Consider the following 40,619-nt stretch of genomic DNA (forward strand, 5'->3'; position numbering starts at 1 on the left):
ACTTTATCTTCATAACTCAATTTCATAATAAAACACCCCAAAAGTTAGATTCTTTCTGTCTAACTTTTGGGGTGCAGTTCAATATGGGAACCTTTTTTCTTTTACTGTAAAGGCTTAAACCCTATTTTTCAAAAGACTACTTATCTCAGAAGTTATATATCATATCAAAGACTCAGTTGAAAAACACCTAAATTTATACATATATAACTAAAGAAATGAAATCAACAGTGGTAGATATCATGAAGAAATATTCGTCTTTGGCCCCTTTTTGCCCCCTATACACAAAAAAAGCCTATTGACCAAGCTAGAAAGCTTGATACAATAGGCTTTTTGAAAATTCATTATTTAACAGCGTCTTTAAGAGCTTTACCAGCTTTGAATGCTGGAACTTTAGAAGCTGCGATTTCGATTTCTTTACCAGTTTGTGGGTTGCGACCTTTACGTGCAGCACGTTCACGAACTTCAAAGTTACCAAAACCAATCAATTGAACTTTTTCACCAGCTGCAAGGTATTCAGTTACTGCTGCAAATACAGCATCAACTGCTGCTGCTGAATCTTTCTTAGTCAATTCTGTAGCTTCTGCCACTTTAGCGATCAAATCTTGTTTGTTTGCCATGTTAACAAATCCTCCAAATAATTTCTGATTAACAAATATAATCATATCCTAAAATTGCCCATAGGTCAAGTCAAAAACGCCATTTCAAACATTTTTCTCTATTTTTTAGGAATTATAGCGGATTAGAATTGCCCAAGCATTCTCTCCAGTATGAGTTTGAATAATAGAGCCAGTTTCCAGTACAGAGATTGGTTTCTCAACATAGGCTTGCAATAAACTCTTCATCTCATTTGCCCATTCATTCGTTCCAGCATAGGAAATTCCAATTTCTGCAACTGATTTTTGGGAAAGAGTATTGGTTAATTCCTCAAGCCACTTTTTGAAAGTTTTCGCTCCACGTCCTTTGACGATTGGTTGAAGTTCGTGGTTTTTCATCTGCATCACTACACGAATATTTAATAGTGAGCTTAATAGTCCCGTCACACGTCCAATACGCCCACCTTTCACTAGGTTTTCTAGAGTCGAAACACCGATATAAAGCTCTGTGTGATTCTTCACTTCTTCTATATGTGCTAGAATAGTTTCTAAATCTTTACCCTCTTTAGCAAGTTTTGCAGCTTCAACAACTTGAAACTTCATAGCCTGATCTGTAAAGGAACTATCAATAACCGTCACATCAGAACTTGAGAGACTTGCGCCTTGGCGAGCAGCTTCAACCGTTCCAGACAAGGCATGAGACATATGAATAGCAACAACCTGACTGCCATCTTTTCCCAGCTCTTCAAAGACTTCAGCAAACACTCCTACTGGAGGTTGACTCGTTTTAGGGAGATTCTTGCTTTGTTGCATGAGATGAAGGAATTCCCCCTCTTTTAGATCAGCATCTGAGTAGAGTACGCCATCAATCATAACTGATAAGGGGACAATAGTGATATTTAATTCTTTAACTACTTCTGGTTCGATAGTAACAGAAGAGTCCGTTACAATTTTTACTTGTGTCATAAGTTCAATCTTTCTATTCTTCTCAATAGGATTGGGATTTTTCACTCTTATTATATCAAAAAAATGATAAAAAATCATAAGTAATTCAATTAAAAAAACTGAATTTTTGGTATAATCTATCTATAGAAAAGCGAGGAACAGCTATGATTCGAAAAGTTCAACCGATTATTACGATTATATTTGGAGCAGCTATCTATGCCTTTGGTCTCACCTACTTTGTTGTTCCTTATCATCTATTTGAGGGAGGGGCGACAGGTATCACCTTGATTACCTACTATCTTTTTAAAATCCCTGTCTCATTGATGAATCTCTTAATCAATATTCCTTTATTTATTTTGGCTTGGAAGATATTTGGTTCCAAGACCCTCTACTCCAGCCTTCTGGGTTCTATTTCTCTCTCTATTTGGCTCGCAATCTTTGAGCGTATCCCCTTGCAGTTTGATTTACAAGGAGACCTCATCATCGTTGCTTTAGTCTCAGGGGTTTTACTGGGAGTTGGTTTAGGAATTATCTTTAATGCTGGTGGAACCACTGGTGGTTCTGATATCGTTGCCCGTATCCTCAACAAGTACACCAATCTTTCGATTGGGAAATTGCTTTTTGGAATTGACTTTTTCATTTTAATGTTAATTCTGCTTATTTTTCAAGATCTCCGTCTTGTGACCTATACTCTCTTGTTTGACTTCATCATCGCTCGCGTTATTGACCTGATTGGTGAAGGGGGATACGCTGGTAAAGGATTTATGATTATTACTCAATATCCTGACCAACTGGCTGATAAGATTAATGAGGAGCTTGGACGCGGTGTGACCTTTATATCTGGTCAAGGTTATTACAGTAAGAAAGATTTAAAAATTATTTACTGTATCGTCGGTCGGAACGAAATCGTCAAAATGAAGGATATGATTCACCAAGTCGATCCTCAAGCCTTTATCACCATCACAGAAGCCCATGAAATTCTGGGTGAAGGCTTTACTTATGTGAAAGATTAAAAAGCTGGGATTTCCCAGCTTTTATTTTTCTTCTGTGAGGGTTGAATGATGGTAACCGTAAGTAAAGTAGATGATTAGACCAACTACAAGAGCAATGCTAAAGGCAATCCAGGTATCTAGACTATATTGAAGCATAAAGGAAACACAGATAAGGATGGAAAGGATTGGCAAAAGTGGCACCAAAGGAGTTTTAAACTCTCCTTTTTTTGGCATCCCCTTATCTTTTCTGAGTTTTATTATTCCGTAGGCTAGCAAAATGAGATAAGCTAAGGTACAGATATTTAAGAAGGCTGCAATACTGGCTAGAGGAAACACTCCTGCAGCAAGGGCTGAAACAACTCCTGTTAAGAGGGTCGCATTTTTAGGAACTCGGCTAGTTTTACTTAGTTGTTTAAAGCTTCGAGGTAAAAGTCCATCACGTGCTAAGCTATAAATCATCCGAGACAAAGCATAAGTCATGGAAATACATACCGTTATCAGGGTAAGAATGGCTACGAGCGAAACATAATTGGCTGCCCAACCGATACCAATACTCCGTAATGAAAATGCTACTGCATCGTCCACATTGAGCTTACTGTAGTGAACAATCCCTGTCAATACTAAGGTTACCAAGGCATAGAGAATGGTGACGATTGTCAGAGAAAGGACAATTCCGCGAGGAATATTTTTTTGCGGGCTTTGAATTTCATCAACTGCCATGGAAATAGACTCAAATCCGAGAAATCCAAAGAACATCAAAGATGCACCCGCCATAATCCCAGTACTTCCACCATATAGTTGACCAAAACCAAATGGAGCAAAATTCGTCCAATTTTCAGGCTTGATGTACCAAATACCAACTAGGATAAATAAGGCGAGAGCTGAGAATTTCAAGATTACTAGAAGCGAATTAAAGCGTAAGGCTGCCTTGGAATTTAATAAAACCAATCCTGTTACCAAGGTCAGCACTAAAATAGGCAGAAGATCGATATAGGCCCCCTGTTCAGGATTAAAGGTTCCATTCAAGGCTTGGGGCATGGAAATACCATAATCACTGAGTAAGCCCTTAAAGTAAGCTGCCCAGCCAGACGCCACACCTGAAACAGCCGTCATGAATTCCATGATGGTCAACCAGCCAGCAATCCAGGCTGGCAATTCTCCCAAAATCGCATAGAGATAACTATAAGCACCCCCAGTTGCAGGTACACGAGAGGCAAATTCTGCAAAAAAGAGAGCTGATAGAGAAACACACAGGGCAGAAATCACGATGGAAACCACTAGTGATGGACCGGCAAGTGTTGCTGCTGCAGTTCCTGTAATGGTGAAAATCCCCGTCCCTACCATGGCACCAATCCCCAATAGAATCAAATCCCACAATTTCAAATGGCGACGCATCTCTGTCTGTCTCAGACTAACATCCTTGGTTCTAAAAATATTCATACTCCATCTCCACTAAATGTAATTGTTTTATTTTACCATATAAAAGCATTTTTGTGAATATTTATTAGGTTCTTTTTTGAAAAAAATTCTGAACAGAAAGGATTCCTGTTCAGATTTTGCATATTCTTATCCGACTGAACCTTCCATTTCATAGCTAATCAAGCGGTTCAGCTCAACCGCGTATTCCATTGGAAGTTCTTTGGTGAAGGGTTCGACAAATCCCATGACAATCATCTCGGTTGCCTCAGATTCTGACAATCCACGGCTCATGAGGTAATACAATTGTTCTTCTGAAATCTTAGATACCTTGGCTTCGTGCTCTAATGCAACTTGCGAGTTGTGAATTTCATTAAATGGAATGGTATCTGACGCTGATAAGTCATCCATGATAATGGTATCACACTCGATGTGAGAAACAGATTTCTTAGAGTTCTTGTTAAAGGTTACTTGTCCACGGTAGTCCACCTTTCCTCCGCCTTTAGCGATGGATTTAGACACGATAGAGGAGCTTGTGTGTGGAGCGTTGTGGATCATCTTGGCACCCGTATCTTGGTGTTGCCCTGCATTGGCAAAGGCAATAGAGAGCATCGTACCACGCGCCCCTTCTCCATCCAGGTAAACAGATGGGTATTTCATGGTTGTTTTGGCACCCAAGTTACCATCGATCCACTCAACAGTCGCATCTTTCAAGGCTTTGGCACGTTTTGTTACCAAGTTATAGACATTATCAGACCAGTTTTGGATGGTTGTATAACGCATATAAGCTCCGTCTAAAGCGAAAATTTCTACAATGGCAGCGTGCAAGCTGTTGCTAGAATAAGTTGGTGCTGTACATCCTTCTACGTAGTGGACGCTTGCTCCCTCATCAACGATAATTAAAGTACGTTCGAACTGACCTGTATTTTCGTTATTGATACGGAAGTAGGTTTGAAGTGGAATATCTACCTTGACACCTTTTGGCACGTAGATAAAGGTTCCACCCGACCATACTGCTGAGTTGAGGGCCGCCAACTTGTTATCAGTCGGTGGTACCAACTTCGCAAAGTATTGTTTAAACAAGTCTGGGTATTCCTTGAGGGCAGAATCCGTATCTGTAAAGATAATACCCAATTTCTGGAACTCTTCCTTCATGTTATGGTAAACCACTTCTGACTCATACTGGGCAGAAGCTCCTGCTAGATAAGCACGTTCAGCTTCTGGAATTCCGATACGTTCAAAGGTTTCTTTAATCTTTTCAGGTACATCATCCCAAGAACGGGCTGGTTTATCAGATGGTTTTTGGTAGTAGATCAAGTCATCAAAGTCAATCTCTGACAAGTCTGCTCCCCAGGTTTGCATAGGCATTTTTTTGAAGGTTTCATAAGACTTCAAACGGAATTCTAACATCCACTCAGGTTCTCCCTTAGCAGCTGATAATTCGCGAATGACTTCTTCGTTCAATCCTTTTCCTGTCGATAGGACAGGCTCTACATCATCATGGAAACCAAATTTATATTCACCAAGGTCAATTGGTTTTGGTTCTACTCTTTCTTCAGCCATAATATCCTTTCTTTCATTCTTCATTTCTACTGATTCATAAGACAAAAGAAACTTGTCTTACTGTTTTTCTTGATCTTCAATTGTTTTCTTAAGTGCATTCCAAGCTAGAGTTGCACACTTGATTCGTTGAGGGAATTTGGCAACACCTGATAAGAAAGCTGCATCACCTAGTTGGTCTTGACGGTCATCCTTTTGACCTTGAACCATTTCAGAAAAGATGGTTGCAAGTTCTAAAATTTCTTGCTTGGTTTTTCCTAAAACGGCATCTGTCATCATACTAGCAGAAGCAGTTGAAATCGTGCATCCTGAATTTAGAAAAGCAATATCTTCCAAACGGTCCTCTGCATCAAACTTGACAGAGAGGTTGATAACATCCCCACAGGTTGGATTATTGAGGCTAATTTGCTCAGCATCTTCCAGCTTCCCTTGGTGATGGGGATTTTTCGAATGGTCTGCCACCACTGCCATATAAAGGCTATCTAGTTTAGAAAGTGCCATTGAAAAACTCCTTTGTCTTTTGTAGGGCATCGACTAGCTTGTCGCAATCTGCCTTGGTATTGTAGATATAAAAACTTACACGAGCTGTTGCTGGGACTTCCAAATACTGAAGCAAAGGTTGGGCGCAATGGTGACCGGCTCGAACTGCTACTCCTTCATAATCCAGAGCCGTCGCAAGATCGTGGGGATGAAGATCACCTAAGTTAAAGGCAATGACACCTGAACGTTGAGCCAAGTCCTGCGAACCATAAATAGTCAATCCCTCAATTGCCTGCAATTTTGGAAAGACATATGCAATCAATTCCTGTTCATGAGCTTCAACGGCATCCATACCAATCTTTTCCAGATAATCCACTGCTGCAGCAAGTCCGATAGCACCTGCCATATTTGGCGTTCCAGCCTCAAATTTCCAAGGCAATTCCTTCCAACTAGCAGATTGTTCATAGACAAAATCAATCATCTCGCCACCAAATTCAAGAGGTGACATTTGTTCCAGATACTTTTCTTTACCATAAAGAACACCGATACCAGTCGGGCCAGCCATCTTGTGACCCGAAAAGGCAAAGAAGTCCACATCCAAGTCCTGGACATCAATCTTCATATGGGGCGTAGACTGAGCACCATCCACCACCATGATAGCTCCAACTTGGTGGGCTAATTGCGTGATTTCCTTTATCGGATTGACTACACCAAGAACATTGGAGGCGTGAGCTAGGGAGACAAACTTGACTTTATCAGTCAATTTAGCTCGCAAGTCATCCATATCCAGAGCTCCATGCTTGAGATAAACATAGACAAGCTCTGCCCCAGTCTTGCGACAGGCCTCCTGCCAAGGAATGATATTGGAATGGTGTTCCATGACAGAGATCAAAACTTGATCTCCCTCAGTCAGGATTTCCTCAGCAAAGCGTGCCACCCAGTTAAGGCTGGTTGTCGTTCCTCTGGTAAAAAGTACTTCCTTTGTAGAGCTTGCATTGATAAACTTACCAATGGTTTCACGAGCAGCTTCATAAGAAGCTGTCGCACGCTCTGCCAAAGTATGAACCCCACGGTGAACATTGGCATTGTCCTGCTTATAGTAGCGGTTGATTGCTTCCAGAACTGCTAATGGTTTTTGTGTCGTCGCAGCATTGTCCAGATAGACCAGAGGTTCATCGTTGACAATCTGGTCTAAAATGGGAAAATCCTTGCGAATCGCTTCTACATCTAACATAGGCTTCCCCTTAGCGTTTTGACAATTTTTCTTCGATAGTTGCAATCATTTCATCACGAACTTCTTTGACTGGAATCTCAACGATAACAGATCCAAGGAAACCACGAACAACCAAGCGTTCTGCAGTTGCCTTATCCAAGCCACGGCTCATGAGGTAGTACATATCTTCTGGATCCACCTGACCGATAGAGGCCGCGTGACCTGCAGTTACGTCATTTTCATCAATCAAAAGAATTGGGTTGGCATCTGAACGAGCCTGATCTGAAAGCATGAGAACACGACTCTCTTGTTGCGCATCCGCTCCCTTAGCACCCTTGATGATGTGGCCAATACCATTGAAGGTCAAGGTTGCTTTTTCAAGGATAACCCCATGTTGGAGGATATTTCCGATTGAGTTGCAACCATAGTTAGTCACTCGCGTATCAATCCCTTGTACTTGACGGCCACTTGAAAGAGCTACGGCTTTAAGGTCAGCATGGCTACCATTCCCAATCAAATCGCTATCAAAGTCCGCAACAACATTTCCTTCGTTCATGACACCAATTGCCCAGTCAATGCCTGCATCGTTGCCTAGTTTACCACGACGGCTAATGTAAGCAGTGACATTTTCACCTAGACGGTCAATAGCCGCAAACTTCACTTGCGCACCAGAACGTGCAATCACTTCTACTGTAATATTTGCAGTTGCCTTAGCACTACCTTCACCACGTGACTCTAAACGTTCTAAGTAACTAATCTTAGAGTTTTTACCAGCAATGATAAGGATATGCTTGTTAAATGGCACATCGCTATCGCTGTCTTGGTAGAAAATTCCTTCAATTGGCTCTGTGATTTCTACGTTATCAGGAATATAGAGTACAGCACCACTGTTAAAGTAAGCTGTATGGTAGGCTGCCAACTTGTCGTCATCATACTTAACTGATGACATGAAGGATTCCTCGATAAGTTCTGGAATTTCTTCTAAAGCTGAGTGGAAGTCTGTAAAGACTACTCCTTGTTCAGCCAATTCAACTGGAGTTTGTTCAAAAACAGTCTGCGTTCCTACTTGCACCAACTTCAAGTGGTTATCTAAAGCAGTGAAGTCAGGAACATTTGCTGACGGTTCACTTTCTGTGATGGTACCATCTCCCAGATTCCAACGGTGAAATTTGACACGCTCAATGACTGGTAATTCCAAACTCTCAATCTTATCAAAAGCTTTTTGACGGAGGTCTGACAACCATCTTGGTTCAGCGTGCATTTCTGAAAAAAGTTTAATAGTTTCTTTAGTCATTTACTTCTCCTAAAAGATACGAGGGAATTACAATTCTTCCTTGTAGTCGTAGCCAAGTTCTTCAGCTAGTTTTGCGTATCCTTCACGTTCCAAACGCGCAGCCAATTCCGGACCACCAGAAAGGACAACACGACCTTCCATCATCACATGTACCACGTCTGGCGTGATATAGTTCAAAAGACGTTGGTAGTGAGTGATAATCATAGCACCAAAACCTTCGCTACGCATGGCATTCACACCTTTAGATACAACTTTAAGGGCGTCAATATCGAGACCTGAGTCAATCTCATCCAAAAGGGCAAAAGTTGGTTCCAACATCAAGAGTTGAAGAATTTCATTGCGTTTTTTCTCTCCACCAGAGAAACCTTCGTTGAGGTAGCGCTCTGCCATTTCTTCTTTCATGTTGAGCAATTCCATTTTCTCGTCTAGTTTAGTGATGAACTCACGAATTGAAATCTTCTCGTCATCTTCTTTACCAGCATTCATGGCTGCACGAAGAAACTCAGCGTTAGTAATTCCAGGAATTTCTGATGGGTATTGCATAGCAAGGAAAAGTCCCATACGCGCGCGTTCGTCCACTTCCAACTCAAGGATGTTTACGCCATCAAACAAGACCTCACCTTTGGTAACTTCATAGTTTGGATTTCCCATGATAGCGGCAGAAAGAGTTGATTTACCAGTACCATTTGGTCCCATGATAGCGGCGATTTCTCCTGTTTTCAGAGTCAGATTGACTCCTTTCAAAATTTCTTTTCCTTCAATCTCAACGTGAAGATCTTTGATCTCTAATACTGACATGATAATTCCTTTCTTTTTCAGGCCTACTTCCCTTATCCTTAGCGAAATCACTTACATTTCTCTAAAAATACAAGAAAAGGTCCATAAATATACTCTACTAGTATAACAAAAAAAAGCCTAAAAGGCTTTGATTTTGTCTAGAAGCTTGGAGCTAGTCCTTGCGATTTAGGTGCTGATCAATGGTGTCTACAATTTTTCCTATCACGTAACTTAACCTAAAATTTCGAAAGAGTAGAATGGCCCAAAAGGCTGCCATGAAATAACGCCCGGTCATCCAGGCTTCATTGAAAAAATAAGTCTCAGCAGCCGTAAATAACGCTATCATAATAAATTGTTGTCTATTCATAAACTTATTGTATCATGAAATCTTTCTTTAGTCTTCCTCTACCTTCACTTTATCAGCCAAAAATTCAAATCCTTCTGGAATCAAACTCTCTTCTTCCACCTCTTGATTGGTTTGAGAAGACTTGTTTTTAGCTGAAAATGCTGCTCGAACCTCTTTCCATTCCTCCATGGAAATGGCTAAAATCTCAGGTGAAAAACCTGCTGCCTGACTGAGGATGTTGCCAAACATGGTGTTAAGATTATCCCGTCTCATAGTTTGCCCTGCATTGAAATTAGACTCAAAGGCTAAAATAGCATGATGTTCATTGGCCGCAACTGGTTGAGAACCAACAAGCAGAGCCTTATCCGGACCAGCTAAGCTTTCGATCACTTCTCCCCATGCATTTTGGAGGCGGATCAAGTTTTGCCGTGCCAAATCAGGATTTTCGACAGCTTCTTGCAGGATAGCCTGAACTTTGTTGCGATCCACTCGATAGACTGTCTTGGAAGTGGCTGGACGGCTAGGGACTGGCACCACTTGTTTAGGAGCTGTTCCAACATTAGCAAGTTCTTGTTTGAGACGAACTACTTCCTGTCTCAGTGCAGAAATTTCACTTTCGACAGTTTCTGAAAGCACTGATTCAGGCTTAATCTCAGCTAAACGAATGGTCATCATCTCAGCATAAATCTTAGGTTGCAGGCTTGCTTTCATATCTGCCAAGCTCACAGTCGCTATTCGAATCATTTCAAAGAGGCTTTCCTGTGATAAAGCTAGATTGTCCATAAAAACTGGACTATGATGAGTATTTTCGCCACCCGTCTGGACGACCAGTAAATCACGCAAATACTGCAAGAGATCCGTCACAAAACGAGTCATGCTCTTGCCATTTTCAAATAAAATATTCAGAGAATCAAGCGCTTTTGAAACATCCTGCTGAGACAAGGCAGCTACATAGTTATCAAGTGCTGATAGACTAATGGTACCTGTAATCTCCTCAGAGATAGCTGTGGTTAAAGCATTCCCTTGCGTCAAACTCAAAGCTTGGTCCAGAATAGACAAGGCATCCCGCATCCCACCTTCAGCCCGTCTAGCAATGATTTCCACAGCCTCTGGTTCAGAACTAATATTTTCTTTTTCTAAAATATGATGAATATGTGCCGTGATATCTTGAGTTCGAATCGATTTAAACTCAAAACGTTGGACACGCGATAAAATAGTTGCTGGAATTTTGTGCAATTCGGTAGTCGCCAAGATAAAGACAACATTCTGAGTTGGTTCTTCAAGGGTCTTCAAAAGCGCATTAAAAGCTCCTGTAGACAACATATGAACCTCGTCTATGATATAGACCTTATACCGTGCTAAACTAGGAGCGTAAGTAGATTTATCACGAATTTCACGGATCTCATCGACTCCGTTATTCGAAGCCGCATCCATTTCGATAACATCTTCTAGGCTACCTTCTGTCACTGCCTGACAGATATAACAGTTATTACATGGTTCTCCGTCTACCTGGTTTGGACAGTTCATAGCCTTGGCAAAAATCTTGGCTACACTGGTTTTCCCAGTTCCACGAGGGCCCGAGAAAAGATAAGCGTGACTAATCTTTTCCTGCTCAACTGCTTGTTTTAGGGTTTTAGCCACAACCTCTTGACCTACCAGTTGTGAAAAAGTCTGGCTTCTATATTTTCGATAAAGTGCTTGATACATTAGGCTTTCTCCTCAAACATCGTAAAGTCCCATTCTGTCTTATCAAGCAAAATAGCGACAAATTGTTCCAAGTAATCACGGTCAATGGCATTGTAATCATCAATAAGTGAAGAATCCAAGTCTAAGACACCCAGCAATCGACCATTCTTGAGCATGGGAACCACGAGTTCACTCTTGGCCATACTATCACAAGAAATGTAGTTTGGATAGGTGCTCACATCGCCAACCAAAACAGTCTCTTGAAACTCAGCAGCTTCTCCACACACGCCTTTTCCAAGCGGAATGCGAATACAAGAAACACCACCCTGAAAAGGCCCTAAAACCAACTCGCTACCATCAAACAGATAAAACCCTGCAAATACAGTATTCGGAAAGCGAGATTTTAGGAGGGCACTAGCATTCGAAAGATTGGCAAGAACATTGCTCTCACCTTCAAGTAAATAAGAGAGTTCCTCATTTAACAATTGATATTGTGATTGTTTTTCTGAATCTAACATAGAACTATTATATCAAAAATGAGAAAGAGACAAAAGAAAAATCCCTTGTTTTAAACAAAGGATTTTGTGATTATCAATTTGATTAAAGTTCGATATCACCGAACAAGTCAGCCATTGAGAATCCTGTTTGTGTTTCTGGAAGTTCGAAATCACGTTTTTCTTGACGTTTTGGACGACGTGGACGAGCAGCACGTTTTTCTTCTTTTTGTCCTTCTTCTTGAGCTGGACGCTCTTCAAGAGCTTTGATAGAAAGTGATACACGTTCTGCATCAGCGTTAACATCAAGTACTTTAACAGTAACTTCTTGACCAACAGTAAGAGCTTCTTTTGGATTTTCGATACGTTTGTGTGAAATTTGTGATACGTGAACAAGTCCATCGATACCTGGCAACACTTCAACAAATGCACCGAAATCAGTCAAACGTTTAACTGTTCCTTCTACTACATCACCTTTAGCCAATTTTTGCTCAACACCATCCCATGGTCCAGGTGTTGTTGCTTTAAGTGAAAGTGATACGCGTCCTTCTTCTTCGTTAAGATCAAGGATTTTAACCTCGATTTCTTCACCAACAGTTACAACTGATTTAGGTGATACGTTACGTTCGTGTGACAATTCAGTCAAGTGAACCAATCCGTCGACACCACCAAGGTCGATGAAAGCACCGAAACTAGTGATACGAGCAACTTTACCAGTTACGACATCACCAACAGCTAATTTACTGAATACTTCAGCACGAGCTGCTGCAGTAGCTGCTTCAACAACTTCACGACGTGAAAGGATGAAGCGGTTTTCTTTAGGATCAACTTCTTTGATTTTAGCATCAAATTCTTGACCTACGAAACGCTCAGTGTTACGTACGAAACGAGTATCCAACATTGAAGCTGGGATGAATCCACGAACACCTTCAAATTCTACTGAAAGTCCACCTTTAACGGCACGAGTTCCTTTAACAGTAACAACTTCTTCTTCGCGTCCTACAAGTTTGTCCCATGCTTTGCGAGCTTCAAGGCGTTTTTTAGATACAAGGTATGTAACTGTATCAGTATCTTTACCAACTACTTGACGAAGTACAAGAACATCCAATACTTCTCCTACTTTCACAAAGTCATTGATATCTGCATCGCGATCGTTTGTCAATTCGCGAAGAGTCAAGACACCTTCAACACCAGTCCCAGAGATTGCAACGTTAGCTTGAGTCGCATCAACTGTCAATACTTCAGCACTAACAACATCACCAGGCTCAACTTGGCTAACGCTATTTAGCAAATCTTCAAATTCGTTCATCTAAAAAATCCTCCAACAATCAAGTCTTTCCAAACTTGACATACTTATAATTTTTTTCCTAAGCACCCGCAAGGACATGTTCATATCGTTCACGTCTTTCAATTATAAAAATAAAATACCCTAAGATATTTTTCTTTTTATCTTGAATTCATTACCTAAGAACTGGGGTAGCTGGATTCGAACCAACGCATGAGGGAGTCAAAGTCCCTTGCCTTACCGCTTGGCTATACCCCAATGATGAATGGAGAGAGAGGGATTCGAACCCCCGAACCCGAAGGAGCGGATTTACAGTCCGCCGCGTTTAGCCTCTTCGCTATCTCTCCAATGTTCAACGAAGACTATTATATCATGAAATTTTCAATAAAACAAGTATTATTTTGTCAAATTATAGTTTTCAATCAAAATTTCCACAGCTTTTTCAAGTTTTTTATAAAAACTATCGACATTTCCATTCTTTATGATGGCAAATTGGTTATCTAATTCGGCAATTTCGCCAATGACCTTTTTCCCGATTGTCAAAACGTATCCTTCATAACTGTCTTTTCCAACAGTCACTTTAGCATCTGTTAATTGAATTTCAATTTTCTTATCTTTTTTACTCATACTGTACCTCTTTTCACTTTTTCTATTGTACAAGAAAAAGCTCAAACTAGCAAGAAAAAACTCCATTTCAGCCATTACAACTGCTATGGAGTTTCTCTTTGCTTCGTGTCTTTTAATCCACTTTGACAATCCATCCCTCTGGTGCTTCCACATCACCAAATTGGATACCCGTCAATTCATCATAGAGTTTACGTGTAACAGGACCTACTTCTGTTTCACTATAGAAAACATGGAAATCATCGCCATGTTGGATACCTCCAATTGGCGAAATGACCGCTGCAGTACCACAAGCTCCTGCCTCTACAAAACGATCCAAATTATCGATTGGGACATCACCTTCAATCGGTGTTAAGCCCAAGCGGTGTTCTGCCAAGTAAAGCAAAGAGTACTTGGTAATAGATGGCAAGATGGATGGACTCAATGGCGTAACAAATTCATTGTCTGCCGTGATTCCAAAGAAGTTAGCTGAACCGACTTCCTCAATCTTTGTATGTGTAGATGGGTCTAGGTAGATAACATCTGAGAAATGGCGTGATTTGGCCAACTTCCCTGGCAAAAGACTCGCAGCATAGTTTCCTCCAACCTTAGCCGCACCCGTACCATGTGGAGCTGCACGGTCGTATTCATCCTGAATCAAGAAGTTAGTTGGAACCAAACCACCTTTAAAGTAATTTCCAACTGGCATAGCAAAGATAGTGAAAATGTACTCTTCTGCTGGTTTTACCCCGATGATATCTCCGACACCAATCAAGAGAGGACGAAGATAAAGGGTTCCACCTGTTCCATATGGTGGGACGTATTCTTCATTTGCGCGGACAACTGCTTTACAAGCTTCTACAAACATTTCTGTTGGAACTTGAGGCATCAAGAGGCGGTCACAGGTACGTTGCAGACGCTTGGCATTTTCATCAGGACGGAAAAGTTGAATACTACCATCCTTCGTACGATAGGCCTTCAAACCTTCAAATGCTTGCTGTCCATAGTGGAGACTTGGAGAAGACTCTGAAATATGCAAGGTCGCATCCTCTGTCAATTCTCCTTTATCCCATTGACCATTCTTGTAATGAGCGATATAGCGATAAGGTAATTTCATATAAGAAAATCCAAGGTTTTCCCAATCAATTGCAACTGTCATGTGTTTCTCCTTTATACTATTCAAACTATGTGTTCTATTCTACACTTTTCTAGTAAAATTTCAAGTATTGTTTGTAATTTTCTGAAAATTTTTTCAACATAAAGAAATCAGCCCTCTGGACTGATTCTTTTTACGAATTTGTTTTGTCCCCTTTAAAGACTTCTTTGAGGTAAGCATCGAAAACTTCCTCATCTGAAATGGTATCTGAGATAAAACTTCCATTGCTAGTGCGTTCTGACAGGTTCAAGTCTTGCAAGCGACTCTCATAGATTGTTCCCTTGTTAGATTGGACAAGCAGCGTTTGGTCGTTTTCTTCCATTTCTGTACTAAAGAGATCACCAACGAATCCTCGCTCTGCAACTGCTCCAGCCAAGAAGACACGGTGCGGTTTGTTTTTCAACTCACGCAAGACTTGTAGGCCTCGTTTGGCACGGCTGGTCGCTGGAATTTCCTCAATGGAGACGCGTTTTAAGCTACCACGTTGGGTCAAGAGGTAGAAGGATGAGGTATTACAGATGAAGGCAGCCTGAAGCGCATCATCTGTTTTCAGGTTCATAGCCTTGACGCCTGCAGCCTTGGCACCAACAACCGGAACCTCTTCGATATTGAAACGAAGGGAATAACCGTTTTGGCTAATCAAGAGTACATCATCCAGTTTAATTGGAGCCACCGCTATAATCTGGTCTGTCTCGTCTTTGAGCTTAGCATACTTGACAGACTTAGACTTGTAGGTCCGCCATGGAGAGAATTCTTTGCGTTCTACACGCTTGATTTGACCGAGGCGAGTTGCTGCAAAGTAGGTTGTCGCATCATCAAACTGATCCACAACTTCTGCATAGAGAATTTCTTCGTTAGTTTCAAAGTTTGTAATGGTCTGGCTCAGATGCTCTCCGATATCTTTCCAGCGAATATCTGCTAATTCATGGATTGGTCGATAGATGACATTTCCAAGAGTTGTGAACATCAAGAGGTGTTGCGTTGTCTTGGCAGATTGAACAAAGATTAAACGATCATCATCACGTTTGCCAATTTCTTCCAGAGTGGATGCTGCAAAGGAACGTGGGCTAGTGCGTTTGATATAACCTGCCTTGGTCACGCTGACATAGGTATCTTCCTCTGCGATGAGGCTGGCTGTATCAATCTCGATTACTTTTGCTGTATCTTCCAAAGTACTAAAACGTGGTGTCGCAAATTTCTTCTTGACCTCACGGAGTTCTTTCTTCATGAGATTGTACATAGTTCGTTCATCACCGATGATAGCCGCAAGCATGGCAATTTTTTCACGAAGTTCTGCTTCTTCTTCCTGCAAGACAACCACATCTGTATTGGTCAAACGGTAAAGTTGCAAGGTAACGATAGCTTCGGCTTGCTCTTCTGTAAAATCATAGCTGACCTTGAGATTTTCTTTGGCGTCAGCCTTGTTTTCAGAAGCACGAATAAGGGCAATGACTTCGTCCAAAATCGAAATCACGCGAATCAAACCTTCAACGATATGGAGACGTTTCTCAGCCTTTTCCTTATCAAAACGGGAACGTGCCAAAATCACTTCACGACGGTGGGCAATGTAGCTAGACAAGATTGGGACAATTCCAACCTGACGAGGTGTGAAATTGTCAATCGCCACCATGTTAAAGTTGTAATTGATTTGTAGGTCAGTGTATTTGAAGAGATAGTTGAGTACGAGCTCGGTATTAGCGTCTTTCTTGAGCTCAATAGCGATACGAAGACCGTCACGGTCAGACTCATCACGAATTTCAGCAATACCTGCCACCTTGTTATTGACACGAACATCATCGATTTTCTTGACTAGATTAGCCTTATTGATTTCATAAGGAATCTCAGTGATAACGATTTGTTCCTTGCCACCTTTTAACTTTTCAATCTCAGTTTTAGAGCGAACGACCACGCGCCCTTTCCCAGTTTCATAGGCCTTCTTGATTTCGTCACGCCCTTGGATGATAGCTCCTGTAGGGAAGTCTGGTCCAGGCAAGAATTCCATGAGTTTGTCCACCTTGGCTGTTGGGTGATCAATCATGTAAACTGCGGCATCAATGACTTCAGCCAAATTATGCGGCGGAATGTCAGTGGCATAACCAGCCGAAATCCCAGTAGAACCATTGACCAAAAGGTTTGGAAAGGCTGCTGGCAGGACTGTCGGTTCTTTCTCGGTATCATCAAAGTTCCATGCAAAAGGAACTGTCTTTTTCTCGATATCTTGAAGAAGATAACCAGCAATCTCAGACAAACGAGCCTCGGTATAACGCATCGCCGCAGGCGGATCTCCGTCCATAGAACCGTTATTACCGTGCATTTCAACCAAAATCTCACGATTTTTCCAGTCCTGAGACATACGGACCATGGCATCATAGATGGAAGAATCACCGTGTGGGTGGAAATTCCCCATGATGTTCCCGACAGACTTGGCAGACTTACGGTAGCTCTTGTCAAAAGTATTGCCATCCTTATTCATCGAATAAAGAATGCGACGCTGAACCGGCTTCAATCCATCACGAATATCTGGCAAAGCCCGGTCTTGAATGATGTATTTGGAGTAGCGACCAAAGCGCTCTCCCATGATGTCCTCAAGGGACATGTTTTGGATATTACTCATATAGGATACAGAGCCCGTAAAATACAAAGGAAATTTATCTTTTTCACACAGTATTTAGGGCATGTTCAACTCCTTTCAAAGAATGTAGAGTAGGTTTTTATAGAATAAGGGATAATTTACAGAAATTAGTCTCGTGTTCAGTTACTATATATAACCAAACGATCCTTTCTGTAGTTTAATCTTTTAAATTATATATTTTTTTTAGTTAGTGATTTGAAAGTCTCTCCTCAGCATACTTAATCATCCTCTCTGCCACTTCCTTATCATAGTCAAGGCCCATCTTGTTAGCAAGGTATTGAGCTTCTTGGTGGAAATGTTTCATTGTTGCAAATAAAGACTGAGTGATTTTTTCTAAACTGGAGAAATCAAGCAGATTTAAGAATTCCTTCTCTTTCTCAGTAGGTAAATAGTTAAAGAGATATTTATAGTTCTTGCCAATATCGACAGTCCCCTTATCACTTGCTACCTGCCAGGCTAAGACCTTCAGGAGTTCTTGGTGACAAATCCCATAGAGATGGTCAGTAGCGTAGAGTAGTTGCTTGCGACAGATTCCTTTGACTACGTAGGCTGACACCCACCAAAATTCATTGCAGGCTTTTTCAAAATCTGTCTGACTAGCTGGACTTGTCCAGTAACGTTGAGGACTTGGTGAATAAGGGGCAAACAAACCCTTAGTGTCCTCTAGCACCGTGAAATCCGCTTCGCTTTCTACCCACTCCTTGATATACTCTTTAGGACATAGAGTCAAATCAATCCGATTGCCATCTTCAAAGAGCATGAGGTAGAGACGACGGTTGCCAAGGATATTATGCTGCTCAATGATACGTGTTCCAAACTGGTCCAACCAAGCAAGATTACTCGTCAGATTATCTAAGTCGTCCACGACATAAACAACATCATAATCTTGAAACTCATCTTTTGGAGCTTTTGGATTTGTCCGTGAACCAGACATGGCGATAGCCTCGACTTGGAGCACTTTTGCGGTTTGAAAAATTAAACCAAGCATTTTGGATTCTGTTTTCATGGTCATATCTGATTTATTAATTTTCATCTTGTTATAAAAGTGTAAAAAATCACATTAGTACACTTAAACATACTGTAATCTTGTAATTTATAAAGTAATAATTCTCTTCAGCGATATAATAGTTAGATAAAAATAATGCTCTATTCTATATTTGCATTAGTAGCAAGACTTGCAGCATAATATTTGTCATAAATTAAATTTTCATCTAAAGATTCTATTAAATCTTTGTTGTAGTCTATATCCTTCATTAAAGTAGGAGCATATTTTTGTAAAAGTAAATAGAAAATTCCATAAAAAACTCCCGTCTCCTGTTTATACACAGGAATTCGAATATCCAAAGAATATTTTTCTTTGCTCTTTATCCTTTTTTTACCGCACTTAATGGCAACGCGATATCTCAGGTTACAACTTCTATCAACCAATACATGAAACATAACATCATTAGTACCCTGTTTTAAACTTTGAGAGCAACTAACAGATTGTCTATTGATATCCTCGCGCAAATCAAGAATCGGAATTCCACCACCATTAAAACCGCCACGCCCCTCTTGAGGTCTATAGAATCGATTTTCCTTTCTGTTGTAGATTACAACCAACTTTAGACGAGGAAACTCATTTCCATTATCATCAAATACTGAAACTTTTAGAGTTTCTAAACTTCTATTCTTTTTGAACTCAGAAATAAATTCATCAAATTGATATATAAGTAAACTTTTGATATCTCCAGACTTTAAAACATGAGCTCCATCTATAACTTTCTCTATTTCATCAATTATTTTATAAGTGTCTTTCTCACAGAATGAAAATTTAACACTGCATTTCCGTAGCGACTCTTCCTTAGTTCCATTGTTATAAGCTAGCAGCACAAATTTTTGATTACCATCATAAAAACCGCCATCATATTGAATATCTGAAAAATCATTATTTTCTTTCTTGATATTATATAATTCAATATTTGTTACTGATTGAGTAGTACTTCTTTTATTTTCTACAGTTAAAATATTTAATATAAAATTTGAGTATAATCGTTGTCCAGAAGTTACTTGTTCAGGCATTCCATTCCTGTTATTTATGTTTGAAATATTACTCCCAATTATAGTTATTCTTTTTTTATTATCAAATCTATTTTTTAAAACATGTACTGTAATCGGCCCCAAAATCGTAGTCACCATCAGAGCTATTATTATCCACCACCACTGTTGTGATAATGGTAGATTATTTTGCTGTACATTTTGTGTTACTATAAACATCCTTTTCAATATCTCCTCAAAACACCATTTCCCCACTCTCTTCCAGCGTAAACTTGACATTATCCTCAATCCACTTACGGCGTGGTTCGACCTTGTCTCCCATGAGGACGTTTACGCGGCGTTCAGCACGTGCTAGATCTTCAATTGTAACACGGATGAGAGTGCGGGTTTCTGGATTCATAGTTGTTTCCCAGAGTTGGTCCGCATTCATCTCACCAAGACCTTTGTAGCGTTGAAGGGTTGCGCCTTTACCGAACTTTTTGCGGAGTTCTTCTAACTCACCGTCTGTCCAAGCATAGGCCACTTCTTCTTTCTTGCCTTTCCCTTTGGACATCTTGTAAAGAGGCGGAAGGGCGATATAGACATGTCCTGCCTCGACTAGTGGACGCATGTAGCGGTAGAAAAAGGTTAAAAGAAGAGTTTGAATGTGGGCACCATCGGTATCTGCATCGGTCATGATAATAATCTTGTCATAGTTGGCATCCTCAATGGAGAAGTCTGCTCCCACACCCGCACCGATGGTATAAATCATGGTATTGATTTCTTCATTTTTGAGGATATCCGCCATCTTGGCCTTGGCTGTATTAATAACCTTACCTCGAAGTGGCAAGATAGCCTGGAACTTACGGTCACGACCTTGCTTGGCAGAACCACCGGCAGAGTCCCCCTCAACCAGGTAGAGTTCATTCTTGGCAGGGTTTTTAGACTGGGCTGGAGTCAATTTTCCAGACAACAAGCCCTTGTCTTTCTTGTTTTTCTTGCCATTTCGGCTCTCATCACGGGCCTTACGTGCCGCCTCACGCGCATCACGCGCCTTGATAGCCTTGCGAATGAGATTGGAAGCCAGCTCCCCATTTTCCATTAGGAAGAAGGTCAACTTATCAGCCACAATCCCATCCACAACTGGACGAGCCAGAGGACTTCCAAGTTTGTCCTTTGTCTGACCCTCAAACTGCAGGTGCTCTTCAGGAACGAGAATTGATAGAACGGCTGCTAAACCTTCACGGTAATCTGAACCTTCAAGATTTTTATCTTTTTCCTTGAGGAGCCCAGTCTTACGCGCGTAGTCATTCATGACCTTAGTAATGGCTGACTTAAGTCCTGTCTCATGCGTTCCACCATCTTTCGTACGAACGTTATTGACAAAGGATAGAATATTATCTGAAAAACCATCATTGTACTGGAGGGCAACCTCCACTTGGAAACCATTGTCTTCCCCTTCAAAGTACAGAACTGGTGTCAAGGTTTCCTTGTCTTCGTTCAAATAGGAAACAAAGTCCTGAACTCCATTTTCATAATGGTATTCAATTGCTTCATCTGTTCGTTTGTCTGTCAGAGACAAGGTCACATTTTTTAAGAGAAAGGCTGACTCATTGAGTCGTTCTGAAATGGTATTGTACTTAAAGTCAGTCGTAGAAAAGATCGTCGCGTCAGGCATGAAGGTGACTTTGGTACCTGTCTTAGTCTTGGGTGCTGTACCAATTTTCTTCAAAGTCGTGGCAGGTTTTCCACCATTTTCAAAGCGTTGCTTATAAACAGCACCATCACGAGTGATTTCTACTTCTAGCCAACTAGAAAGGGCATTAACAACAGAAGACCCCACCCCGTGGAGACCTCCAGATGTCTTATAGCCCCCTTGACCGAATTTTCCTCCGGCATGGAGAATGGTAAAGATAACCTCTACGGTTGGAATTCCCATGGCATGCATACCAGTCGGCATCCCACGACCATGGTCCTCTACTGTTAGACTTCCGTCTTTATTGATAGTTACATCAATGCGGTCACCAAATCCAGATAAGGCCTCATCGACTGCATTGTCCACTATTTCCCAGACTAGGTGATGGAGACCCGCACCGTCGGTCGAACCGATATACATCCCCGGACGTTTACGAACCGCATCCAACCCTTCTAGCACCTGAATGGCGTCATCATTGTAGTTATTAATATTGATTTCCTTTTTTGACACAAGGAACCTCCTATTTGTTCATCTTTTCTATTTTACAGGTTTTCTAGGGATTTTGCAAAGTTTTTCCCGTTCAGCTGTCACAATTTTAAAGGATATTCTCATCATTTCTACACTATTTCATGGTATAATAGGTCTATGATGACATTTGTATTATTAATTTTAGCTTATCTGCTAGGTTCAATTCCGTCTGGTCTCTGGATTGGACAAGCTTTCTTTCAAACAAATCTGCGAGAGCATGGTTCTGGAAATACTGGAACAACCAATACTTTCCGTATTTTGGGTAAGAAAGCGGGTATGGCAACCTTTGTGATTGACTTCTTTAAAGGGACCTTGGCCACTCTACTTCCTATTCTTTTCCACCTACAAGGTGTATCGCCTCTTGTCTTTGGACTTTTAGCTGTAATTGGACATACCTTTCCTATCTTTGCAGGATTTAAAGGGGGCAAGGCTGTCGCAACTAGCGCTGGAGTTGTTTTCGGATTTGCGCCTATCTTCTGTCTCTACCTAGCAGTCGTATTCTTTGGAACCCTCTATCTTGGTAGTATGATTTCCTTGTCTAGCGTTGCCGCTTCTATCGCAGCCGTCATCGGAGTTCTACTATTTCCACTATTTGGATTTATCCTAGACAGCTATGACCCTCTCTTCATTCTGATTATCCTAACACTTGCTAGCTTGATTATCATTCGTCACAAGGATAATATCACACGTATCAAAAATAAAACTGAAAATCTTGTCCCTTGGGGATTGAACTTAACCCATCAAAATCCTAACAAATAAAACGCCAGTTTGAAACTGACGTTTTTTTGTATGCTTATTTTGACTTGATGTAGTTGATACCGTCTGCCTTTGGTGCGACTGCTTTTCCAAAGAAGGCTGCCAAGACAAGGATGGTCAAGACATAAGGGGCGATTTGAAGGTAAACCGCTGGCACTCCTTGTAGGAAAGGTAATTGAGAACCGATAACTGCCAAACTTTGTGAAAGTCCAAAGAAAAGACTAGAAAGCATAGCACCGATTGGGTTCCATTTACCAAAGATCATCGCAGCAAGAGCGATAAATCCAGGACCGACAATAGTCGTTACTGAGAAGTTGACAGAAATGGATTGAGCATAAATCGCTCCCCCAATTCCCCCTAGGAAACCTGATATGATAACTCCAAGATATCGCATCTTGTAGACATTGATCCCCAAGGTATCCGCTGCCTGAGGGTGTTCACCAACAGAGCGAAGGCGAAGACCAAAACGTGTCTTAAAGAGAATAAACCATGCAAAGAATGAGAAGGCAATCGCGATATAACCTAGTAGACTGGTTGACTTGAAGAAGATATCTCCAATCACTGGGATATCAGCCAAAACTGGGAAATCAAAACGTCCAAAAGTTTGGCTTAAGTTATCCGTTTGTCCTTTGTTATAAAGAACTTTAACCAAGAAAACCGCTAAGGCAGGAGCCATCAAGTTCAATACTGTACCACTGACAACATGGTCCGCACGGAAATGAACTGTTGCGACGGCATGGATGAGGGAGAAAATAGCTCCCACGATACCAGCAACTAACAAGGAAATCCAAGGAGTCGCTGCTCCAAGTTGTTCTGCAAACTCAAGGTTAAAGACAACCCCAGAAAAGGCTCCCATAACCATAATTCCTTCAAGACCGACGTTAACGACACCACCACGTTCAGAGAAAACTCCCCCGATACTCGTAAAAATAAGTGGTGCTGAGTAAATCAGCATAGAAGAGACCAAGAGGGTGAGTAATGTTGTAATAGACATCCTTACTTACCTCCTTTAACTTGTTTTTTTGGTTTGACAAAATGTTCGATAATATAGTGAACACTGACAAAGAAGATAATGGACGCTGTTACAATGCTGACAAGTTCAGACGGAACTTGCGCAGCGTTCATACCTGGCGCACCTACTTGCAAAACTCCAAATAAGAAGGCTGCAAAGAGAATTCCAATTGGTGAATTCCCAGCAAGCAAACTAACTGCCATTCCGTTAAATCCGATAGCTAATGATGAGCCCTGAACGTAAACGTTTTGGAAAGTTCCAAGACCTTCGACAGCTCCACCAAGACCAGCCAAAGCACCAGAGATGATCATTGATAGGATGATTGTACGTTTTGCTGAAATACCAGCGTACTCTGAAGCATGGGGATTGAGACCGACTGCACGAATTTCAAAACCGAGAGTCGTTTTCTTGAGCAAGAACCAAATCACACCAACAGCAATGATGGCAAAGAAGATACCGATATTCATACGAGAATTGCCAGTCAACTCAGATAACCATGGTGTCTGATAAGTGGCATTGGCACTCACACGAATTGTTGAGTCCGTGCTTTGCATAAAGTCTTTCGGAAAAGAATGAATAAAGGCGTTCCCTACGTACAAAACAATGTAGTTCATCATGATGGTTACGATAACCTCTGATGTACCTAAATAGGCTCTGAGAATACCTGGAATAGCACCTACAATCCCACCTGCAATCAAGGCAATTACTACGGTAGCTAAAATCAACATTGGGCGTGGCATATCCGGATGCGACAAAGCAAACCAACCACTAAGAATCCAACCCGCTAGTGCCTGACCAGGAAGTCCAACGTTAAAGAAACCTGCACGGCTGGCAACTGCAAACCCCAGACCAATCAAGACAAGAGGACCCATGGCACGGAAAATCTCTCCAATCCCACGGAGGCTACCAAAAGCTGTATAGAACAACTCCTCATAACCCCAGATAGCATCATATCCGAAGATCCACATGACGATGGCTCCGAGCAAGATTCCTAAGAATACGGAAATCAAGGGAACCGAAATTTGTTGTAACTTTTTAGACATCATCCTTCTCCTTTCCCAAGTTTCCACCTGCCATCAAGATACCAAGTTCTTGTTTGTTAGTCGTTTCTGGCGACACAATACCTTGAATCTTCCCATCATGAATAACAGCAATTCGGTCTGAAACATTTAAAATCTCATCCAATTCAAAGCTGACAACAAGCACAGCTTTCCCGTTATCACGTTCTTCAATCAAGCGTTTGTGGATATATTCAATGGCACCGACATCCAAACCACGAGTTGGTTGGCTGACGATAAGGAGATCAGGATCACGATCAATCTCACGAGCGATAATCGCTTTTTGTTGATTTCCCCCTGAAAGAGCTGCTGCTGGAACAAACTCGCTCGCCGCACGGACGTCAAATTCTTCCATCAATTTCTTGGCATGTGAAGTGATATTGGCATAGTTTAAGATACCATTCTTGCTGAGTGGCTCTTTGTAGTAGGTTTGAAGAGCGATATTTTCTGAAATCATCATATCCAAAATCAAACCATCACGGTGGCGGTCTTCAGGAACGTGTCCCACGCTTAGTTCTGTAATTTGTCGAGGATGCATCCCCACGATTGATTTGCCTTTTAATTCAATACTACCTGACTCAACCTTACGAAGACCAGTAATGGCTTGAATGAGTTCAGATTGGCCATTGCCATCAATACCTGCAATACCGACAATCTCACCAGCACGAACATCCAAAGAAAGATTCTTCACAGCTGGTACACCTCGGTTTTCATTGACAACCAAGTCTTTGATAGACAAGACTACTTCTTTTGGTTGTGGTACCTGTTTCTCCGTTTTGAAGGAGACAGAACGTCCTACCATCATCTCTGCCAAGTCTGCATTGGTTGCCCCTGCAATCTCAACCGTCTGGATTGATTTCCCACGACGAATAACCGTCACTCGATTGGATACTGCACGAATCTCATCCAGTTTATGGGTAATCAAAATAATAGATTTTCCTTCTTTGACAAGATTTTTCATGATAGCCATCAACTCATCAATCTCTGAAGGAGTCAATACTGCCGTAGGTTCGTCAAAGATGAGGATATCAGCACCACGGTAAAGTGTCTTCAAGATTTCTACACGTTGTTGAGCACCAACGGAAATATCTGCCACCTTGGCAGCAGGATCCACTGCCAAACCATAACGTTCAGAAAGAGCCTTGATTTCTTTAGTAGCTTCAGCTATATCTAGCACACCATTTTTAGTAATTTCACTCCCCAAAATGATATTTTCAGCTACTGTAAAAGCTTCAACCAACATAAAATGTTGGTGAACCATCCCAATTCCTAGACTAGCAGCTTTAGAAGGTGAATCTAGTTTGACAACTTGACCATTCACCGCAATTTCACCACTAGTTGGCTCGAGAAGTCCTGCCAGCATATTCATCAGAGTGGATTTACCCGCTCCATTTTCTCCTAAAAGTGCATGGATTTCACCTTTTCGCAGTTGCAAGTTGATCTTGTCGTTTGCTACAAATTCACCAAACACCTTGGTAATATCCCGCATCTCAATGACATTTTCGTGTGCCATATGCTTTTCCTTTCCGAGATTTATTTTGTTTCAATAAAACCTGCTAATCGTGTTAACAAGTTCTATTGAGACAAAAATTGCCTCAATTCTTAAAGAAGCGACCGATGGTCGCTTCCTAAGAAATGACTTTTATCCATTATTTTTCAGGAACTTTTACGCTTCCGTCAAGGATTTTAGCTTTTGCGTCTTCAACAGCTTTTTTACCTTCTTCTGAAAGGTTTGTCACTGCCAAGTCAACCCCTTTATCTTTCAATGAGTAGACAATAACTTGTCCGCCAGGGAATTCACCTTTTTCTGCCTTGTTAGCAATATCTTTTACAGTTGTACCAACTTGTTTCAATGTAGATACAAGAACAAAGTTTGATTCTTTACCATCTTTAGAAGTGTATTTACCTTCTGCTGCTTGGTCACGGTCTACACCAATAACCCAAACTTTTTCGTCTTCATTTTTACTTTCGTTCAAAGATTTTGCTTCAGCAAAGACACCAGCACCTGTACCACCAGCTGCTTGGTAGACAACGTCTGCACCTGCAGCGTATTGAGCAGCTGCAATTGTTTTACCTTTGGCAGCATCACCAAATGAACCAGCGTAGTCAACTTGGACTTTGATAGATGGGTCTACTGACTCAACACCAGCTTTAAATCCAGCAGCGAAACGTGAAATAACTTCAGATTCGATACCACCTACAAAACCAACTTGTTTTGTTTTAGTTGTTTTAGCTGCTGCAACACCAGCAAGGTAAGCTGCTTCGTTATCCGCAAATGTTACGCTCGCAACATTCTTTTGATCTTTGATCACATCATCAATCAAGACATAGTTTAAGTCAGAGTGGTCTTTTGCTGCCTCTTCAACTGCATTGTGAAGTGCAAAACCAACACCGAAGATCAGGTTGTAACTTCCAGCCGCTTGTTGCAAGTTGTTAGCATAGTCTGCTTCACTTGTTGATTGGAAATAAGTAAAGCCTTTATCTTTAGAAAGATTGTGTTCTTTACCCCAGTCTTGCAAACCTTCCCAAGCTGATTGGTTGAATGATTTGTCATCAACACCACCAGTATCTGTTACGATCGCTGCTTTGGTCTTCATTTCAGATGAAGATGAAGCTGCGTTACGAGAAGAGCGGTTACCACATGCAGCAAGTCCAACTGCTGCTACTGCAACTAGACCAAGGCCTAGCCATTGTTTCTTGTTCATTACTGAACCTCCTAAATAAGATGTGCAACGATGTTGCAAGTATGGATTGGTTGGCCACAAGGACCGCGTCACTCAGAGAGTGACTCAGACTAGTTTAAGTCTGTAAATGAGTATGGAAGTAACTCCCCGACCGTCATCTCGACCGTCGATTTATCTTTTGCGACAAGTGTCACTTTTAGATCTTTTTCAAAAAATTCAGCCATCACTTGGCGACAAGCGCCACATGGCGAGATAGGTTTTTCAGTCTGTCCGTAGACAATCAACTCTGAAAACTCTCTTTGGCCTTCGGAAACTGCTTTGAAAATCGCTGTACGCTCTCCACAGTTTGTCAAAGAATAGCTAGCATTCTCAATATTAACACCTGTATAAACGTTACCATCTTTCGCCACTAGAACAGCACTAACAGGAAAGTGAGAATAGGGTACATAGGCTTGCTTGCTGGTTTCAATTGCTAAGTCAATCAACTCAGTAGTCGCCATCTGCTAATTCTCCTTTTAAAATTGCCACGCCAGCTGATGTTCCAATACGAGTAGCGCCTGCTTCCAAAAAGGCAAGAGCGTCTGCATATGAACGCGCTCCACCAGCTGCCTTAACTCCCATATCTGGTCCGACAGTTTTACGCATCAACTTAACATCTTCTATAGTGGCACCACCAGTTGAAAATCCAGTTGATGTTTTGACAAAGTCAGCGCCTGCTTTCTGGGATAATTGGCAAGCCACAACCTTTTCATCGTCTGTCAATAAGCAAGCTTCAATAATGACTTTAACCAACTTGTCACCACTTGCTTCTACAACAGCACGGATGTCCGATTCAACCAAATCAAGATTACCTGATTTGAGAGCACCGACATTGATAACCATATCAATCTCATCTGCACCATTTTGGATGGCTTCCTTGGTTTCAAAAGCTTTTACAGCTGAAGTTGTCGCTCCCAAGGGGAAACCAACTACTGTACAAACCTTTACATCTGAGCCTTCAAGTCCTTTTTTGGCATGTTTTACCCATGTGGGATTGACACAAACACTGGCAAAATCATACTCACGCGCTTCAGATAGCAAACGATCAATTTGTTCTTGACTTGCATCTTGTTTTAAAAGCGTATGATCAATATATTTGTTTAATTTCATATTCGGATTCCTCTCTTTTTCATGAGATGATTTCAATTATTTCCTGCAAACGTTTCACTCTATCATTTATTTTAACATATTTTTGAAATTCTGTAACTAGTTGAGGGGAAATTTTTCCATTTGTATAAACTTTTGCGACAATTTCTCCCTTTTGCACGGAGTCACCGACCTTCTTCTCAAAAACGATTCCAGTTTCATAGTCTAAATTATCAGACTTGACTGCGCGACCAGCTCCCAATCTCATGGCATAGAGACCAAATTCCATCGCTGGAAGGGCTGAAATGACACCTGACTCTTGAGCCGGGATATCTACTACATGCGCCACCTTGACTGGGCGATAGAGATCTTCTAAATCACCGCCTTGAGCTGCTACCATTTCTTCAAACTTAGCCAGTGCTTGGCCATTTTCAAGATGTTGACGGACTTCTTCAACCGTCTTCTCAACATTTGCCAAACCAAGCATAATCTGAGCTAGTTCACAAATAAAGTGACTGATATCTTCTCGACCCTTTCCTTGAAGAATTTCAATTGCTTCTAGGATTTCGAGACGATTGCCAATGGCTCGTCCCAAGGGCTGGCTCATATCGGTAATAACCGCTACTGTCTTTCGACCAACGGCCTTACCCAAATCGACCATGGTTTGAGCCAATTCACGCGCCTCATCAACCGTCTTCATGAAGGCACCCTCACCGACCGTTACGTCTAGCAAAATAGCATCCGCCCCAGCAGCAATTTTCTTGCTCATGACAGAACTAGCAATCAAAGGAATCGTGTCGACAGTCGCCGTCACATCACGGAGGGCATAGAGAAGTTTGTCTGCTTTAACCAGCTGATCTGACTGCCCAATAACAGATACACCAATGTCCTGTACCTGACGGATGAAATCCTCTTGACTGCGCTCCACTTGGTAGCCCTTGATTGCTTCCAACTTATCTAGGGTTCCGCCAGTATGCCCTAGTCCACGACCACTCATTTTTGCCACGGGCACACCAAAGCTAGCAACAAGGGGAGCTAAAATCAAGGTCACCTTATCACCTACACCACCAGTAGAATGTTTGTCAACTTTAACCCCATCAATAGCTGACAAGTCAAACTCCTGACCTGTCTTAACCATATTCATCGTCAGGTCAGAAATCTCTCGTGTCGTCATTCCTTTGAAATAAACCGCCATAGCAAAGGCAGACATCTGATAGTCTGGAACAGTTCCTGCCACATAGCCTTCTATTAGCCACTTGATTTCATTTGAAGTAAGTTCTTGACCATCTCGTTTCTTTTGAATTAAATCAACTGCTCTCATTCTTTCACACTTCTAAGGATATAATATCCCTTGTCTTTCTTTACTATTTCACAATTTCCAAAAACATCTTCCATCTTGCTTTTGGCACTCGGAGCACCTTGTTTTTTTTGAATAACAATGGTTAAATCACCTCCATCTTTCAAGAAATCTCTGCTCTTTTCGATAATCTCATGAACAACTTGTTTACCCGCTCGAATAGGCGGATTAGAAATAACATGGTCAAATTTCCCTTCAACTTGTTCATAGATATTGGATTGGAAAATCCTCGCTTCAACCTTATTTCGTTCAGCATTTTGTCGCGCTAAGTCCAAGGCGCGATTATTGATATCAACCATGGTTGCCTGAACTCCATAAGCCTTGGTCAAGGACAAGCCCAAAGGCCCATATCCACAACCCACATCAAGGACCGTTTCTCCTTTGTTAACCTCTAGACACTTCAATAAAAGCTGACTCCCAAAGTCAACCATTTTCTTGCTAAAAACACCCGCATCTGTTAAAAAGGTCATATTTTCTCCCAACAACTCCACTCTCAACTCATGTATGTCGTGAGCAGCATCAGGATTTTCTACATAATACATTTTACTCATAAAACTATTTTACCATAATTTGGCTTGAATTGTAAATCGTTTACAAAGTGATGATCAAATGAAAAAGACTGAAGAAAGCTAGTAAGTAAAACCTTTTCTTCAATCTCTTTCAATGATTAGAAATACATTACAATCTATCGGGAACTACAAATTATCATAGTCAGGAAAAAACAGTTCGTCTGTAATCAGGCGCATTTTTATTACCATTTCTTAACCTTAAAATACTTTATTATCAACAGGATTCCCAATATGATGTTTAGATAAAAGCCCAACTGATAAGTTTGTGTCAAGATTTCCAAACTTGTCCAAAGTCGTATCAAATCTTCTAGTGACATACGGAATAGATATCCTTCTGTAGCAATCCACAAAATCAAAAATAGATAACTACCAGCAGCAAGCCATTTCGTCCACTGCTTTTTTACTAACCAAGCAATCAAGAGTGAACAGATAAAGATAACTGTTACAAGAAGATGATCCATTAAGAAGGTAAAACCGTAATAGGTTTCTACAAAGCGTCTACCATTATCCGCATTCGCTCCCCTTATAAAAGGTAGTGCAAAACTTAAAATAAAACAGAGTCCCAATATGTAACATCTCAAGATTTTCATTGTGTGCCTCCTATAAGTTGCGAACTAAAAAAGCCCACTTTTAATAACTGATAAGTCTTCAGAAACAATTCCCTATTTCATCATTAAATTATTCAACCTCCATCTCTATTATACGATATTGACTTACTACCATCAAGAAACCGCTTTATTTTTTTAGCTTTTTATGGTATGATAGACAAAATATCTAGGGGAAAACAAATGACCAACGAATTTTTACATTTTGAAAAAATCAGTCGCCAGACTTGGCAATCATTGCATCGCAAAACAACCCCTCCCTTGACAGAGGAAGAGTTAGAATCCATCAAGAGTTTCAATGACCAAATCAGCCTACAAGATGTGACAGATATTTATTTACCATTGGCCTATCTCATCCAAATTTACAAACGTACCAAAGAGGATTTAGCCTTCTCTAAGGGAATTTTTCTCCAAAGAGAGAGTAAATCTCAGCCCTTCATCATCGGAGTTTCGGGAAGTGTTGCCGTTGGCAAATCAACAACTAGCCGACTTCTGCAAATCCTTCTGTCTCGTACAGTTACTGACGCCACTGTGGAGTTAGTGACAACCGACGGTTTTCTCTATCCCAATCAAACCTTGATGGACCAAGATATCTTAAATCGCAAAGGTTTTCCTGAAAGTTATGATATGGAAACCTTGCTGAATTTTCTTGACCGCCTAAAGAATGGACAAGATGTCGATATTCCTGTCTATTCTCATGAAGTGTATGACATCGTTCCTGGAGAGAAACAACGTGTCAAAGCTGCTGACTTTGTTATTGTCGAAGGCATCAATGTCTTTCAAAACCCTCAAAATGAGCGCCTTTACATCACTGATTTCTTTGATTTCTCCATCTATGTAGATGCTGCTGTCGAGGACATTGAAAGTTGGTATCTGGATCGTTTCTTAAAACTCCTCAGCTTTGCCCAAAATGATCCCAACAGCTACTACCACCACTTTACGCAAATGCCAATTGGAGAAGTTGAAGCCTTTGCACACCAGGTTTGGACCAGCATTAATCTCACAAATCTACAAAACTATATCGAACCGACAAGGAATCGAGCCGAGGTCATTCTCCACAAGACTAAAAACCACGAAATCGATGAAATTTACCTAAAAAAATAATTTCCCCTTGTCAAAACCTAAGTTTTCATATATAATGGTATAGTTAGTAAATATGGAGGTAAGAACATTGGCAAACATTAAATCAGCTATCAAACGCGCTGAATTGAACGTTAAACAAAACGAAAAAAACTCAGCTCAAAAATCAGCTATGCGTACTGCTATCAAAGCTTTCGAAGCAAACCCTTCTGAAGAACTTTTCCGTGCTGCTAGCTCAGCTATCGACAAAGCAGAAACTAAAGGTTTGATTCATAAAAACAAAGCAAGCCGCGATAAAGCTCGTCTTTCAGCTAAACTTGCTAAATAAGAAACAGTCCATAGAGGCTGTTTTTTTGTCCTCTAATAAGAAAAGGTAGAAAATGAAAATCGCAATCATCGGATATTCTGGAGCTGGTAAGTCAACTCTAGCAGAAAAGTTGTCTAACTACTACTCCATACCCAAACTGCATATGGATACTCTCCAATTCCAGCCAGGCTGGAAAGACAGTGACCGTGATTGGATGAAATCCGAGATGAAAAGCTTCTTAACCAATCACTCAAACTGGGTCATCGATGGCAACTACTCTTGGTGCTATTACGAGGAAAGAATGCAAGAAGCTGACCAAATCATCTTCCTCAATTTTTTACCTTGGACTTGCTTACTGAGGGCCTTTAAGCGTTATCTCAAATACAGAGGTCAAGTTCGAGAAAGCATGGCGGCTGGCTGTAAAGAGCAATTTAACTGGGACTTTATCAGATGGATTCTCTGGGATGGGCGGACCAAAACTGCTAAAGAACGCTATCAGCGGATTCAACAAACCTATCCAGAGAAAGTAATTGTCCTCAGGTCGCAAAAGGAGATGGACCAGTTCTTAGAAAATCTTGCAAATAACAAGAAAAACCAACGTGCATAACGTTGGTTTTTTGCTTTTACCCAATCACACTTCCGTTTGGTACAGCTGGATCAACTGTGAGAAGGGTTAATTTGTCATCATGTTCAGCTGAGAGAATCATCCCTTGGCTGACATATTTTTTCATCATCTTACGTGGTTTAAGGTTGGCAACGATTTGTACCTTCTTGCCGACCAATTCTTGCTCGTTTGGATAGTATTTAGCTATTCCTGAGAGGATTTGACGGTCTTCACCATCACCAGCATCCAAACGGAATTGAAGCAATTTATCAGAACCTTCCACTTTAGAAACTTCTTTGACTTCTGCGACACGGATTTCAACCTTGTCAAAGTCTTCAAACTTGATTTCATCCTTGTTGAGTTTGAGTTCAACTTCATCTGGATTCCATTCTTTTTCGACTGCTGGTTTGTTACCTTCCATTTGTTCCTTGATATAGGCAATCTCTTCTTCCATGTCGAGACGTGGGAAGATTGGTGTTCCTTTGGCAACAACAGTCACACCTGCAGGGAAATCTGCCAAGCTCAAGTTTTCTAGGCTCACCACTTCTTCCAAGCCAAGTTGAGTCATGACCGCAAGACTCGTTTCCATCATAAATGGTTCAATCAAGTGCGCCACGACACGAAGGCTAGCTGCCAAGTGGCTCATGACACTTGCCAATTGGTCGCGAAGAGCTTCATCCTTAGCCAAGACCCATGGAGCTGTCTCATCGATGTATTTGTTAGTACGAGAGATAAGGGTCCAGACTGCTTCAAGGGCACGTGGGTAGTCAACTGCTTCCATGTGTGTATGGTAGTCCGCGATTGATTGTTTCGCAACGTCAGCAAGAGCATGGTCAAATTCTGTCACGCCTTCTACATAGGCAGGGATTTGCCCATCAAAGTACTTGTTAATCATGGAAACCGTACGGTTGAGGAGATTTCCAAGGTCATTGGCTAGTTCATAGTTGATACGACCTACATAGTCTTCTGGAGTAAAGGTTCCGTCTGAACCAACCGGAAGGCTACGCATGAGGTAGTAACGAAGTGGATCCAGTCCATAGCGCTCTACCAACATTTCAGGATAAACAACATTCCCTTTAGACTTAGACATCTTGCCGTCTTTCATAACGAACCAACCATGGGCAATCAAGCGGTCAGGCAATTTCATATCCAACATCATGAGAAGAATTGGCCAGTAGATTGAGTGGAAACGAAGGATGTCTTTCCCTACCATATGGAAGACCGTTCCATTCCAGAACTTGTCGTAGTTAGCATGATCCTCTTGACCGTAACCAAGAGCAGTCGCATAGTTAAGAAGGGCATCAATCCAAACGTAGACAACGTGTTTTGGATTGGAAGGGACTGGCACACCCCAGGTAAAGGTTGTACGAGAAACTGCCAAATCTTCTAAACCTGGCTCAATAAAGTTACGCAACATTTCATTGAGACGACCATCTGGAGTGATGAACTCAGGGTGAGATTTGAAAAATTCTACCAAACGGTCTTGGTATTTGCTGAGGCGAAGGAAGTAAGATTCTTCAGATACCCATTCCACTTCGTGACCTGATGGAGCGATACCGCCCGTCACATTTCCAGCTTCGTCACGGAAAACTTCCGCAAGCTGGCTTTCTGTAAAGAATTCCTCATCTGATACTGAATACCAACCAGAATATTCGCCCAAGTAGATATCATCTTGAGCAAGCAAGCGTTCAAAGACCTGTGCTACAACTTTTTCATGGTAATCATCAGTTGTACGGATGAATTTATCATATGAGATATCGAGTAATTTCCAGAGTTCTTTGACGCCAACTGCCATGCCGTCAACATAGGCTTGCGGCGTGATGCCAGCTTCTTCCGCTTTTTGCTGGATTTTCTGACCATGCTCGTCAAGACCTGTCAGATAAAAGACATCGTAGCCCATGAGGCGTTTGTAACGAGCTAGGACATCACAAGCGATGGTTGTGTAGGCAGAACCGATATGAAGTTTACCAGATGGATAGTAAATCGGTGTTGTAATATAAAAATTCTTTTCAGACATAATATTTCCTTTCCAGGCAAATGAAACCTGATTTTCTAACACTTCATTATATCATATTTTCGGTGATTTTCGATAGGAAAATCCATACAAAAACAAGACAGTCAAATGTCCATCTTGTTTTTTTCTGTTCTATATCTTATTCATAACGAAGGGCTTCGATTGGATCGAGCTTAGAGGCTTTATTGGCCGGCAAGACTCCGAAGATCATCCCAACGCTGGCTGACACAGCCAAGCTAAAGAGGGCGATTGGGAGGGAAACCCCAACTTCGATACCTGCAATCATGTTTTGGAGCAGCACTCCAGCTAACATGGTCATTCCAGCAGCAATCCCAAGACCGATGACACCACCTAGCAAGGTTAAGATCATAGATTCAATCAAAAACTGGACCAAGATATTAGCCCGAGTAGCTCCGAGAGCTTTCCGCAGACCAATCTCCCGCGTGCGTTCTGTCACCGAAACCAGCATGATATTCATAACACCAGTTCCCCCGACAAAGAGAGAGATTCCTGCGATGGCACTGATAATGGTGGTCATAAAACCAAATAGTTGTTGTACCTCTTGGAAGGCGGCAGTTGCATCCGCAACTTGGTACTCCCCTTGCTGAAGACCTGCAATCTCAGTCAGTTTTCGAGCCAACTCTGGTCCCAAGGTCTGCGTTAGACTAGTATCATTGACACGAAAGACGATATTCGAGATTTCATCAGTATTAAAATTGGCTGCTAGAGAGATATTGGTTGTAATTGGAAGACCACCAATCCCAAAGGCTTTAGCAGTTTTGGCTTCATTGCTGGTATAAACGCCAATCACACGGTAACTAAATTCATTAACAGAGATGATTTGATTAACCGCAGCTTCGGGACTATCAAACAAACTCTTGGCTAGTTCTTCGTCCAGCAAAATCACACTGGCAAATTCCTTGTAGTCTTGCGGTCTTAGACTTCTACCTGCAACGATTTCATTTTCAACTGCGTTCATGTAGGTGCTATTTCCGCCTGTCAGAGTCGCTCGTTCAACCTTCTTATCCTTATAAGATAGGGTGACGTTGGTCGAGTTGGTGACATAGTAACTGTCTACTCCTTTGAGTTTAGCAGCTTCCTTGACCCAGGATTCTAGTGGTTTTGGCGGTTCAACATGAACATCCTCTTCTTTCCCACTGACTGTCAAAGCTGACTGACGCTGAGTAAAGGAGCCATCCTTGCTCTTGATAGGAGAGAAAAATACATGGATATCCTTCTGCGATTTGGTCATGTTTTTATTGACCTGACGAGACATAGAGTCGCCAAGAGCCATGATGACGACGACGGACGAAACTCCGATGATAATCCCAATCATAGTCAGGAAGGAACGCATCTTATGGGCCATGATGGATGAAAAGGCAAATTTCAGATTCTGCATCTTAGTTTTCCTCCTTCTCTACCTGAGCACTGTCAGACGAGATGACACCATCACGAATGACAATCTGGCGTTTGGCATAGGCAGCTATCTCAGGCTCATGCGTGACCATGATAATGGTTTTCCCTTCCTTGTTTAACTCCACCAACAGTTGCATGATTTGATTCCCCGTCTTGGTATCCAAGGCACCTGTTGGTTCGTCTGCTAGGATGATAGAAGGATTATTTACCAAGGCACGCGCAATCGCTACACGTTGCTTTTGACCACCTGATAACTCAGACGGCAAATGATGACTGCGCTCCGTCAGCTCAACCTTTTCCAGAAATTCCTCAGCCAATTTCCGACGTTTTGAAGCCGAAACTCCAGCGTAAATCAAGGGCAATTCGACGTTTTGAAGTGCATTGAGCTTGGACAAGAGAAAGAACTGCTGAAAGACAAAACCGATTTGCTGGTTGCGGACCTTGGCCAGTTGTTTCTCTCCAAGGCCTGCAACTTCTTGCCCTTCAAGGTAGTACTCTCCACTGGTTGGTGTATCCAACATTCCGATGGTATTCATCAACGTAGACTTTCCAGAACCAGATGGTCCCATAATGGCAACAAACTCACCTTCATGAACTTCTAAGTTAATATTTTTTAGGACCTGCAGTTCTTGGTCACCATTTCGGTAACTCCTGCAAATATTATTGAGACTAATTAGTTTCTTCATCAGCCTTCACCTCTTTTCCTTCTTCCAAGGAAGATGTTGGATTACTGATGACCTTGGCACCGTCTGTCAAACCTGAAGTAATTTCTTGGTTGTCTGCGTCCGCATTCCCCAAAGTAACTTCTACCTTCTTCGCTTTTTTCTGGTCGTCTAAAAGCCAGACATAGTTTTTGTCATTTTCGGTAACAACACTTGTCAAAGGAACAAGGATGGCTTTACTTTTGTTTTTGACTTCAACACTGACTGAGAAGCCTTGTTTCAACTCACCGATATCGCTGGTCACATCAACAGTATAAGGGTACTTAGATCCAGTATTTCCTCCAAGGGCTGCATTTGCTGCTTCTCCGTTGTTTTTAGGATAATCAGAAATATAGCTAATTTTTCCTGTCCAGCTCTTATCTTGATAAACCTTCGAAGTAAAGGTAACTTCTTGCCCAACAGAAAGGTTAGCAAGGTTGTATTCAGACAACTCCCCTTTGACTTGTAAGTTTTCATTACTTACGATATGAACTACCACTTGGCTATTACCTGTTGGCGATTTAGAAACATTACGATTAACTTCAACTACAGTCCCTTCTAGTGTACTGAGGACAGTTGCAGCATCTAGCTGAGCTTGGGCCTTGTTGAGCTGAGCCACAGCATCTGCACGGTTATCCTTGGCATCACTGATTTGAGAATCAATAGAAGATACTGAAGAAGTTGTTGCTTGCGCTTGTTCTGGGAGTCCAGCTTCTGTTGGAACCTGTGGAGAAGTTGATGCAGCTGATGCATTTTCACGGGCTTTGTTTAACTCCTCGATATGACGGTCTGCCTTTGCAACTGCACGATCAGCTGCATCATAGGCAGCTTGAGCATCCGCACTGCTGTATTTCACCAACGCTTGCCCTTCTTCGACCTTGTCCCCGACTGAAACGAGAATTTCATCTAAATCTCCCTTACTAGCATCAAAATAAACGTATTGTTCATTTTTTGCTGTAACCGTGCCTGACAAGAGAACCGATGAAGCAACAGAACCTTCCTTAGCAGTAACGATATGAGAGGTTTCCTCCTTGACTGCTGACTGGGAAGGCTGTCTAAAAATCAAAATCCCCGCAGCACCGATAACAATAGCACTGGCAACACCAATCGCTGTGTATAATTGCCATTTTTTTGCCTTCTTATTTCTTTTCATTTTTAAGCTCCTTTATTCTTTTGCCTTACAAAAACCATTATATCAGAAACACCAAGCCCAAACAATGACAGTTCAGATGGAAACAATGACAATTCAGGATCATTATTTTGTTCGGTATTCGTTTATTGGATTATTGTGCTAGATATATAATACAATATCTTTTTGAATTTGGCAAGCGTTTTTATAATTTTTTTACCGTAGCAGATTTTTGCATTCAAAAAATAAAAACGATAGAATATGACTATCAAAGCTATAAGGAGTTTTCTATGAGAGAATATGATATCATCACCATCGGTGGAGGAAGCGGCGGCATTGCCACTATGAACCGCGCTGGTGAACACGGGGCTAAAGCAGCTGTTATCGAAGAGAAAAAATTAGGTGGAACCTGCGTCAATGTCGGCTGTGTTCCTAAAAAAATCATGTGGTATGGAGCGCAAATCGCTGAAAGCTTCCACCACTACGGCCCTGACTATGGTTTTACAAGTTCAGATGTTCAATTTGATTTTGCTAAACTTCGTCAAAACCGTGAAGCCTACATCGACCGTGCTCGCTCGTCTTATGATGGAAGTTTCAAGCGCAACGGTGTTGATTTGATTGAAGGTCGTGCTCATTTCGTTGATTCCCACACAGTCAGCGTCAATGGTGAATTGATTCGTGCCAAACATATCGTGATTGCGACTGGGGCTCGTCCAAGCATCCCAACTATTCCTGGATCTGAACTCGGTGGCAGCTCAGACGATGTCTTTGCTTGGGAGCAACTTCCTGACTCCGTTGCGATTCTTGGAGCTGGTTATATCGCTGTTGAATTAGCAGGTGTTCTCCACGCGCTAGGAGTAAAAACGGATTTGTTTGTCCGTCGTGATCGTCCCTTGCGTAGTTTTGACAGCTATATCGTTGAAGGACTTGTCAATGAAATGGAAAAAACAGGTCTACCTTTGCACACACATAAGGTACCCGTCAAGCTCGAAGAAACGGAGCAAGGTATTACCATTTATTTCGAAGACGGTTCTAGTCACACTGCCAGCCAAGTTATCTGGGCTACCGGTCGCCGTCCAAATGTAGACGGTCTAGAGTTAGAAAAGGCTGGCGTTACACTCAACCAACGTGGATTTATCCAAGTGGATGAGTATCAGAATACAGTTGTAGATGGCATCTATGCTCTTGGAGATGTGACTGGTGAGAAGGAACTGACCCCAGTAGCCATCAAGGCAGGACGTACCCTATCTGAACGCCTTTTCAACGGGAAAACAAATGCCAAGATGGACTACACGACTATCCCTACAGTTGTCTTCTCCCACCCAGCAATCGGAACCGTTGGTTTAACTGAGGATCAAGCTATAAAAGAATACGGCCAAGATAACATCAAAGTCTACAAGTCAAGCTTTGCATCCATGTACTCAGCCGTTACAAACCATCGTCAAGAGTCTCGCTTCAAACTCATCACCACCGGTGCTGACGAAAAAGTTGTTGGACTACACGGACTTGGTTACGGAGTGGATGAGATGATTCAGGGATTCGCTGTTGCCATCAAGATGGGTGCAACCAAGGCGGACTTTGATGCTACAGTAGCTATCCACCCAACCGCTTCAGAAGAATTTGTGACCATGCGCTAATTATCGCAAGAGACCTCAAGAGGTCTCTTTTTACTTGCAAAATCGGCTGTTACAAAATTGTTACCTTGTTTTTAAAAATAGGTTGACTTTTCTTTCTGAATTAGTATAATAGTTACTATAATTTTGAAAAGAGGTTAACAGTTTTGAAAAAAGCTCATATCTATGCTATCCCCGCTATCGGTGCTGCTCTCATCGCCGTATTGGCACAAATCAGTCTCCCTATCGGTCCTGTACCCTTCACTCTACAAAACTTTGCGATCGGTCTGATTGCTACTGTTTTTAGACCTAGGGAAGCCGTCCTATCTGTAGCTCTCTATCTCCTGCTGGGTGCCATTGGTTTACCTGTCTTTGCAGGGGGAGGTGCAGGATTTCACGTTTTAGTCGGTCCAAGTGCAGGCTATCTTTGGTTTGACCTTGTCTATGCTGGACTTACATCCTATCTCATCCATCAAAATAGTGGCTATATTCGTATTTTCCTAGCCAACCTCTTGGGCGATTCCCTCGTCTTTGTCGGAGGAATTCTCAGCCTCCACTTCCTTGCTGGGATGCCATTCGACAAGGCACTCGCTGTTGGTGTCCTTCCCTTTATCCTCCCTGACCTTGGTAAGATTATTGCCATTAGTTTTATTGGTCGCCCTCTACTAGAACGATTGAAAAGCCTTCCATATTTTTCAAGATAAAAGAATAGTCCAGAACAAGTGTTCTGGACTATTTCCTTTCCAATTACTTCCTAAGAACTAACTGAAAATCAACTCTCATCTAGAGATTATTTATTTTTACGGCTTACAAAGTACAATCCACCAGTCACTGCCATCAAAGCAAGTCCTGCAACTACTGCTGTGTTAGATGCTTT

At 41.6% G+C, this 40,619-nt stretch carries 39 protein-coding genes and 2 tRNA genes; 7 read left to right on the forward strand and 34 right to left on the reverse strand.

Features of this window, described 5'->3' with window-relative positions; genetic code table 11:
* Positions 1-341: 341 nt before the first annotated feature.
* A complete protein-coding gene (locus tag HMPREF1518_RS05910) occupies positions 342-617 on the reverse strand; it encodes an HU family DNA-binding protein (protein WP_001284635.1) in 276 nt (91 codons plus the stop codon).
* Positions 618-722: 105 nt separating this feature from the next.
* Positions 723-1,559 (reverse strand): DegV family protein, encoded by an 837-nt coding sequence (locus tag HMPREF1518_RS05915; protein ID WP_033584840.1) that lies wholly within the window; start codon positions 1,557-1,559, stop codon positions 723-725.
* A gap of 143 nt (positions 1,560-1,702) precedes the next feature.
* On the opposite strand from HMPREF1518_RS05915, the gene HMPREF1518_RS05920 reads away from it, so the two are divergent.
* Positions 1,703-2,551 carry a YitT family protein gene (locus HMPREF1518_RS05920; protein WP_000619963.1) on the forward strand — a complete coding sequence of 283 codons (849 nt, stop codon included), beginning with the start codon at positions 1,703-1,705 and terminating at the stop codon, positions 2,549-2,551.
* 21 nt (positions 2,552-2,572) lie between these two features.
* Here the strand turns inward: HMPREF1518_RS05920 and HMPREF1518_RS05925 are convergent, their stop codons facing one another.
* The 18 genes from HMPREF1518_RS05925 to parE form a co-directional block, all read right to left on the reverse strand.
* Positions 2,573-3,970, reverse strand: coding sequence for an APC family permease (locus HMPREF1518_RS05925; protein ID WP_033584843.1), 1,398 nt, complete (start codon positions 3,968-3,970; stop codon positions 2,573-2,575).
* A gap of 126 nt (positions 3,971-4,096) precedes the next feature.
* The gene (sufB, locus tag HMPREF1518_RS05930) at positions 4,097-5,509 is read right to left on the reverse strand and encodes a Fe-S cluster assembly protein SufB (RefSeq protein WP_000797056.1); all 1,413 of its coding nucleotides are present in this window, start codon (positions 5,507-5,509) and stop codon (positions 4,097-4,099) included.
* A 57-nt stretch (positions 5,510-5,566) separates the two neighbouring features.
* Positions 5,567-6,007, reverse strand: a complete 441-nt coding sequence (gene sufU, locus HMPREF1518_RS05935; protein WP_001218473.1) for a Fe-S cluster assembly sulfur transfer protein SufU — start codon at positions 6,005-6,007, stop codon at positions 5,567-5,569.
* A complete protein-coding gene (locus HMPREF1518_RS05940; protein WP_033584845.1) occupies positions 5,994-7,220 on the reverse strand; it encodes a cysteine desulfurase in 1,227 nt (408 codons plus the stop codon). The genes sufU and HMPREF1518_RS05940 overlap by 14 nt, the downstream gene beginning before the upstream one ends.
* Before the next feature lie 10 nt (positions 7,221-7,230).
* The gene (sufD, locus tag HMPREF1518_RS05945; protein WP_033584847.1) at positions 7,231-8,493 is read right to left on the reverse strand and encodes a Fe-S cluster assembly protein SufD; all 1,263 of its coding nucleotides are present in this window, start codon (positions 8,491-8,493) and stop codon (positions 7,231-7,233) included.
* Positions 8,494-8,520: 27 nt separating this feature from the next.
* Positions 8,521-9,291: a Fe-S cluster assembly ATPase SufC gene (gene sufC / locus HMPREF1518_RS05950; protein WP_000114487.1), complete on the reverse strand. Its 771-nt coding sequence runs from the start codon at positions 9,289-9,291 to the stop codon at positions 8,521-8,523.
* Positions 9,292-9,442: 151 nt separating this feature from the next.
* Positions 9,443-9,637 (reverse strand): DUF3272 family protein, encoded by a 195-nt coding sequence (locus HMPREF1518_RS05955; RefSeq protein ID WP_033584849.1) that lies wholly within the window; start codon positions 9,635-9,637, stop codon positions 9,443-9,445.
* Between the two features lie 27 nt (positions 9,638-9,664).
* On the reverse strand, positions 9,665-11,323 hold the full coding sequence (gene dnaX / locus HMPREF1518_RS05960) for a DNA polymerase III subunit gamma/tau (protein WP_033584850.1): 1,659 nt from the start codon (positions 11,321-11,323) through the stop codon (positions 9,665-9,667).
* Positions 11,323-11,820 (reverse strand): GAF domain-containing protein, encoded by a 498-nt coding sequence (locus HMPREF1518_RS05965; RefSeq protein ID WP_033584852.1) that lies wholly within the window; start codon positions 11,818-11,820, stop codon positions 11,323-11,325. The genes dnaX and HMPREF1518_RS05965 overlap by 1 nt, the downstream gene beginning before the upstream one ends.
* Positions 11,821-11,902: 82 nt before the next feature.
* Entirely contained in the window at positions 11,903-13,105 is a 1,203-nt protein-coding gene (gene rpsA / locus HMPREF1518_RS05970) for a 30S ribosomal protein S1 (RefSeq protein ID WP_033584854.1), read from the reverse strand.
* 162 nt (positions 13,106-13,267) lie between these two features.
* Positions 13,268-13,339 (reverse strand) — tRNA-Gln (locus tag HMPREF1518_RS05975).
* A gap of 8 nt (positions 13,340-13,347) precedes the next feature.
* Positions 13,348-13,428, reverse strand: a tRNA-Tyr gene (locus HMPREF1518_RS05980).
* Positions 13,429-13,477: 49 nt separating this feature from the next.
* Positions 13,478-13,708 carry a DUF2969 domain-containing protein gene (locus HMPREF1518_RS05985; protein WP_000037105.1) on the reverse strand — a complete coding sequence of 77 codons (231 nt, stop codon included), beginning with the start codon at positions 13,706-13,708 and terminating at the stop codon, positions 13,478-13,480.
* A gap of 112 nt (positions 13,709-13,820) precedes the next feature.
* On the reverse strand, positions 13,821-14,843 hold the full coding sequence (locus HMPREF1518_RS05990; RefSeq protein ID WP_033584855.1) for a branched-chain amino acid aminotransferase: 1,023 nt from the start codon (positions 14,841-14,843) through the stop codon (positions 13,821-13,823).
* A gap of 130 nt (positions 14,844-14,973) precedes the next feature.
* Positions 14,974-17,454, reverse strand: a complete 2,481-nt coding sequence (parC, locus tag HMPREF1518_RS05995) for a DNA topoisomerase IV subunit A (RefSeq protein ID WP_081730822.1) — start codon at positions 17,452-17,454, stop codon at positions 14,974-14,976.
* A gap of 205 nt (positions 17,455-17,659) precedes the next feature.
* Positions 17,660-18,478: an aminoglycoside 6-adenylyltransferase gene (locus tag HMPREF1518_RS06000; RefSeq protein WP_155991707.1), complete on the reverse strand. Its 819-nt coding sequence runs from the start codon at positions 18,476-18,478 to the stop codon at positions 17,660-17,662.
* A 140-nt stretch (positions 18,479-18,618) separates the two neighbouring features.
* Positions 18,619-19,728, reverse strand: a complete 1,110-nt coding sequence (locus tag HMPREF1518_RS06005; protein ID WP_033584858.1) for a hypothetical protein — start codon at positions 19,726-19,728, stop codon at positions 18,619-18,621.
* A gap of 16 nt (positions 19,729-19,744) precedes the next feature.
* The gene (gene parE, locus HMPREF1518_RS06010) at positions 19,745-21,694 is read right to left on the reverse strand and encodes a DNA topoisomerase IV subunit B (RefSeq protein WP_033584860.1); all 1,950 of its coding nucleotides are present in this window, start codon (positions 21,692-21,694) and stop codon (positions 19,745-19,747) included.
* 135 nt (positions 21,695-21,829) lie between these two features.
* Between parE and plsY the strand changes: the two genes are divergently transcribed.
* Positions 21,830-22,471 (forward strand): glycerol-3-phosphate 1-O-acyltransferase PlsY, encoded by a 642-nt coding sequence (gene plsY, locus HMPREF1518_RS06015; RefSeq protein ID WP_033584861.1) that lies wholly within the window; start codon positions 21,830-21,832, stop codon positions 22,469-22,471.
* 34 nt (positions 22,472-22,505) lie between these two features.
* Here the strand turns inward: plsY and HMPREF1518_RS06020 are convergent, their stop codons facing one another.
* The 9 genes from HMPREF1518_RS06020 to HMPREF1518_RS06060 form a co-directional block, all read right to left on the reverse strand.
* Positions 22,506-23,462: an ABC transporter permease gene (locus tag HMPREF1518_RS06020; RefSeq protein ID WP_009730274.1), complete on the reverse strand. Its 957-nt coding sequence runs from the start codon at positions 23,460-23,462 to the stop codon at positions 22,506-22,508.
* A gap of 2 nt (positions 23,463-23,464) precedes the next feature.
* A complete protein-coding gene (locus tag HMPREF1518_RS06025) occupies positions 23,465-24,523 on the reverse strand; it encodes an ABC transporter permease (RefSeq protein ID WP_000038677.1) in 1,059 nt (352 codons plus the stop codon).
* Entirely contained in the window at positions 24,516-26,051 is a 1,536-nt protein-coding gene (locus HMPREF1518_RS06030) for an ABC transporter ATP-binding protein (protein ID WP_033584864.1), read from the reverse strand. Before HMPREF1518_RS06030 ends, HMPREF1518_RS06025 begins: the two co-directional genes overlap by 8 nt.
* A gap of 136 nt (positions 26,052-26,187) precedes the next feature.
* Positions 26,188-27,243 carry a BMP family lipoprotein gene (locus tag HMPREF1518_RS06035; protein ID WP_001036148.1) on the reverse strand — a complete coding sequence of 352 codons (1,056 nt, stop codon included), beginning with the start codon at positions 27,241-27,243 and terminating at the stop codon, positions 26,188-26,190.
* 89 nt (positions 27,244-27,332) lie between these two features.
* Positions 27,333-27,722, reverse strand: a complete 390-nt coding sequence (locus tag HMPREF1518_RS06040) for a cytidine deaminase (protein WP_000246081.1) — start codon at positions 27,720-27,722, stop codon at positions 27,333-27,335.
* A complete protein-coding gene (gene deoC / locus HMPREF1518_RS06045) occupies positions 27,709-28,371 on the reverse strand; it encodes a deoxyribose-phosphate aldolase (RefSeq protein WP_033584866.1) in 663 nt (220 codons plus the stop codon). The genes HMPREF1518_RS06040 and deoC overlap by 14 nt, the downstream gene beginning before the upstream one ends.
* Before the next feature lie 19 nt (positions 28,372-28,390).
* A complete protein-coding gene (locus HMPREF1518_RS06050) occupies positions 28,391-29,668 on the reverse strand; it encodes a pyrimidine-nucleoside phosphorylase (RefSeq protein ID WP_033584867.1) in 1,278 nt (425 codons plus the stop codon).
* Positions 29,665-30,255 carry a class I SAM-dependent methyltransferase gene (locus tag HMPREF1518_RS06055; RefSeq protein WP_081730823.1) on the reverse strand — a complete coding sequence of 197 codons (591 nt, stop codon included), beginning with the start codon at positions 30,253-30,255 and terminating at the stop codon, positions 29,665-29,667. The genes HMPREF1518_RS06050 and HMPREF1518_RS06055 overlap by 4 nt, the downstream gene beginning before the upstream one ends.
* A gap of 200 nt (positions 30,256-30,455) precedes the next feature.
* A complete protein-coding gene (locus HMPREF1518_RS06060; RefSeq protein ID WP_033584871.1) occupies positions 30,456-30,863 on the reverse strand; it encodes a hypothetical protein in 408 nt (135 codons plus the stop codon).
* A gap of 198 nt (positions 30,864-31,061) precedes the next feature.
* Between HMPREF1518_RS06060 and coaA the strand changes: the two genes are divergently transcribed.
* From coaA to HMPREF1518_RS06075, 3 genes are all read left to right on the forward strand, one after another.
* Positions 31,062-31,982 (forward strand): type I pantothenate kinase, encoded by a 921-nt coding sequence (gene coaA / locus HMPREF1518_RS06065; protein WP_033584872.1) that lies wholly within the window; start codon positions 31,062-31,064, stop codon positions 31,980-31,982.
* A 67-nt stretch (positions 31,983-32,049) separates the two neighbouring features.
* A complete protein-coding gene (gene rpsT, locus HMPREF1518_RS06070) occupies positions 32,050-32,286 on the forward strand; it encodes a 30S ribosomal protein S20 (RefSeq protein ID WP_001274000.1) in 237 nt (78 codons plus the stop codon).
* Positions 32,287-32,338: 52 nt separating this feature from the next.
* Complete coding sequence (locus tag HMPREF1518_RS06075; RefSeq protein WP_033584874.1) at positions 32,339-32,872, forward strand: DNA topology modulation protein; 534 nt, start codon at positions 32,339-32,341, stop codon at positions 32,870-32,872.
* Between the two features lie 16 nt (positions 32,873-32,888).
* Here the strand turns inward: HMPREF1518_RS06075 and metG are convergent, their stop codons facing one another.
* The 4 genes from metG to HMPREF1518_RS06095 all read right to left on the reverse strand — a co-directional run bounded on the left by metG (position 32,889) and on the right by HMPREF1518_RS06095 (position 38,153).
* On the reverse strand, positions 32,889-34,886 hold the full coding sequence (gene metG / locus HMPREF1518_RS06080; protein ID WP_033584876.1) for a methionine--tRNA ligase: 1,998 nt from the start codon (positions 34,884-34,886) through the stop codon (positions 32,889-32,891).
* Positions 34,887-35,022: 136 nt separating this feature from the next.
* Positions 35,023-36,282 (reverse strand): ABC transporter permease, encoded by a 1,260-nt coding sequence (locus HMPREF1518_RS06085; RefSeq protein WP_033584878.1) that lies wholly within the window; start codon positions 36,280-36,282, stop codon positions 35,023-35,025.
* Between the two features lies 1 nt (position 36,283).
* Positions 36,284-36,985, reverse strand: coding sequence for an ABC transporter ATP-binding protein (locus HMPREF1518_RS06090; protein WP_033584880.1), 702 nt, complete (start codon positions 36,983-36,985; stop codon positions 36,284-36,286).
* Positions 36,969-38,153, reverse strand: coding sequence for an efflux RND transporter periplasmic adaptor subunit (locus HMPREF1518_RS06095; protein ID WP_033584882.1), 1,185 nt, complete (start codon positions 38,151-38,153; stop codon positions 36,969-36,971). The genes HMPREF1518_RS06090 and HMPREF1518_RS06095 overlap by 17 nt, the downstream gene beginning before the upstream one ends.
* Before the next feature lie 266 nt (positions 38,154-38,419).
* Between HMPREF1518_RS06095 and gor the strand changes: the two genes are divergently transcribed.
* Both gor and HMPREF1518_RS06105 read left to right on the forward strand, forming a co-directional pair.
* A complete protein-coding gene (gene gor, locus HMPREF1518_RS06100) occupies positions 38,420-39,766 on the forward strand; it encodes a glutathione-disulfide reductase (RefSeq protein ID WP_033584884.1) in 1,347 nt (448 codons plus the stop codon).
* A gap of 143 nt (positions 39,767-39,909) precedes the next feature.
* Positions 39,910-40,446, forward strand: a complete 537-nt coding sequence (locus HMPREF1518_RS06105) for a biotin transporter BioY (RefSeq protein ID WP_033584885.1) — start codon at positions 39,910-39,912, stop codon at positions 40,444-40,446.
* Positions 40,447-40,532: 86 nt separating this feature from the next.
* On the opposite strand, the gene HMPREF1518_RS11040 is transcribed toward HMPREF1518_RS06105, so the two are convergent.
* Positions 40,533-40,619: LPXTG cell wall anchor domain-containing protein (locus HMPREF1518_RS11040; RefSeq protein ID WP_156025214.1), on the reverse strand; the 87-nt coding region annotated here is incomplete at its 5' end.

Origin of the sequence: Streptococcus sp. SR1 (genome assembly GCF_000526075.1) — a bacterium.
Taxonomy (GTDB): Bacteria; Bacillota; Bacilli; order Lactobacillales; family Streptococcaceae; genus Streptococcus; species Streptococcus halitosis.

What these genes read in the sequence shown, in the direction of transcription:
- HMPREF1518_RS05910 (WP_001284635.1), bottom strand. Translation starts at nt 617, where the DNA reads ATGGCAAACAAACAAGATTTGATCGCTAAAGTGGCAGAAGCTACAGAA.
- HMPREF1518_RS05915 (WP_033584840.1), bottom strand. Translation starts at nt 1,559, where the DNA reads ATGACACAAGTAAAAATTGTAACGGACTCTTCTGTTACTATCGAACCA.
- HMPREF1518_RS05920 (WP_000619963.1), top strand. Translation starts at nt 1,703, where the DNA reads ATGATTCGAAAAGTTCAACCGATTATTACGATTATATTTGGAGCAGCT.
- HMPREF1518_RS05925 (WP_033584843.1), bottom strand. Translation starts at nt 3,970, where the DNA reads ATGAATATTTTTAGAACCAAGGATGTTAGTCTGAGACAGACAGAGATG.
- sufB (WP_000797056.1), bottom strand. Translation starts at nt 5,509, where the DNA reads ATGGCTGAAGAAAGAGTAGAACCAAAACCAATTGACCTTGGTGAATAT.
- sufU (WP_001218473.1), bottom strand. Translation starts at nt 6,007, where the DNA reads ATGGCACTTTCTAAACTAGATAGCCTTTATATGGCAGTGGTGGCAGAC.
- HMPREF1518_RS05940 (WP_033584845.1), bottom strand. Translation starts at nt 7,220, where the DNA reads ATGTTAGATGTAGAAGCGATTCGCAAGGATTTTCCCATTTTAGACCAG.
- sufD (WP_033584847.1), bottom strand. Translation starts at nt 8,493, where the DNA reads ATGACTAAAGAAACTATTAAACTTTTTTCAGAAATGCACGCTGAACCA.
- sufC (WP_000114487.1), bottom strand. Translation starts at nt 9,291, where the DNA reads ATGTCAGTATTAGAGATCAAAGATCTTCACGTTGAGATTGAAGGAAAA.
- HMPREF1518_RS05955 (WP_033584849.1), bottom strand. Translation starts at nt 9,637, where the DNA reads ATGAATAGACAACAATTTATTATGATAGCGTTATTTACGGCTGCTGAG.
- dnaX (WP_033584850.1), bottom strand. Translation starts at nt 11,323, where the DNA reads ATGTATCAAGCACTTTATCGAAAATATAGAAGCCAGACTTTTTCACAA.
- HMPREF1518_RS05965 (WP_033584852.1), bottom strand. Translation starts at nt 11,820, where the DNA reads ATGTTAGATTCAGAAAAACAATCACAATATCAATTGTTAAATGAGGAA.
- rpsA (WP_033584854.1), bottom strand. Translation starts at nt 13,105, where the DNA reads ATGAACGAATTTGAAGATTTGCTAAATAGCGTTAGCCAAGTTGAGCCT.
- HMPREF1518_RS05985 (WP_000037105.1), bottom strand. Translation starts at nt 13,708, where the DNA reads ATGAGTAAAAAAGATAAGAAAATTGAAATTCAATTAACAGATGCTAAA.
- HMPREF1518_RS05990 (WP_033584855.1), bottom strand. Translation starts at nt 14,843, where the DNA reads ATGACAGTTGCAATTGATTGGGAAAACCTTGGATTTTCTTATATGAAA.
- parC (WP_081730822.1), bottom strand. Translation starts at nt 17,454, where the DNA reads ATGAGTAATATCCAAAACATGTCCCTTGAGGACATCATGGGAGAGCGC.
- HMPREF1518_RS06000 (WP_155991707.1), bottom strand. Translation starts at nt 18,478, where the DNA reads ATGAAAACAGAATCCAAAATGCTTGGTTTAATTTTTCAAACCGCAAAA.
- HMPREF1518_RS06005 (WP_033584858.1), bottom strand. Translation starts at nt 19,728, where the DNA reads ATGTTTATAGTAACACAAAATGTACAGCAAAATAATCTACCATTATCA.
- plsY (WP_033584861.1), top strand. Translation starts at nt 21,830, where the DNA reads ATGATGACATTTGTATTATTAATTTTAGCTTATCTGCTAGGTTCAATT.
- HMPREF1518_RS06020 (WP_009730274.1), bottom strand. Translation starts at nt 23,462, where the DNA reads ATGTCTATTACAACATTACTCACCCTCTTGGTCTCTTCTATGCTGATT.
- HMPREF1518_RS06025 (WP_000038677.1), bottom strand. Translation starts at nt 24,523, where the DNA reads ATGTCTAAAAAGTTACAACAAATTTCGGTTCCCTTGATTTCCGTATTC.
- HMPREF1518_RS06030 (WP_033584864.1), bottom strand. Translation starts at nt 26,051, where the DNA reads ATGGCACACGAAAATGTCATTGAGATGCGGGATATTACCAAGGTGTTT.
- HMPREF1518_RS06035 (WP_001036148.1), bottom strand. Translation starts at nt 27,243, where the DNA reads ATGAACAAGAAACAATGGCTAGGCCTTGGTCTAGTTGCAGTAGCAGCA.
- HMPREF1518_RS06040 (WP_000246081.1), bottom strand. Translation starts at nt 27,722, where the DNA reads ATGGCGACTACTGAGTTGATTGACTTAGCAATTGAAACCAGCAAGCAA.
- deoC (WP_033584866.1), bottom strand. Translation starts at nt 28,371, where the DNA reads ATGAAATTAAACAAATATATTGATCATACGCTTTTAAAACAAGATGCA.
- HMPREF1518_RS06050 (WP_033584867.1), bottom strand. Translation starts at nt 29,668, where the DNA reads ATGAGAGCAGTTGATTTAATTCAAAAGAAACGAGATGGTCAAGAACTT.
- HMPREF1518_RS06055 (WP_081730823.1), bottom strand. Translation starts at nt 30,255, where the DNA reads ATGAGTAAAATGTATTATGTAGAAAATCCTGATGCTGCTCACGACATA.
- HMPREF1518_RS06060 (WP_033584871.1), bottom strand. Translation starts at nt 30,863, where the DNA reads ATGAAAATCTTGAGATGTTACATATTGGGACTCTGTTTTATTTTAAGT.
- coaA (WP_033584872.1), top strand. Translation starts at nt 31,062, where the DNA reads ATGACCAACGAATTTTTACATTTTGAAAAAATCAGTCGCCAGACTTGG.
- HMPREF1518_RS06075 (WP_033584874.1), top strand. Translation starts at nt 32,339, where the DNA reads ATGAAAATCGCAATCATCGGATATTCTGGAGCTGGTAAGTCAACTCTA.
- metG (WP_033584876.1), bottom strand. Translation starts at nt 34,886, where the DNA reads ATGTCTGAAAAGAATTTTTATATTACAACACCGATTTACTATCCATCT.
- HMPREF1518_RS06085 (WP_033584878.1), bottom strand. Translation starts at nt 36,282, where the DNA reads ATGCAGAATCTGAAATTTGCCTTTTCATCCATCATGGCCCATAAGATG.
- HMPREF1518_RS06090 (WP_033584880.1), bottom strand. Translation starts at nt 36,985, where the DNA reads ATGAAGAAACTAATTAGTCTCAATAATATTTGCAGGAGTTACCGAAAT.
- HMPREF1518_RS06095 (WP_033584882.1), bottom strand. Translation starts at nt 38,153, where the DNA reads ATGAAAAGAAATAAGAAGGCAAAAAAATGGCAATTATACACAGCGATT.
- gor (WP_033584884.1), top strand. Translation starts at nt 38,420, where the DNA reads ATGAGAGAATATGATATCATCACCATCGGTGGAGGAAGCGGCGGCATT.